Annotated in this window: 46 protein-coding genes, 1 tRNA gene and 4 pseudogenes (2 of these 51 running past the window's edge); 24 read left to right on the top strand and 27 right to left on the bottom strand. The window is 69.3% G+C overall.

Features of this window, described 5'->3' with window-relative positions; translation table 11 throughout:
- The 3 genes from ACYVO6_RS05660 to ACYVO6_RS05650 all read left to right on the top strand — a co-directional run.
- On the top strand, window positions 1-318 hold the 3' portion of the coding sequence (locus ACYVO6_RS05660; RefSeq protein ID WP_461057871.1) for a VOC family protein. It extends 87 nt beyond the left edge of the window; only the last 318 of its 405 coding nucleotides appear in the window; its start codon lies off the left edge, out of view; the stop codon is at window positions 316-318.
- Between the two features lie 142 nt (window positions 319-460).
- Window positions 461-1,444, top strand: coding sequence for a S1C family serine protease (locus ACYVO6_RS05655; RefSeq protein WP_461057869.1), 984 nt, complete (start codon window positions 461-463; stop codon window positions 1,442-1,444).
- A 123-nt stretch (window positions 1,445-1,567) separates the two neighbouring features.
- Entirely contained in the window at window positions 1,568-2,110 is a 543-nt protein-coding gene (locus ACYVO6_RS05650; RefSeq protein ID WP_461057867.1) for an AMIN-like domain-containing (lipo)protein, read from the top strand.
- Between the two features lie 64 nt (window positions 2,111-2,174).
- Here ACYVO6_RS05650 and ACYVO6_RS05645 read toward each other — a convergent pair whose 3' ends face one another.
- The 4 genes from ACYVO6_RS05645 to ACYVO6_RS05630 form a co-directional block, all read right to left on the bottom strand.
- Window positions 2,175-3,581 (bottom strand): TQXA domain-containing protein, encoded by a 1,407-nt coding sequence (locus tag ACYVO6_RS05645; protein ID WP_461057865.1) that lies wholly within the window; start codon window positions 3,579-3,581, stop codon window positions 2,175-2,177.
- A gap of 254 nt (window positions 3,582-3,835) precedes the next feature.
- Entirely contained in the window at window positions 3,836-4,306 is a 471-nt protein-coding gene (locus tag ACYVO6_RS05640) for a single-stranded DNA-binding protein (protein WP_461057863.1), read from the bottom strand.
- Window positions 4,307-4,462: 156 nt separating this feature from the next.
- Window positions 4,463-6,214, bottom strand: coding sequence for a YfjP family GTPase (locus ACYVO6_RS05635; protein WP_461058225.1), 1,752 nt, complete (start codon window positions 6,212-6,214; stop codon window positions 4,463-4,465).
- Between the two features lie 212 nt (window positions 6,215-6,426).
- Window positions 6,427-8,034 carry a dynamin family protein gene (locus tag ACYVO6_RS05630; RefSeq protein ID WP_461057861.1) on the bottom strand — a complete coding sequence of 536 codons (1,608 nt, stop codon included), beginning with the start codon at window positions 8,032-8,034 and terminating at the stop codon, window positions 6,427-6,429.
- Between the two features lie 311 nt (window positions 8,035-8,345).
- Between ACYVO6_RS05630 and ACYVO6_RS05625 the strand changes: the two genes are divergently transcribed.
- A tRNA-Arg gene (locus tag ACYVO6_RS05625) sits at window positions 8,346-8,418 on the top strand.
- Window positions 8,419-8,630: 212 nt separating this feature from the next.
- Window positions 8,631-9,158: a hypothetical protein gene (locus tag ACYVO6_RS05620; RefSeq protein ID WP_461057859.1), complete on the top strand. Its 528-nt coding sequence runs from the start codon at window positions 8,631-8,633 to the stop codon at window positions 9,156-9,158.
- 78 nt (window positions 9,159-9,236) lie between these two features.
- Here the strand turns inward: ACYVO6_RS05620 and ACYVO6_RS05615 are convergent.
- Window positions 9,237-9,548: pseudogene (locus tag ACYVO6_RS05615) on the bottom strand (recombinase family protein); the annotation flags it as partial.
- 194 nt (window positions 9,549-9,742) lie between these two features.
- Here ACYVO6_RS05615 and ACYVO6_RS05610 point away from each other — a divergent pair.
- Complete coding sequence (locus tag ACYVO6_RS05610; RefSeq protein ID WP_461057857.1) at window positions 9,743-10,453, top strand: hypothetical protein; 711 nt, start codon at window positions 9,743-9,745, stop codon at window positions 10,451-10,453.
- Between the two features lie 75 nt (window positions 10,454-10,528).
- Here ACYVO6_RS05610 and ACYVO6_RS05605 read toward each other — a convergent pair whose 3' ends face one another.
- Entirely contained in the window at window positions 10,529-11,200 is a 672-nt protein-coding gene (locus ACYVO6_RS05605; RefSeq protein ID WP_461057855.1) for a hypothetical protein, read from the bottom strand.
- Between the two features lie 223 nt (window positions 11,201-11,423).
- Between ACYVO6_RS05605 and ACYVO6_RS05600 the strand changes: the two are divergent.
- A pseudogene (locus ACYVO6_RS05600) lies at window positions 11,424-11,780 on the top strand (carboxymuconolactone decarboxylase family protein); the annotation flags it as partial.
- Here the strand turns inward: ACYVO6_RS05600 and ACYVO6_RS05595 are convergent.
- The gene (locus ACYVO6_RS05595; protein WP_461057853.1) at window positions 11,751-12,905 is read right to left on the bottom strand and encodes an ISL3 family transposase; all 1,155 of its coding nucleotides are present in this window, start codon (window positions 12,903-12,905) and stop codon (window positions 11,751-11,753) included. The pseudogene ACYVO6_RS05600 and the gene ACYVO6_RS05595 overlap by 30 nt on opposite strands.
- 360 nt (window positions 12,906-13,265) lie before the next feature.
- Here ACYVO6_RS05595 and ACYVO6_RS05590 point away from each other — a divergent pair, with 360 nt between their 5' ends.
- From ACYVO6_RS05590 to ACYVO6_RS05580, 3 genes are all read left to right on the top strand, one after another.
- Complete coding sequence (locus tag ACYVO6_RS05590; protein ID WP_461057851.1) at window positions 13,266-13,832, top strand: dihydrofolate reductase family protein; 567 nt, start codon at window positions 13,266-13,268, stop codon at window positions 13,830-13,832.
- A gap of 178 nt (window positions 13,833-14,010) precedes the next feature.
- Window positions 14,011-15,348, top strand: a complete 1,338-nt coding sequence (locus ACYVO6_RS05585; protein WP_461057849.1) for an ISL3 family transposase — start codon at window positions 14,011-14,013, stop codon at window positions 15,346-15,348.
- A 290-nt stretch (window positions 15,349-15,638) separates the two neighbouring features.
- A complete protein-coding gene (locus tag ACYVO6_RS05580) occupies window positions 15,639-16,331 on the top strand; it encodes a DUF4328 domain-containing protein (RefSeq protein WP_461058223.1) in 693 nt (230 codons plus the stop codon).
- Here ACYVO6_RS05580 and ACYVO6_RS05575 read toward each other — a convergent pair.
- Both ACYVO6_RS05575 and ACYVO6_RS05570 read right to left on the bottom strand, forming a co-directional pair.
- A complete protein-coding gene (locus ACYVO6_RS05575) occupies window positions 16,328-17,755 on the bottom strand; it encodes a coniferyl aldehyde dehydrogenase (protein WP_461057847.1) in 1,428 nt (475 codons plus the stop codon). The genes ACYVO6_RS05580 and ACYVO6_RS05575 overlap by 4 nt on opposite strands.
- A gap of 48 nt (window positions 17,756-17,803) precedes the next feature.
- Window positions 17,804-18,592, bottom strand: a complete 789-nt coding sequence (locus tag ACYVO6_RS05570; RefSeq protein ID WP_461057845.1) for an SDR family NAD(P)-dependent oxidoreductase — start codon at window positions 18,590-18,592, stop codon at window positions 17,804-17,806.
- 72 nt (window positions 18,593-18,664) lie between these two features.
- Between ACYVO6_RS05570 and ACYVO6_RS05565 the strand changes: the two genes are divergently transcribed.
- Both ACYVO6_RS05565 and ACYVO6_RS05560 read left to right on the top strand, forming a co-directional pair.
- Entirely contained in the window at window positions 18,665-19,279 is a 615-nt protein-coding gene (locus ACYVO6_RS05565) for a TetR/AcrR family transcriptional regulator (protein WP_461057843.1), read from the top strand.
- Window positions 19,276-20,079, top strand: a complete 804-nt coding sequence (locus tag ACYVO6_RS05560; RefSeq protein WP_461057841.1) for a maleylpyruvate isomerase N-terminal domain-containing protein — start codon at window positions 19,276-19,278, stop codon at window positions 20,077-20,079. Before ACYVO6_RS05565 ends, ACYVO6_RS05560 begins: the two co-directional genes overlap by 4 nt.
- A gap of 38 nt (window positions 20,080-20,117) precedes the next feature.
- Here ACYVO6_RS05560 and ACYVO6_RS05555 read toward each other — a convergent pair.
- Window positions 20,118-20,552, bottom strand: a pseudogene (locus ACYVO6_RS05555) (Tn3 family transposase); the annotation flags it as partial.
- Window positions 20,553-21,161: 609 nt separating this feature from the next.
- Here ACYVO6_RS05555 and ACYVO6_RS05550 point away from each other — a divergent pair.
- The 5 genes from ACYVO6_RS05550 (at window position 21,162) to ACYVO6_RS05530 (ending at window position 29,579) form a co-directional block, all read left to right on the top strand.
- Complete coding sequence (locus ACYVO6_RS05550) at window positions 21,162-24,131, top strand: GH59 galactosidase (RefSeq protein ID WP_461057839.1); 2,970 nt, start codon at window positions 21,162-21,164, stop codon at window positions 24,129-24,131.
- Between the two features lie 332 nt (window positions 24,132-24,463).
- The gene (locus ACYVO6_RS05545; RefSeq protein WP_461057837.1) at window positions 24,464-24,955 is read left to right on the top strand and encodes a hypothetical protein; all 492 of its coding nucleotides are present in this window, start codon (window positions 24,464-24,466) and stop codon (window positions 24,953-24,955) included.
- Window positions 24,956-25,086: 131 nt separating this feature from the next.
- Window positions 25,087-26,823, top strand: a complete 1,737-nt coding sequence (locus ACYVO6_RS05540) for a S8 family serine peptidase (RefSeq protein WP_461057835.1) — start codon at window positions 25,087-25,089, stop codon at window positions 26,821-26,823.
- Window positions 26,824-27,104: 281 nt separating this feature from the next.
- Window positions 27,105-28,790, top strand: coding sequence for a ribonuclease J (locus ACYVO6_RS05535; protein WP_461057833.1), 1,686 nt, complete (start codon window positions 27,105-27,107; stop codon window positions 28,788-28,790).
- A 72-nt stretch (window positions 28,791-28,862) separates the two neighbouring features.
- Entirely contained in the window at window positions 28,863-29,579 is a 717-nt protein-coding gene (locus ACYVO6_RS05530; protein ID WP_461057831.1) for a polyamine aminopropyltransferase, read from the top strand.
- 86 nt (window positions 29,580-29,665) lie between these two features.
- Here the strand turns inward: ACYVO6_RS05530 and ACYVO6_RS05525 are convergent, their stop codons facing one another.
- The 3 genes from ACYVO6_RS05525 to ACYVO6_RS05515 form a co-directional block, all read right to left on the bottom strand.
- Window positions 29,666-30,532 (bottom strand): tyrosinase family protein, encoded by an 867-nt coding sequence (locus tag ACYVO6_RS05525; protein WP_461058221.1) that lies wholly within the window; start codon window positions 30,530-30,532, stop codon window positions 29,666-29,668.
- Complete coding sequence (locus tag ACYVO6_RS05520) at window positions 30,516-31,055, bottom strand: tyrosinase family oxidase copper chaperone (protein WP_461057829.1); 540 nt, start codon at window positions 31,053-31,055, stop codon at window positions 30,516-30,518. Before ACYVO6_RS05520 ends, ACYVO6_RS05525 begins: the two co-directional genes overlap by 17 nt.
- A 187-nt stretch (window positions 31,056-31,242) precedes the next feature.
- Window positions 31,243-31,500, bottom strand: a complete 258-nt coding sequence (locus tag ACYVO6_RS05515; RefSeq protein ID WP_461057827.1) for a hypothetical protein — start codon at window positions 31,498-31,500, stop codon at window positions 31,243-31,245.
- A gap of 1,419 nt (window positions 31,501-32,919) precedes the next feature.
- Here ACYVO6_RS05515 and ACYVO6_RS05510 point away from each other — a divergent pair.
- Window positions 32,920-33,588, top strand: coding sequence for a YveK family protein (locus ACYVO6_RS05510; protein ID WP_461057825.1), 669 nt, complete (start codon window positions 32,920-32,922; stop codon window positions 33,586-33,588).
- A 62-nt stretch (window positions 33,589-33,650) separates the two neighbouring features.
- Here ACYVO6_RS05510 and ACYVO6_RS05505 read toward each other — a convergent pair whose 3' ends face one another.
- The 5 genes from ACYVO6_RS05505 to ACYVO6_RS05485 all read right to left on the bottom strand — a co-directional run bounded on the left by ACYVO6_RS05505 (window position 33,651) and on the right by ACYVO6_RS05485 (window position 37,796).
- The gene (locus ACYVO6_RS05505; protein WP_461057823.1) at window positions 33,651-34,091 is read right to left on the bottom strand and encodes a hypothetical protein; all 441 of its coding nucleotides are present in this window, start codon (window positions 34,089-34,091) and stop codon (window positions 33,651-33,653) included.
- Between the two features lie 290 nt (window positions 34,092-34,381).
- Window positions 34,382-35,059 carry a hypothetical protein gene (locus tag ACYVO6_RS05500; RefSeq protein WP_461057821.1) on the bottom strand — a complete coding sequence of 226 codons (678 nt, stop codon included), beginning with the start codon at window positions 35,057-35,059 and terminating at the stop codon, window positions 34,382-34,384.
- Between the two features lie 786 nt (window positions 35,060-35,845).
- Window positions 35,846-36,058: a hypothetical protein gene (locus ACYVO6_RS05495; RefSeq protein ID WP_461057819.1), complete on the bottom strand. Its 213-nt coding sequence runs from the start codon at window positions 36,056-36,058 to the stop codon at window positions 35,846-35,848.
- A 762-nt stretch (window positions 36,059-36,820) separates the two neighbouring features.
- Window positions 36,821-37,264, bottom strand: coding sequence for a hypothetical protein (locus tag ACYVO6_RS05490; protein ID WP_461057817.1), 444 nt, complete (start codon window positions 37,262-37,264; stop codon window positions 36,821-36,823).
- 298 nt (window positions 37,265-37,562) lie between these two features.
- The gene (locus ACYVO6_RS05485) at window positions 37,563-37,796 is read right to left on the bottom strand and encodes a hypothetical protein (protein WP_461057815.1); all 234 of its coding nucleotides are present in this window, start codon (window positions 37,794-37,796) and stop codon (window positions 37,563-37,565) included.
- A 117-nt stretch (window positions 37,797-37,913) separates the two neighbouring features.
- Here ACYVO6_RS05485 and ACYVO6_RS05480 point away from each other — a divergent pair, with 117 nt between their 5' ends.
- Together ACYVO6_RS05480 and ACYVO6_RS05475 are read left to right on the top strand one after the other, a co-directional pair.
- Window positions 37,914-38,762, top strand: a complete 849-nt coding sequence (locus tag ACYVO6_RS05480) for a helix-turn-helix domain-containing protein (protein ID WP_461057813.1) — start codon at window positions 37,914-37,916, stop codon at window positions 38,760-38,762.
- On the top strand, window positions 38,738-38,944 hold the full coding sequence (locus ACYVO6_RS05475; protein ID WP_461057811.1) for a DUF397 domain-containing protein: 207 nt from the start codon (window positions 38,738-38,740) through the stop codon (window positions 38,942-38,944). Before ACYVO6_RS05480 ends, ACYVO6_RS05475 begins: the two co-directional genes overlap by 25 nt.
- 20 nt (window positions 38,945-38,964) lie before the next feature.
- Here the strand turns inward: ACYVO6_RS05475 and ACYVO6_RS05470 are convergent, their stop codons facing one another.
- Complete coding sequence (locus tag ACYVO6_RS05470) at window positions 38,965-40,884, bottom strand: AMP-dependent synthetase/ligase (protein ID WP_461057809.1); 1,920 nt, start codon at window positions 40,882-40,884, stop codon at window positions 38,965-38,967.
- Window positions 40,885-41,108: 224 nt separating this feature from the next.
- Between ACYVO6_RS05470 and lacZ the strand changes: the two genes are divergently transcribed.
- Window positions 41,109-44,249 (top strand): beta-galactosidase, LacZ type, encoded by a 3,141-nt coding sequence (gene lacZ, locus ACYVO6_RS05465; protein WP_461057807.1) that lies wholly within the window; start codon window positions 41,109-41,111, stop codon window positions 44,247-44,249.
- 4 nt (window positions 44,250-44,253) lie between these two features.
- On the opposite strand, the gene ACYVO6_RS05460 is transcribed toward lacZ, so the two are convergent.
- The 8 genes and pseudogenes from ACYVO6_RS05460 to ACYVO6_RS05425 all read right to left on the bottom strand — a co-directional run bounded on the left by ACYVO6_RS05460 (window position 44,254) and on the right by ACYVO6_RS05425 (window position 54,944).
- Complete coding sequence (locus ACYVO6_RS05460; protein ID WP_461057805.1) at window positions 44,254-45,846, bottom strand: vWA domain-containing protein; 1,593 nt, start codon at window positions 45,844-45,846, stop codon at window positions 44,254-44,256.
- Between the two features lie 298 nt (window positions 45,847-46,144).
- Window positions 46,145-46,642: a bifunctional DNA primase/polymerase gene (locus tag ACYVO6_RS05455; RefSeq protein WP_461057803.1), complete on the bottom strand. Its 498-nt coding sequence runs from the start codon at window positions 46,640-46,642 to the stop codon at window positions 46,145-46,147.
- Between the two features lie 213 nt (window positions 46,643-46,855).
- The gene (locus ACYVO6_RS05450; RefSeq protein WP_461057801.1) at window positions 46,856-47,728 is read right to left on the bottom strand and encodes an ABC transporter permease; all 873 of its coding nucleotides are present in this window, start codon (window positions 47,726-47,728) and stop codon (window positions 46,856-46,858) included.
- Entirely contained in the window at window positions 47,725-50,523 is a 2,799-nt protein-coding gene (locus ACYVO6_RS05445) for an alpha/beta fold hydrolase (RefSeq protein WP_461057799.1), read from the bottom strand. The genes ACYVO6_RS05450 and ACYVO6_RS05445 overlap by 4 nt, the downstream gene beginning before the upstream one ends.
- A 254-nt stretch (window positions 50,524-50,777) precedes the next feature.
- Window positions 50,778-52,280: a CoA-acylating methylmalonate-semialdehyde dehydrogenase gene (gene mmsA / locus ACYVO6_RS05440; RefSeq protein WP_461057797.1), complete on the bottom strand. Its 1,503-nt coding sequence runs from the start codon at window positions 52,278-52,280 to the stop codon at window positions 50,778-50,780.
- A gap of 13 nt (window positions 52,281-52,293) precedes the next feature.
- Entirely contained in the window at window positions 52,294-54,195 is a 1,902-nt protein-coding gene (gene iolD, locus ACYVO6_RS05435) for a 3D-(3,5/4)-trihydroxycyclohexane-1,2-dione acylhydrolase (decyclizing) (RefSeq protein WP_461057795.1), read from the bottom strand.
- Window positions 54,192-54,729, bottom strand: a pseudogene (locus ACYVO6_RS05430) (5-deoxy-glucuronate isomerase); the annotation flags it as partial. The gene iolD and the pseudogene ACYVO6_RS05430, both read right to left, overlap by 4 nt.
- Window positions 54,730-54,746: 17 nt before the next feature.
- Window positions 54,747-54,944 (bottom strand): hypothetical protein, encoded by a 198-nt coding sequence (locus ACYVO6_RS05425; RefSeq protein WP_461058240.1) that lies wholly within the window; start codon window positions 54,942-54,944, stop codon window positions 54,747-54,749.
- A gap of 273 nt (window positions 54,945-55,217) precedes the next feature.
- Between ACYVO6_RS05425 and ACYVO6_RS05420 the strand changes: the two genes are divergently transcribed.
- From ACYVO6_RS05420 to ACYVO6_RS05410, 3 genes are all read left to right on the top strand, one after another.
- Complete coding sequence (locus ACYVO6_RS05420; RefSeq protein WP_461057793.1) at window positions 55,218-55,424, top strand: helix-turn-helix transcriptional regulator; 207 nt, start codon at window positions 55,218-55,220, stop codon at window positions 55,422-55,424.
- A gap of 458 nt (window positions 55,425-55,882) precedes the next feature.
- On the top strand, window positions 55,883-56,098 hold the full coding sequence (locus ACYVO6_RS05415) for a heavy-metal-associated domain-containing protein (RefSeq protein WP_461057791.1): 216 nt from the start codon (window positions 55,883-55,885) through the stop codon (window positions 56,096-56,098).
- 60 nt (window positions 56,099-56,158) lie between these two features.
- Window positions 56,159-57,428: the 5' portion of a heavy metal translocating P-type ATPase gene (locus tag ACYVO6_RS05410; protein ID WP_461058219.1), read on the top strand. 926 nt of this gene lie beyond the right edge of the window; only the first 1,270 of its 2,196 coding nucleotides appear in the window; the start codon lies at window positions 56,159-56,161; its stop codon lies off the right edge, out of view.

The raw sequence follows: 57,428 nt of genomic DNA, 5'->3' as shown, positions 1-57,428 counted from the left end.
CTCGGCCTGACCGAGCGCGGAGCGTTTTCCTCCCCCGGCGGACGGGTCACCATCCTCGACGCCGGCCGGGCCACGCTGGAGCTGACGGACCCGAACCACGCCGCCTTCATCGACGAGGTCGAGGTCGGGCAGCGGGTCGCCGGCCACATCCGGGTCGCCTTCCAGGTCGACGACTCCGCCGCCACCACCGCGCAGCTGGCCGCCGCCGGAGCCCAGGTACTCGCCGAGCCGACGCGCACCCCCTGGAACTCACTGAACTCCCGGCTCGAGGCCCCGGGTGCCCTCCAGCTGACCCTCTTCACCGAGCTCGACGATTAGGCGGTGGGGCGGTGGGCGTTCTCGGGCTCACGCCACCAGTCACACCGCCGTCCGCTCCGCCCACAGCGAAGTCCGACCCACCAAGCGGCGCAAGGTTGTAATCATGTAATTCAAACCTTGGGCAAGCCGAAAGGGTCGACTCGTGGCCGAGACAGTCTCCGAGCCCGACCGCTCCCGCAAGGAGCAGGCCGCGCTCGACTCGTACTCCCAGATCGTCGTCTCGGTCGCCACCGAGCTCACTCCGAAGGTGGCGGCCCTGAACGTCGCGCACCGGCGCTACAGAGGGCGATTCGTGATGGGCACCGGCTCCGCGGTGGTGTTCACGGACGACGGTTTCCTGCTCACCAACGCCCATGTCGTCGGGCACTCCGACGCCGGTACGGCCTCCTTCGCCGACGGTACGACCACCCCCTTCCATGTCATCGGCGCCGACCCGCTGTCCGACCTCGCAGTGGTCCGCGCCGACGGGCCGACCCCGCCGCCGGCCCGCCTCGGCGAGGCCAACGCACTGCGCGTGGGCCAGCTGGTGGTCGCGGTCGGCAACCCGCTCGGGCTGGCCGGCAGCGTCACCGCGGGCGTCGTCAGCGCCCTGGGACGGTCGCTGCCGGCGAGCACCGGCTCCGCGACCCGCGTCATCGACGATGTCGTCCAGACCGATGCCGCCCTCTACCCCGGTAGCTCGGGCGGGGCCCTCGCCACCGCCGACGGCAAGGTCGTCGGCATCAACACCGCCATCGCCGAGATCGGCCTCGGCCTCGCGATCCCGGTCAACGACACCAGCCGGCGGATCGTCGCCGCCCTGCTCGCCGACGGTCGAGTCCGCCGCGCCTACCTCGGCCTCGCCGGCACGCCCGCACCGCTGCCGCCGCAGCTTCGGGCACGGCTGGACCAGCGCACCGGCCTGCGCATCGTCGAGGTCGTACCCGCCTCGCCCGCCGCCCGCGCCGGGCTGCGCGCCGGTGACCTGCTGCTCACCGCCCACGACGAGCCGGTCACCAGCGCGCAGACCCTGCAACGGCTGATGCTCGAGGACGCCATCGGACGGCCACTCGCCCTGACCGCGCTACGCGGCGACGCCCTCGTGGACGTCATCGCCACACCGGCGGAGCTGGCCGCGGACGACTGATACGCCCCCTGATACGCCCGGAAAATCCGGCGAACAGCATCACAAGTGACGCAACCGTATGACTCGGTCAGATGTCACACATAATGAAATCGCTGCCCCTCACCAGGAGAAATCGGGGGCGTCATGCAACACCATCCACGCCGCGCGGCCATCGTCGCAGGCATCCTTCTCACCGCCGCGGTCGGCACCACGATTCCCGCCTCCGCCTCGGCCTCCGCCCCTGCCTCCGCTTCCGCACAGGCCGAGGCATCCCGGCAGCCCCCCGCAACCGCACTCGTCGTCAACGCCCGCTGGGGCGGGCACTGTTCGTACGACCGGATCGTCATCGACGTCCGGGGCACCATGCCCCCGGTCACCGTGAAACCGGTCAGGGAACTGCGCTACGACGGCACCGGAGCGAAGGTCCCGCTCGCCGGGAAGTACTTCCTGGAGATCAAGCTCTTCCCCGCTGCCGCGCACAACGAGGCGGGCCGGTCGGTCTACCAGGGGCCCAGGCTGCTGAAGATCCACCTGCCCAAACTCAAGGGCCTCGCGCTGACCGGTGACTTCGAGGGCACGGTCACGTTCGGAGCCGCCTTCCACACCAGGCCCACGTACAAGACCCTCAAGCTGCACTCCCCAGAGCGCTTCGTCCTCGACATCAGCCACACCAACCAGTGCGCCTGACGCGCTCGGTCACTCGCTGTGCAGTTCTCAAGGTGCGGTCGTCCGGCGTTCAGTTCCGCGTCATTCAGTCCCGCGCCGGCGCCTTCTTCTTGTGGACGAGGAGCAGCGCGGTGCCGCCGATCACAAGCAGGGCGATCCCGATTTCGGCTATCACCGGGGTGGCGCTGGAGCTGCCGGTCTCGGCGAGGTCGGTGCCTCCGGTGGAGGTGCCGCCGACGGTGGCCGGGCTCGGTTCGCTCAGCGTCTGCGTGGTCTCACCGCCCGCACTGCTCTGCGTCTGGCAGTCGAGGACGCCCTTGAACCGCTTCTCGTAGCCGTTCGGCCCTCTGATCGTGAAGTCGTACGCCTGGTCCTCCTGGAGCGGCATCGTCACGGTCTGCGAGGTGCCCGCCTCGATGGTGTGCTCGGCCCCCATCAGCTCGAAGGTGAACGGCTCGTCCCCCGCGTTGGCCGCCGTGATGTCCACGGCTCCCTTCGCGCAGTTCTTCTCGGCCGACAGCGCGGGTATAGCGCCCTTCTCGGCCCAGTTCGCGGTCGCCGTCGCGGAGACCGTCGACTCGCTGGAGCCCGCGAGGATCTGCGTCTGGCTTCTGTTCTCGGAGGCGAAGGCCCGGCCGACCGGCACCGTGGTCGAGGCCTGCACCGTCAGCGCGGCCGAGCCGTCCGCGGCGTCCTCGGGCACGTCGAAGAACAGCCGACTGCCGTCGACCGCGGAGGTGATGGCCCGGCCGTCCTTGTCGACGACCTTCACCCCGCTCGTCGCGTCGGCGGGCGGCGTCACCCGCACGCTGTCCGCGTTGGTGTGGACTGTGACGGGGCCGAGCAGCTCACCGGCGCGCCCGGAGACCGCCGGCGGCCCCAGGGTCAGTGAGGCCTCGGGCTCCGCGATGTTCCGCGCGCTCTTGTGCAGGTAGTCGGCGAGCTTTTCCGCCTTCGGGTTCACCGCGTCCACGTCGGCACCGTCCGAGTACCGCCAGATCGCCACCTGCGTCCCGGCCGCCGCGTCCTCCTCGGTGAGACCACTCGCGCCGGCCCGCTCGGCCAGTGCCGAGAGGTCGTTCACCTGCGGGTAGGAGTTCTGCAGGATCCAACGGATCTTGCCCGCGTCCGGGTTGCCGCTCAGCGACGTACCGCTCCAGGGCGTCTCCTGGTACTTGGCGGCCATCTGCGTCGGGTGGTCGATGTCCACGCAGTAGGTCTGCAGGGTGCCGCCGTTGTCGACGGACATCTCGAACAGCCCCGCAGGCACCTGCCTGTCCTCGCCGTTGTCGTGGATGACGGCGAGCCCGGACGTCTTCAGGCCACCGATGGTGGCGGTCGCGCCGCCCTGGCTCTGCGGGATCTCGTCGGCGGCGGCCGAACCCGCGGTGGCCATCGCGCTCACCACGACGAGCCCGGACACCAGCGTCGTCGCCACGAGGCGGCCAGCACCTCGCCCGCGTACGGACAACGCAGAGAACGAAGAAAGCACAGAATTCCCCTTCGAGCAGGACCCGTTGACGTGGGGGTTGCGGTCCCACCAGCAGAATCAGTAGCCCCGAGAGCTATGCCCGGCATCCTAGGTACGAGGCGCACCACGCTCCCCAGGCATCCCATCGGATAACCGATCCGACTCGGAATTGTTATCGCCAAGATCGCATCCGAGCTGGGCTTGTCGACAAATCCATGCGGAACTGTTCGGGACGTATTCGCTGATAAGCCGCACTTCGACCGGCTCACCTGACGTCATGTCACCAATGCTGGCTCGCCCTGCTGTTGGGCAGCCACGGTCGGCTGACCCTCCGGCTCCGTTTCCCAGCTTGGCTCCGGCCGGGACGGCGCGGCCGGAGCCAACTCCCCCTTGTTCGCCCGCCGGAACGCCGAGCTGCCGCGCGACAGATCGTGGCCGACCGAGGTCGCCTCGATGTCGGCGTACGTCCATGTCTTGCCGTCGCGTTGATCGGTGCGGACCTTCAACCTGCCCTGGACGAGCACCGGATCGCCCAGCGTCACGGACGCCTGCACATTGGTCGCGAGTGCCCGCTTGGCCCATACCGTGAAGAAATTGGTGTGCCCGTCCGTCCACGCGTTCTTCTCGCGGTCCCAGTACCGCTGTGTCACCGCCAGCCGGAACCTCGCCGACGCTCCCGCCGCCGTCTCCCGGTACACCGGCCGCGTAGCGACGTTCCCCACCGCACACACCGTCATCTCGTTCATGGCCGAAGCCCTCCCATGTCCACACGCGCACGGGCTCGTCCCGTACGGCTGCGTCTGTCGCGACGATCGCGCTGTGATCGCCGCCGTCTCAGACTGCCTCCGCCGGCCCGAGCCCGCTGAGCGCTGTGGGCTACCGCCCGGTTGTGGACAACCCCGTCACCCGATCGAGGCTCCGACCCCCGTGACCCGCACGTACTGCTCCCGTACCTCCCGATACCGCAGCAACTCCGCCGCCACCGGATCCAGCACCCGCGCCCGACCGCACGCCGCGGCCGCCTCCCGCAATCGCCGTTCCGCCTCCTGCCCGTACCGTCGCGCCGGCCCGCGTACCGCCAGCTTGCAGGCCCACTCGATGCCCGGCCCGCCGACAATGCCGATCACCATCAGCAGCACCGGAACCCCGAGATTCGGTGACATGAAGCCGATGACCTGCCCCAACAGCCAGAGTCCGCCGATGACTTGGAGGATGGTCATGGACGCCTGCGCCAGCACCGCCACCGGCCACCAGCCGGGCCGCGGCGGTCGCCCGGCCGGAGTCCCGGCCCGTACCGCCAGCTCGTCCAGCGCCTCGGGCAGCCCCTGCGATCCCCGTACGGCCGCCTCGCGCACCGCCTGCGCCCAGGGCCCTGGCAGTCCGCCGGACGCCTGCTCGGCCACCGTACGCACCGCCTGCTCCACGCGCTGACGCGCCGTGGCCTTCTCCTCGACGTACGTCCGCACGGCCCGGCGCCCGGTCGCCGGTTCACGCAGGTCCTGGTACCAGCGCCACAGCCGCAGCCAGGGCGTACCGCAGGCGCGGTTGGCGTGGCGGCACCAGGCACGCTCGGCGGCCTCTCCGGCGGCCGTGGCACCCACCGCGTCCGCGAGCCGGTCGGCGAACTCGTCGTGCGCCTCCTCGCTGAGCCCGGCCCACTGCCCGTTCGCGTAGACGGGCCACAGCCGCGCCGCCGCCGAGTCCAGGTCGGCGGAGATCCGGCGTGCCGCGGCGCTCTGTTCTGCCACGAAGTAGCCGAGCGCCTCGCGCAGTTCGCCGATGCCCTTCCCGGTGAGGGCGGACACCGCGAGCACGCTCGCGCCCGGTTCGCCGTATTCGCCGAGCGCGATCCCGCCCTCGTCGAGCAGTCGCCTGAGGTCGTCGAGGACCAGGTCGGCGGCCTCTCCGGGCAGTCGGTCGATCTGATTGAGCACGACGAAGGTGACCTCCGCGTATCCCGCCATGGGCCGCAGATAGCGCTCGTGCAGCACGGCGTCGGCGTACTTCTCCGGGTCGACGACCCAGATGACGGCGTCGACGAGCCTCAGGATGCGGTCCACTTGCTCGCGGTGCTGGACGACCGCGGAGTCGTGGTCGGGCAGATCGACGAGGACGAGCCCGCGCAGCTGCGCCTCGACCTCCGGGCTCTGCAACGGGCGCCGTCGCAGGCGTCCCGGGATGCCGAGCCGGTCGATGAGCGTCGCGGCGCCGTCGCTCCAGCTGCACGCGATGGGCACGGCGGTGGTCGGCCTGCGTACTCCGGTCTCCGAAATGGCCACTCCGGCGAGCGCGTTGAAGAGCTGCGACTTGCCGCTGCCGGTGGCTCCGGCGATGGCGACGACGGTGTGCTGTCCGGAGAGTCTGCGTCGCGCCGCCGCCGCGTCGAGGACCCGCCCCGCCTCGGCGAGTGTCTTGCTGTCGAGCCGGGTCCGGGACAGGCCCACCAGTTCGCGCAGTGCGTCGAGACGCGACCGTAGCGTCCTGTCGTACACCAGAGGAGCCACGGGCGGCGACCAGGGCTCCCCCACCGGCTCCCGTACGGCCTGTCCCTCGTCCGTCGCGGACACGCGCCGTGCGATCAGCCCGTCGTCCCAGAAACCTTCGGATTCCGTGTCTGTGTCCATGTCCGTGTCCGTGGAATCCGCGGACTCCATGGAGTTCATCGACTCCATGGGCTCCCAGGGCTCCGTGGAAGCGGTCTCCTCGCCACCCTCCACGCGCGCGTGCCCGTCGAAATCACCTGTCACCCGAGCGTCCTCCTGTACGGAATCGTCCTCCACGCGCGCGTGCTCACCGTCCCCGGGCCCCTCGTCGTCTCCGGTGTGGTCGGAGTGATCCCTGTGATCCGTGGCGGCGGCCACCGCGGTCACCTCTCCTTCTGCAGTACGGACAGCGCGGCGATGAGTTCGGCCTGGGATTCCGGGCGGATGCCGAGGGCGTCGAGCGGGGCGAGCCGCCGCTTTCGTTCGGCGCGCAGCGTCTTGTCGACGTACTCCGTGAGCAGTCGCCCGCCCCGGTCGCGCAGCCGCAGAGCGCCGTGCGCGCTGATCCGCTCGGCGAGGCGCTCGCCCGCGGACCGCGCCCGTCGGCCGCCCAGGAGCGAGGTGGCGACCAGCGCGGCCACCACCTCGGCGTCGGGCGCGATGCTCTTGTCGAGGTGGCGTACCTCCTTCTCGGCGTACTCCTCGATGACCCGCCGCCAGCGCCGTACGGCCAGCCCGATCCGGTGCTCGGCGTCTTCTGGGCCCGGATCACGGTTCGTCAGGCCGGGGGCGCCCGCGGCGGGTTCGCGGCGCCAGGCCTCGTCGACGCGTTCATCGGCGGCGGCGACGGCGCACAGCAGCAGCGCGACCAGGCTCTCGACGAGCGCGTCGAGCAGCTCACCTGCGGTGCAGTCCAGTGGATAGCTGCGCCACCGCTTCAACGCGTCCCCGGCGAGCACAGCTCCGGCCTGCAAACGAGCCCGCACGCGCGCGTGCTCGCGCTCGTATGCCCCGTCGACGGCCGCGGTGAGACGCAGCGCGGCGGCGTGCTGCGCGGCCGAGGCACCGGCCAGTTCGGGCATCCGCGTATTCAGCGTGTCGAGCACCCCGTACGCCGTACGCGCCATCATCTGATGCCGGGCCTCGGGATCCTGCACCTGATGCGTGAGCCAGGTCCGCAGCGGCGCCACGGCGGTGGCCGGAAGTAGTCCCCCACCCCAGGCGGATTCGGGCAACTCGGGCACGGTGAAGCGGGGTACGTCGCCGAGTCCCGCCTTGGTGAGCAGGGCGCCGTACTGCCGCGACACCTCGGTGACCACTTGGTGCGGCACGCGGTCCAGGACGGTGACGAGGGTGGCGTCATGCTCCTTGGCGGTACGCAGCAGATGCCAGGGCAAGGCGTCGGCGTACCGCGCGGCCGTGGTGACCATGATCCATACATCGGCGGCACAGATCAGTTCGGCGGCGAGGACGCGGTTGTCGACCACCAGGGAGTCGACGTCGGGCGCGTCGAGGAGTGCGAGCCCGCGCGGGAGGGTGTCAGCGGTTTCGATACGCAGCACGCGCGCGCGGTGCCCGCCCGGCTGCAACAGGTCGGCCCTGGTTCCCGATTGTGGCCTCCATACGCGCGTGAGGTTGGGCAGTACGCGCATCCCGCTGAACCAGTGGTGGTCCTCCGGGTGGCACACCAGAGCCGGAGCGCGCGTCGTGGGCCGCAGCACTCCCGCCTCACTGACGCGGCGCCCCACAAGGGAGTTGACGAGTGTCGACTTTCCGGCTCCGGTGGATCCCCCCACGACGGCGAGCAACGGCGCTTCGGGGTCCCGCAACCTGGGCACCAAATAGTCGTCGAGCTGTGCGAGCAGTTCATCGCGGTTGACGCGCGCGCGTGGGGCCCCCGCCAGGGGCAGCGGGAAGCGTGCGGCGGCGACACGGTCGCGCAGGGCGGAGAGTGCGTCGAGCAACTGAGGCCGTACGTCCAAGGTCACCACATGCGAAGAATGCCCAATTTTGGAGGCTTTCTGAAGCATATAACTACATCTGCGCGCCGATCGGACACACGGGGCGGAAGGGACGACTGGGGCGCAGGCATAACGAGTGCACAACACCAGGGGCGCGAGACGCCAAAAGCGATGCATGAATCGCACCTGCCTGCGATTATCAGGACCGCTTCACCGAACCTCCACATTGAGCCACGGAGGCGAAGCACCGGGGACCAGGGCAAGGGAGCCCTATCCTTGTCCCCGGCAAGGTCACGGATCCGCCCACACCCGGGCATCAGTGCCACCGGCCACCACACCTGGCCCCCGTAGCTCAGTGGATAGAGCAGGCGCCTTCTAAGCGCTTGGCCGCAGGTTCGAGTCCTGCCGGGGGCGCCTACAGCATCTGTACGCCGAACTGAGGGCCGCGGACCCTGCGACCTGGCAATGGTAGGCATGGCGTCGTGCATCCTTTCCGCTGTATAGGCGATGTCGGGCAGCATCTCGGCTGGCAACGTGATGCTGATCGTCGCCTCGGCCGGGTCGTAGTGCAGGCGGATAGTGAGCTGGATGACCTCGAACAGCCGCCTGAGTAGCTGCTCGGGGGCGTGCACGAGGTTGAGCGCCAGGTAGGGCAGGCCGTCGAGCAGGTCCGCATCCTCCGGGGTCGGACGGGCGGGTTCGGCGGCGTCGGCCGCGTCCAACTCTGCGAGAGTGGCCTCACGCTCGGCCTCCAGTCGGTTGTAGCTCTCGCGCAGGCCCTTGGTGAAGGGGTCTCCGGGATCGCCGGTCTCGGCTTGGCGCAGGATGTTCTCCTGGCGATGCGAGAGTCCGTCGAGAGTGCGCTGAAGCCGGTCTCGCTCGGTCTGCCGCTGTCTCGCTGCCCGGTCATCGACGGACGCGAGTTCCGCCGCGAGCAACTCTCGGCGCTCGGGGCCGAACACCCGGTTCGAGAGGAAGGCCGAGATCGCTTCGAGAATGGCGTCCTCGCGCAGATAGACGGTCTTGGGGTGGCCGGCGTAGGCGTCGGGGCGGCCGCGGTTGTTGGCCTGCGGCTGACAGCTGTAGTAAGTGATGCCGTCGCGGTGTTTACCGAACATCCGCCGGTTGCAGGCGTGCAGCAGCATCCCTCGTAGGACATAGGTGCGGCGGGTCTGCGGATGGGCGTTCGAGGCATGGCCATCCCGGGAGCCTCGCTTGGCCTGCCGCCGCTCGGCGAGCTCGTCGTGCATCCACTTCGGGATCAGCGGCTCGTGCACCGGTTCGGGGGACCACACCCACAGCGCAGGGTCGTTGTGGGCGCCGCTCCGGCTTCGGCGAGCGCGCCGGTTGAAGACCTGGTAGCCCGTGTACTTGGGGTTGCGCAGGACTTCGCACACCGCCGACTTACTCCAGGCGCCGCGTGCTTTGGCGGCGCCTCCGGGTGGGAGGGGCGGTGGGTACTTGTCCGGGTCTGCGTTGAGGCGGTCGACGATGGGTGCGGCTCGTTTCGAGTGACGTCGCCGATCAGGCCCCGAGACTGTCATTTCCCTGTTCAGACCGAGATACGGCCGTTCCCGTTCGCGTGCGGCATGGAAGCGCCTGTACTCCTGACCCTTGGCGATCATCGAGCGGAGGGTGAGGACGGCCTCGGTGCCGTCCAGCCGCAGGCGGCAGACAATGCTGAAGACCAACGTCTGGCTCGGGACCGGTCCCGAGCCAGCCCCCCTACACTGCGCCGGTGATTCGACGGTACTTCAAGGACCTCAGCCGCTTCGAAGTGGTACTCGTGATGGTCGTTGTGTGCTTGGCGGTAGTGGGAATTGGGAGAGCGGTCTGGCCGGTCTCCGACGGGGCCGGTAGCCCGGCTCCCAGCGCCACGGCAACGGTCAAGAAACTGCCGGTCGTGGTCGATTCGGAAGAGCCGGCGCTCGTTGACATCGACTCCGAACGTTCGGAAATGGGCCTGCCGCCTGCGTCCGGTGACGCCCCGCTCACCGAGAGGGTGCTGGACGAGATTCAGGAGAAAACTCTCGTCATGGCGGGAATCCGTGCCAAGGTCAGTGCTGGATGTGAAGGCGGTCAGGTCACACCGAAGGCTGGGCACAAAACGCTGTGCACTGTCACCTACCAGGGTGTGAAGCTGACGTGGGATGTGTGGGTCGGAAACGTCACCGGCAGTGGGATTGTCCAGCTCATCAGGTACAACGTCTATCCTCCTGACTCGGGCGTGCTGCTGGCCAAGGCGGTCTATGGCCGGTTCTGGGACGAGCACCACAAGAGTGCGAAGGAACTGCGCTGCGACCGGATCCCGCCCCTCAAGACGGTCACGCTCGGCGACGACACCGGGTACGAGTGCCAGTACCTGGATGCGGATGGTGGTTCGCCCCGCTGGGTGGGGGAAAAGGTCTTCCTCGAGACGGTTGGTCCTGTTTTCGGAGAGATCGAGTAGTGAGACGCCCTCGGCGCCTGATGGGCGACGTCACTCGAGACGAGCCGCACCCAGCTCCGACTGCAGCCCTTGCCGTCAGCGCTGGCGGAGTTCCTCGCGCCAGTCCCGGAGCTGGTCCTCGAGGACCGGGTTGTCGTCGCGGGCCACGGTCTGGAGCAGCTGGGCGCACACGGTCGCTTCGGCGGCAAGGCCGGCCGGGCTGCCCAGCACCGGGAAGACGGTGCGGACGCGGGCGGCGGTGTCCGACTGGAGCAGCGAGTAGGCGTAGAGCGTGGCGGCGTCGAACCCCTCCGGCGCGCGACCCCATCCCTCCCAGTCCAGAAGCCGCAGGGGCGACGCGGTGAGGTTCGCCCAGTGCAGGCCGGCGTGGGCGGTCGTCCAGCAGATGGCGGCGGGTGCCGGGATGCCTACGAACTGCGGGATCGCCCGGTCCATGTACTGCTGTCGTACGGCGACGCGGTCGGTGTCGACGGCCGGCACCTTCTCCAGCGTCCCGGCGAGGTCCTCCCACCAGGGGCCCGGCAGCTGGAGGTCGTGCTGGAGGACCGGGGCGTCGGAGAGGACCGGCTGGTCGACGCGGGCTGACAGCTCCGCCCGGTAGACGGTGCCGTCGTCGACGGCGTCGTGGACAGCCAGGAGGGCGGGCCGGCGTCCGTCGAGGTCCCCGAAGATGTGCTGGGCGTCGAGGGCGCCGTCCCACAGCTTCCCGCAGCCTTGTCCTCCGGTGAGGACACGAGCCGCAGCCACGCCGGTTGCCCGGTGGCGGTGCGGGCCGGGACACCCAAAGTGCGCCCGGCCCAATCCCAGAACTCCCCGCCCGGCTCGACTCGTGGCCTCGGACGCGGGACAAGTGACCGATCAGGGGGCGTGCCCGCGGCGACGAAGTCGGTGACGCGTGGCCTGAAGTCCTTCAGCGACATGGCTTGTCGTCGGCGTTTTTGCCGGACTGCCCTTGGCGTAGCGTGGCCGCGTGTCAGAGCCGCCGCTGTCGCCCGCCGCGCCCCGCATTCCTCCGCAGCCCGCGGATGAATGGGCTGAATCCGTGCGGGAGACGTTGTCCGCCGACATCGGTTCACTAGGCCTCGGTGTGTCTTCGCTCGGTGAGGCACATGTGTTTACGACGCTTGCTCGTCATCCGGAGTTGTTCGCCGCCTGGCTTCCCTTCAGCAGCCAGTTGCTGCTTGCGGGCGACCTGCCCTTCGCTGAACGCGAGTTGGTGATCCTTCGAGTGGCGCGCAATTGCGAGTCGCCCTACGAGTGGGGCCAACACGTGAGGATCGCCGCGAAGGCCGGGCTGTCATCGGACGACATGGCGCGGGTCGCTGCGGGTCCCGACGCGCCGGGTTGGACGGAACGGCAGTCGTTGCTGCTGCGGGCCACAGACGAGTTGCACTCCGGCGCCCGGATCGGCCAGTCGACGTGGGAAGGGCTGGCCCGGCACCTGACGGAGCGCCAGTTGATCGAGCTGCCGATGCTGGTGGGCCACTACCATCTGCTGGCCTTCACCCTGAACTCCCTGCAGGTGCTGCCGGAACCCGGATTGCCCCCCATGAGCTGACGGGATGTCTCGGGCAGCAGCCAGGTCCGCTTTTTCCGGACCCGGTTGTGCGCACTCGTCCTCAGACAACCCTCGTGAGCTGCTGGTACGGCGACCTTTCCCCCGGCATCCCCGCCCGACCAGCACGAGCGCAAACCGGGTCTTCGAAGTTATGCGGTGCGGAGGTGTCCGCGGGCTCGGCGGGTGGTGACGCAGCGTGCGCGGAGGCGCTGGTTGGTCGGGGTGCGGAAGCCGTAAGCGGAGCGGCCGACGAACTTGATCACGCGGTTGATCCCCTCGCTCTTGGCGTTGCTGATGCCGGTGTTCAGGAAGGCTTCGATCTCGGGCCACCAGCAGCGCCTGGCCGATCGGGCCCTGGTCCAGTAGCGGGTTCCACATCCGCTCGAACTCGGCGTCGGTGAGGTCTTCGCGGTTGCGCAGCAGCTTGCGCCGGGCCTTCCACTCCGGATCTCCGGCCCGGCCACGTCTGCCGCGGACGCTTCGGGTGAGACGGCGGCGCACCAGATTGAGCGTCTTGTTGGCGAGCTGAACGACATGGAAGTGATCAACTACGACGGTGGCGTGCGGCAGTCCGGTGCGGATCGCCGCCCGATACGACGGGGACATGTCGATGGCCACGAAACGAACCCCCTGGCGCCAGGCGAGCGGGGTGCCGGCCAGCCAGGCCAGCACATCACCGGTGGCCCGTCCTTCGATCTGGCCGAGCAGCCCACCGTGACCTGCGGCGTCGATAAATCCGGTGTGCCAGCGATCTGCTGCCGGAGACCACTTTCCTGTCTCCGGGTCCTTCTCCCAGCGGGCCTTGCCCCGCCGGGTCTCGTCGATGCCCAGCACCCCGATATCGGCAAGCGGCGCCTGAGTCACCGCCTCGGCGGCGCTGCGGAACGCGGCCATCACCTGTAGGGTCTCAGCGCGCGTGACATGTCGATCTTGTTTGACCGGCGGGTTCGTTGGTTGTCTCACGGAATATCACTTGGCTTGAGTCTCAGTTCCACGGCATTTCTTCAGATTTCGCGCTTTCTGCGTCGTAGCTTGTTCGGCGGCCTGGTTGCGGTTGAGGTGCCCAGGTCCGGTTCGCCGGCGGGCTGCTGCCGTGCAAGGGCGAGGTCGAGATCCGTCGGGTGCCCGAGCTGGCGAGTACGCCACACTGAGCCCTGACCACGAGGACTGCCTGTGAGCCCAGATCGCGCACCGATGAGTTTCCCGCACGGCGCCGGTCTATACGCCGGACACCCACGGACGGAAGGCTGGGCCATGCGGAAACTGATCTACGGCATGAACCTGACCCTGGACGGCTACATCGCCGCGGCCGGCGACGACATCGGCTGGAGCGGGCCGCCGAGCGACGAGCTGTTCCAGTGGTGGCTCGACCAGGAGCGGGCGAGCAGCCTGTCGCTGTACGGGCGCAAGCTGTGGGAGACGATGAGCTCCTACTGGCCGACCGGCGACCAGCAGCCCAACGCCACCCCGGCGGAGATCGAGTTCGCGCGGAACTGGCGGGACACGCCGAAGGTGGTGTTCTCCTCGACGATCGACAAGGTCGACTGGAACACCCGCCTGGTCACCGGCGACGCGGTCGCCGAGATCACCCGGCTCAAGGCAGAGGACGGCGGCCCGATGGGCATCGGCGGCGCGACGCTCGCCGGGGCGGCCATGCGGGCCGGGCTGATCGACGAGTACGCGATCGCCACCCATCCGGTTCTGGTGGGCGGCGGCACGCCCTTCTTCGCCGCGCTGGACAGCTGGGTGAACCTGGATCTGGTGGAGACGCGGACGTTCCCCGGCGGCGTGGTGCTGACCAGGTACGAGACGAGGCGCTGAGCGCTCGTCCGCCTTCGCCATTGGTAGCGAGTCGTCCCAGACTCGCTGCCAATGTGGTCTTCGAAGTTGAGCGGTTGGGCCCTGCTGGTGGTCACGCTCTGTTGATCGCAGGGGGGTGAGGTGCACCCGGGCGCTGGGGTGCCCGTGGCCTCGGTGATCATTTCTGTTGCTACGCAGGATGATCAGCGAGAGAGGCCACGGGCGTGGTCAACGATACGACCCGGCTGCTCGATCTCGACGGCCTGGCCGTGGTACGGGTCGAGCGGCTCGAAGACGGCACCCGCCGAGTACACCTGGCACCGACTTCGCGGGGGCGCGGGCCTGTCCGGAGTGCGGGGTGCTTGCCTGCCGGGTGCGGGGCAGCTCGACCACCCGGCCGCGGGATCTGCCGTACGGCGAGCATGGGCTTGAGCTGGTGTGGCACAAGCGCCGCTGGTGGTGCGACGAGAGCGGCTGCCCGCGGCGTTCGTTCACCGAGCAGGTGCCGCAGATACCGGCCCGCTGCCGGCTGACCGAGCGGTTACGGCAGGCGGCCGGTCGGGCGGTGCGTGATGCCGGGGTGACGGTGGTGCAGGCCGCGCGGGAGTGGAAAGTGTCCTGGCCGGTAGTGATGGAGGCTTTCCGTACCGCTGCCACTGCGGTGACCGAGGCGCCGCTGCCGGACATCGAGGTGCTGGGGATCGACGAGACCCGCCGGGGCAGGGCCCGCTGGGAGAAGGACCCGCAGACGGGGAAGTGGTCTGCGGCGGCCGATCGCTGGCACACCGGATTCGTCGACGCCGCAGGCTGCGGCGGTCTGCTGGGGCAGATCGAGGGACGGGCCGCCGGCGATGTGCTGGCCTGGCTGGCCGGCACCCCGCTCGCCTGGCGCCAGGCCATCCGATTCGTGGCCATCGACATGTCACCGTCCCACCGGGCCGCCGTGCGCACCGGCCTGCCGCACGCCACCGTGGTGGTCGATCATTTCCACGTGGTGCAGCTTGCGAACAAGATGCTCAGCCTCGTCCGCCGCCGTCTGACCCGCACACACCGCGGCCGGCGTGGCCGGACCACGGACCCGGAGTGGAAGGCCCGGCGCAAGCTGCTGCGCAACCGCGAGGATCTGACCGACGCTGAGTTCGAGCGGATGTGGAACCCGCTACTGGACCAGGGCCCGATCGGCCAGGCGCTGTTGGTGGCCTGGATCGCCAAGGAGAACCTGCGCACGCTCCTCGCCCTGGCCCGCACCTGCGCCGACCGACACCGCATCTCGCAGGCCAAGTACAAGTTCCTCGCCTGGTGCGCCGACGCCGACCTGCCCGAAGTCCGTCAACTCGCCCGCGTCATCGACCGCTGGTGGCCCGAGATCGAAGCCTTCCTCCACACCCGCATCAGCAACGCCAAGAGCGAGGGGATCAACCGCGTGATCAAGTTCGTCGGCCGCGCCGCCTATGGCTTCCGCAACACGACCAACCAGCGCCTCCGCGCACGCTGCGTCACCACCCGCCGAGCCCGCGGACACCTCCGCACCGCATAACTTCGAAGACCCGGAAAAGGCCGCGATACCCGAGATCGCCACCGACCGCTCCGGGTTGGCCACCGCCGTCAACCCCTCCACCCGTGTGGGCACACTCGCCCCGGCCCAACTCGGCGTCGCCTTCGAGGACTTGTTCGAGACGGGCGGGAAGAAGTCCGGGCCAAGCTGGCCTCCACGCAGGTCACCAAGGAGTCCGTCAAGTTCCACACGGATCGCAACAAGGGCAAGAACGCCGGCTTTGCCACCACCGCGTACTTCAGCGCCAAGCCGGCACACCCCAAGGTGTACGCATAGCAGAGAACGCCTCCGCCCCGCGCCCTCCGCGCGGGGCGGCCCGCTGTGCCGAGGCCGCCCTCGCCCTCGCGGGCGTGGCCTGGGCGGCGCGGGCCGTGTGGCAGATCCGCCTCGCCGCGACCGGTGAGCCGGCGTCCGGGCCGCCCGACCAGGGCAACGGCAATCACCGCACGCCGACCTCGCTGGAGGACGCGTACCACATCGTCAGCGCCGTGGGAGACATCGCCACCGGGCTCTGCGCGCTCGTCTTCCTGCTCTGGCTCGTGCGCGCCCGCGACAACGCCCGCGCCCTCTCGGGCGAGCGCCCGCGCTACTCCTGGCCCTGGATCTACCTGGGCTGGATCGTCCCCGTCGCGAACCTCTGGGTGCCCCGCGGCATCGTCGCCGACGTGCACCGCGCGAGCGCCCCGGGCGAGCCGCTGCCCCGCGCCCTGAACTGGTGGTGGGGCCTGTGGCTGACCGGGATGCTCAGCGGGGCGGGCCTTATGTACGCCGACTCCACGGACGAGGTCATCGCGCGTGCCTACACGGACATCTGGCAGCTGCTGCTCTCCGACGCGGCGGTTGTGGCCGCGGCCGTGGCGGGCGTCCTCGTGGTACGGGCCGTCACCGTGGCGCAGACCGGGCGTGCGGCCGACGCCGTACGCCACGACACCGCTCAGGCTTTGGCAGCGGAAGCCGCCGGTTAGCGGAGGAAGAAGTTGAGAAGAGCCTCGGCACGCTTGCCGAAGGGTGCATACAGGAGACGGGCGGCGTTCCAGCGGCCTTGCACGAAGATGCCCTTGGGGTGGCTGAGTGTCCGGAAACCCTCGATCCCCTGGTACTGGCCCATCCCGCTCGCGCCGACGCCGCCGAACGGAAGGTCGTCCTGCCCGACGTGCATGATGGTGCCGTTGACGGTGACGTTGCCGGAGGTCGTGCGGTCGAGGACCTTGCGCCGGTCCGTGTCGTCTTTGCCGAAGTAGTAGAGCGCGAGCGGTCGTGGCCGGGCGTTGACGTAGTCGATGGCATCGTCGATGTCGCGGTAGGGGAAGATCGGGAGGATGGGGCCGAAGATCTCCTCGTGGGCGATCCGCATCTCGTCGGTGACGCCGAGCACGACGGTCGGTGCGAGGGTGTGCGGGCGGTGGGCGGCCTCGCCCGGCCGGTGACCGACCTCGATGATCCGTGCGCCGTGGCTACGGGCGTCTTCGATCAGGTCGGTGAGGATCGCGTACTGCTTGTCGTTGATGATCGAGGTGTAGTCCTTGCTGGTCGGACCGTCGGGGTAGGCGGCCTTGGCCTGTCTGTCGTAGCTGTCGACGAAGGTGTCGATCTCGGATTCGTGCACCAGGGCGTAGTCGGGGGCTATGCAGGTCTGCCCGCCGCTGAGGAGTTTGCCGAAGACGATGTCGGACACGGTCCGGTCGGTTACGTGTCCCTTGGCGACGATGGTCGGGGACTTGCCGCCCAGCTCCAGCGTGACGGGGACGAGGTTCTCGCTCGCCGCCTTCATCACGGCTCGTCCGACCTTGGTGCTCCCGGTGAAGACGAGATGATCGAAGGGCAGGGAGGAGAACGCGCTGCCGTCGCCGCTGACGATCGTGACCTGCTCCTGGGGGAAGAGCTCGCTCAGCATCGACGCGAGCACGGCGTTCGTCGCCGGGGTGAACTTCGACGGCTTGAGCATCACGCGGTTGCCGGCGGCGATCGCGGTGACGACCGGCATCAGCGACAGGTTGACGGGATAGTTCCACGGTGAGATGACCCCGACCACTCCGAGCGGCTGGTACTCGATGCGGTTGGTGCCGAACCGCATGTGCCAGGCGGTGTGGCGGCCGGTCGGGCGCATGAATCGACGGAGATTGCGCTCCAGGTAGTCGATGCCCTGAACGACGCCGCCGAGCTCCATCATCGCGGTCTCGTGTCGCGAGCGATTTCCGAAGTCGGCGTTGATCGCCTCCTCGATGGCGCTCCGCCGGGCGATCAGTGCCGCCTTGAACCTGCTCAGATCGCTGCGCCGCGCCGCCAGTGAGGGCGCTCCGTCGCGGCGGTAGGCAGCGCGCTGGACAGCGAGGATGTGACCGAAGCGCTCCGCGTCCGTGGGCTGTGGGGTGACTTCTGTGATGGTCACGATGGTGGTCCTTTGCTGCTGGTGGGGACGACGGAGGAGCAGTGCCGGCTAGGGGCGGGCCATGCGGCCCATGAACCGGACGATCAGGCGGCGCGGCAGGACCTTGCTGGCGAGGGCGATCGGGCGGCCGTTGGTGATCACCGACGGGGGCGCGGAGCGGCGGTCGAGCGTGTCGAGGGCGGTCCTGACGACGTGGTCGGGGGTGACTCGCTTCGCGCCGTAGTCGGCCGTCTCGCTGCCGGCGGCGTCGTAGAACTCGGTCTTCGTGGCGCCGGGGCACACGGCCAGGACGCGCAGGCCGGTGCCACGGTTTTCTTCCCACAGCGATTCGGTGAAGCTGAGGACGAAGGCCTTGGTGGCGCCGTAGACGCTCAGGTACGGGGTCGGCTGGAAGCCCAGCAGGCTCGCGACGTTGATCAAGATGCCGGTGTCGGCGGAGTTCAGCGGGTCGATGTAGGCGCGGCTGAGGTCGACCAGCGCGCTGACGTTCAGCGCGATCATGCTCTGCAGGCGGTCCGGGTCCTCGTCGGTGAGGGCGTTGTGGGTGCCGAAGCCGGCGTTGTTGACCAGTCCGGTGGCGTAGATGCCACGGGATTCGAGTTCGGCGCGCAGCGTGCGGCCGGCGTCGGGCTGGCCGAGGTCGCGGGCGACGACGGTCACCGTGACGCCGTGGGCGCGGGTGAGCTCGTCGGCCAGGTCCTTGAGCCGGTCCGCGCGGCGGGCGACGAGTACGAGATCCGCGCCGCGACGGGCCAGTTGGCGTGCGAATTCCGCGCCGAGCCCGGAGCTCGCTCCGGTGACGATGACGGTCTGGCGGCGATAGTCGATTTTGCTCATGCCTGCACTCTACGCACATGCTTGCACTCAGTGCAAGTGATTGCATCTAGCGAAGAGATGTACCATCGGTGCATGGCCCAGAAACCGACACCTCTTCGGGAACAGACCCGCTCGATGGTTCGCGCGCTACTCGCCCGAACCGCCCTCGAACTGTTCGCCGCCAAGGGGTACGACGACACGACACTCGAGGAGATCGCCGCCGCAGCGGGTGTCTCCAAGCGGACCCTGTTCAACTACTTCCGCAACAAGGAGGACCTCGCGCTCAACGGCCTGTCTGAACAGGGGGAGTTGATAGCCGCGCGGCTCGCCGAGCGCCCGGCCGACGAAGACCCGTGGACGTCGCTGCGTGCGGCGTTCCAGGCGCTCGAGGAGATCGACCTCACGGCCGAGCGCCGGCTCGAGATGATCACGCTGCTGTTCGGCAATGAATCCCTGCGCGCCGGGCACGCCGAGAAGCAGGCCCGCTGGCAGGACCTGTTCGCACCGCTGATCGAGCCGCGACTGCCCGAGTCCGACCACCGCGCCCTGCAGGCGCGCGCGATCGCGGCCGCGGCGATCACCTGCCTCCAGGCAGCAACAGAAGAGTGGATGCGCTTGGGCGGACAGGCCGACACCTTCGACCTCTACGACACGGCCGTACAGGCCATCCGCCGCCCCGCCCCGCAACCAGAGAAGACCACGACATGAGCAAGCGCCTGCCCCCCGCCGACCTGCCCAACATGGCCGCCGCCCTGCGCGCCGAACGTACCGAGATGCTGAACTTCACCAGCAGCCTCACCGACGACGAATGGACCGCGCCCAGCGCCGCAGCCGGCTGGCGCATCGCCGACGTCGTCGCCCACATCGGCGCGACGGCGCGGGGCGCCTACACACCCGCCGGGCTGCGCACGAGCTTCGCCGCCAGCCTCGAACAGGCGAACGAAGACCCCGTCGACCGACGGCGAGACTGGAGCCGTGCCAAGGTAATGGCCGAGTACCAGCGCGCCAGCCGGCGAGCCACCACACTCCTCAACGTCGTCAGACGCACGCCCGCCGCCCGAGTGCGGGTACCGCTGGCCGATCTCGGTCGCCACCCCGTGGGTCTGATGATCGGCGGCGCACTCGTCTTCGACCACCACACGCACCTGCGCCACGACATGGCCCCAGCGCTCGGCCGGCCCGTGCCGTCCACCGATGCGGACAGGATGCGCGCGGTCCTGACGTGGATGATCGCCGTACTGAGCAATCAGGTCGCGCAGGCGCCGGTCGCCGGGCTCGACGCCCGCGTCGCACTGACTCTCACCGGCCCCGGCGGCGGGACCTGGTGGATCGACGAGGCAGGCGGCCTGGCTCCGTCCAACGGCGCGGTCGCCGCGCACGTCACCGCCCCCGCGCTGACCTTCCCCGACTGGGGCACGCAGCGGTCGTCCTGGCGCGACAACGACGTGACGATCACCGGCGACACCGAGCTCGCCGCCCGCTTCCTCGACGCCGTCAACGTCATCTGATCGGGGTCCGGGCCGGTGAGCGCGCCGTCCTTGCCGTAGTGCAGCACGGTGTTCGCGCTGTTCCGGTTCTCCACGACCTGGAGCCCGCCGTGGATCTCCCGGCGGAGGCCGGGGCGGCGAGGTAGTCGCAGGCGAAGACCGTACGTACGGCGCGGCCGAGTTTCTTCGAGCGCGGCGTAGGTGGGGTGCTTGGGCCCGCCGCGAGTGAAGCGCCGCAGGATCTGCTCGGCCTCCGCCGTCCCCAGGCGCAGGGCGGTGGCGTACTTGACCATCTGGTCGTACTGCCGCTCGATCAGGTCCCACTTGATGGCCCGGGTCAGCGAACCACCGAGCGCCGGCCAGCCGGGCGGGGTGTCGTCGAGCCGGTACAGGCGGATGCTGCCGATGTTCTTCAGCCGGGGCAGCAGGCGGAAGTTGAGCAGCTCGGTGAAGGCGAACCCGACGCACCCGAGGCACCGGGCCCGCGTCCGCATGAGGCAGCGGCAGCACGGGGATTGACGGTGAAACCGGTCGCCTCCTACGGTTTCCCCGGCAAGCCGAACACGGTTCGAAATGTCGAACTCTTGGTGTGCTGCGAGGAACAGCCCACTTCCCGAAGGCGAAAGGACGAGCCGCCCGTGCCTTCCGTGCCCGGCTATCCGCCGCCCGCCACGGCGCAGCCCCAGCACCGTGTTGCTCCTGCCCGCCATCGGTGCGGTGGTGTGCACCTCACTGGGACGGGGACGGTGTTGCCCGTCACCGCCGATGAACTGGCCCGGGCGCGCGCCGCGTTCCCCAGCCGGTGACCCGTGCCACCGGCACGGAGCACTGCGCGGAGCGGAACCGACGGCACGCGGGACACCAGTCCCCTCGAGGGCTGGGGACCGCGCTTCCCTGGCTCGCCGCAGACATACCGTCCCCGGACACCGTGCCGGGTGCCGCGGTGACGCTCACCCGTGGCACGGACGCAAGCCCACCGCCCGCCGTGAAGGGTGCCGGACGGCAGCCGCGGGCATCTGGTGCCGATCACCTGGCACAAGGAAGTCATGCGTCAGTCGAAACCGTCCACGAGACGTACGACAAGAAGAAGGAGTCGAAGCCGGATGGGCACGCAGAGAAGACCCGGATGGGTGTCGCTTGCCGCGGCAGCCGCCATGGCTCTGGCGGCAGGAGTGATCACTGCCCCCGCCGCCTACACCGCGGATGATCCCGTAGAGGTCATAGTCAACGGAAACGACGTTCGCGGCGACAACGTGAACGGCTTGACCTACAAGGGCCTCGGCCTGCTCAGCTGCAACAGCACGAGCAACCTGCTGATGGACTACAAGGCGGCGCAGCCCGACCGGTACTGGCAGCTCGTCAGAGTTCTGTTCGGCGGAAAGAACCCCCTGATCAACCATGTCAAGGTCGAGATGGGGACGGACACGAACACGTCGACCGGTTCCGATCCGGCGACCATGCGCACACCGGACGAACTCGCCGACGCGTCCCGCTCGCCGGGCTTCCAACTGGCCGCCGACGCCAAGACGGTCAACCCGAAGCTCAAGGTCTCGATTCTCCGCTGGGAAATGCCCGAATGGGTCCAGAACGAATGGGACAAGGGCACAGGCACCGACGAGATGTACAAGTGGTACAAGGAGACGATCCTCGACGCCTACGAGAAGTACGGGTACGTGGTCGACTACGTCGACCCGGACAAGAACGAGACCCGGAATCCGGACGAGGCGTTCATCAAGTGGTACAAGAACGCGATCGTCACCGACACGGACTTCGCGAATCCGCGCTACAACCTCCCGGCAGCCAAGCAGCAGAAGGCCAAGAAGGCCTACCAGAACATCAAGATCATCGCCTCCGACGAGAACACCACACACCACATCGGTCCGTCCATGCTCACCGATGCGGAACTCTTCGGCATGGTCGACGCGGTGGGCTACCACTACAACACCGACGACCGGCTCGAGGGGGACGCCGACAGCGACACCTATCAGCCGTACACCAAACTGGCGACCGGCAAGAACAAGTACAACCAGGACAAGGAGGTCTGGTACAGCGAAGGCACCGCCTCGTTCGGCCACACCGAATACCGCGTCAACAACACCGAAGGCCCGAATGGCGCGAGCACCGGCATCGGCGGCGTCCAAAGCGCCCTCGACCTCGCGAACCGCTCCGTCAAGAGCTACGCCAACTCCAAGCGGACGCACTACATCTTCCAGCCGGCGATCGGGTCCTTCTACGAAGGCGCGCAGTACAGCCACAAGGAACTCGTCAGCGCCCGCGACCCGTGGTCGGGCTATCTCCATTACGACGCGGCCCTCTATGTGATGCAGCACTTCACCCAGTTCGCGAAGACCGGCTGGGAGAACGACACGAACACGGCGGGCATCTGGCGCACCGTGCCGGAAGCCAGTCACAGCGGGGTGAGCGGCACCGAGAACGTCGACGGCTCGAACGGGGCCCCGAGTTACATGACGCTCGCGGATCCCCGTAAGAAGGATTTCTCGACGGTCGTCGTCAACGACAGCGACCAGCCCAGGACTTACCGCATCAAGGCCGAGAACATGCGACTCGGCCCGAATCCGACCATGGAGATCTGGGAGACCCGTGGAGCGGACGCGGGGCAGGCCTACGACGCGAACTTCAAGCACCTCGCCGACGAGATCCGGCCCGGCGGCGACGACTTCTACACCTACACGGTCAAGCCGCGGTCGATCGTGACCCTGACGACGCTGGACAAGAGCCACGACAAGGCGACGAAGCAACGACTGCCCAAGTCCTGGGACCGCACGGTGCTCGACACCGACGCCACCGGCAAGAAGCGCAACACCCGCGACGACGTCCTGTACGCCGACGACTTCGGGTACGAGGAGGAAGGCAGGGTCCAGGTCGGCACGGCCGACGGCGCGCGCAAGGTGTCCCAGCCCTATCTGACGTCCCGTGGCAACCAGCCGCGCTACATGGTCGACCAGACCGGCGCCTGGGAGGTCGGGAAGGACGCGCGCGGCGACAACGTGCTGTACCAGTACATGGACCAGTCCATGAAGGACACCCACGCCTGGAACCGTCACACGCCGAACACGACGGTCGGCGACTTCCGTTGGGAGAACTACAAGGCCACGGTCGACGTCTCCTTCCCGGACCCGGCCGGCGGACTCGCCTCCCTGGGCGTCCGTCAGCAGAAGGGCATGGCGATCAGCGACGCCGCCTACAACGTGCGTATCCGCCCGGACGGCGCCTGGACGTTCTACGAGTACGGCACCGCGATCAGGACGGGAACGGTCGCGGCGTCCGACACCTACCGCCTCGCCATCGAGGCGAAGGGCGCGACGATCACGACCTTCGTCGACGGGAAAGCCGTCTCCACGTACCAGGATCCGACTCCGCAGACCGAAGGCCGCGTCAAGCTCGGCAGTGACTTCTACAAGACGGCGTTCGACAACCTGAAGGTCGAGAAGATCGACGGGTACACGCCGTACGCCGGCGCGCAGCTCGACAACATGGACAGCTCGATCGCGTACGAGGGCGCCTGGAGCAGGAAGAACGCATTCGGCGACGCGATGGACTGGTACCGGTCGACGTCGACGAGCACGGCTGCCGGCGCGTCCTTCACCGTCCCGTTCACCGGCACGGGCATCGACATCATCGGCGGCAACGACGGCAGCGCCGTTCTCGATGTCCACATCGACGGCAAGCCGGTCGCCAAGGACGCGAAGACCGCCGCCGTCGACAAGCGCCTCGCGACGTACACGCTCCGCGGCCTGCCGGACGGCAAGCACACGGCGAAGTTCGTCCTCAAGTCCGGAAAGATCGTTCTCGACGCGTTCAACGCCATTCCCGGTGCCGTGGACGGCCCTGTGGACACGACCCCGATCCGGAGCACGCTGGACGAGATCGGAAGTCCGGCACAGGCCGACTACACGGCCGACTCGTGGGCTCTGTTCGACTCCGCGCTCTCGGCCGCGAAGGCCGCCGTGACCGGGCAGAAGGGCCTCGACGTCATCGGCGTCGAGCAGATCGAGAACAGGCTCGACGAGGCCTACGACCGGCTGGTGCGCAAGGACGTCACCTCGGGGTAGCGGGCACTCTGCGTCACGGGCGCTCTCCCGACCACGGGAGAGCGCCGCGCCGAGCAGCACGGCAGCGTCACTCGGACGGCGGCGTGGTTCCCACCGGACGAGGCCGGGCGCTCAGGCGCGACGTGATGCCAGTAGCGCAGCCTTTTCGCGGCCAGGCATACGGGTGCTGGTCGGCGGTCCGGTCGAGGGATTCCTTCTCCAGGAGCGGTCGTCCGATTGCGGCCGAGTCGGCGTCGGTTTAGCTTCAAGGACGTCACTTTATGTGACAGAACCGACATAATCCCCATGTCGGTTCTCCCGTGAAGGCATCGAACGGAGCATTCATGTCGGTGATGACCGGTACTCAACCGCAGCAGCAGGTCGGCCAGCAGGCTGGCCCGCAGCAGGTCGCCCAGCAGGTCCAGCAGGCGATCCAGCAGGCGTGCCAGCAGACGGCCCAGCAGGCCGCTCAGCAGGTGCAGCAGACGTTCCAGCAGATCCAGCAGATCCAGCAGCAGCTCCAGCAGCGGCCGGACCTGGCCCAGCAGGCTCACCCGTACCTGGCGCTCGCGCTGCACCGCTCGCTGCACGCGGGCATCCGCCAGGCTGTGGAGCAGTCCGTGCAGCAGGCGCTGCCGACCGCGATCGTGGGCCTGCTCCAGCAGAGCCAGCAAGGTCAGCAGCAGCAGTGGGGCGGCGGGCTCGGACAGCAGGCCGGCGGCCAGCAGCAGTACGGCCAGCAGCCGTTCGGACAGCAGCAGTACGGCCAGCAGCCGTTCGGCCAGCAGTCCCAGCAGCCTGGCTTCGGCTTCGGTCAGATGGGTCAGCCGTTCGGTATGGGCTGATCTGAGGGCGGCGTAAAGCGGTGTGCCCGGGGCTGTTCCCGGGCGCACCGCCTCAGCGTGCAGGCGCGAGCCGCCCCCGTCCCCGGATTGGAAGCACAAGTTACGAGGTAGGCGTGGTGAAGGTGGACGTAATGGTCAAGGAAAGGCCCGAAAACAGCCGCGCGAGCGGATCCGAGGGGGGCGGCGCCGGCGGATCCGAACCCGAGGGCAAGCAGGCGGAGCCGCGTGAGGAAGGCGCGCCGTCACCGCGCCCGGTGCAACCGCGCCGGGAGCGGTACATGGTGGCGCCGCTGCCGCAGCATCTGCTCCCACCAGGAGTGTCCGAGCTCAGCATGGACGCGGTGTGCGACCGGCTGGAGCGTATGCCCGAGGTCAAGGTGACCCGCAGGCTCCGGCCGTCGGAGAAGCTGCAACCGGCCGGGCTGCGCCCCTCCTGCCCGGAGATCGCGGTCGTCGAGGCGGACCAGGCCCAGGTGCCGGCGATGCGGTCGCTGCACGTACACATCGAGCCGGACCTGCCGCTGTCCGGCACCGGACCCGCTGTCACGCCGACCGCGGCGATCCTCCCGCTCCGCGATCCGGCGCTGGTCGCGCCGCTGGATGAACCCGTGGAGATCTCGCTGCGCGTCTGCGGCCCGGAGGGCGAACCGCTGACCGGCGCGGCGGTGTACCTGATCGGCTCGTCATGGCCGGGGCAGGGCATCACCGATGCCGACGGGACGGTCACCGTCACGCTGGCCACGGAGACCGTCCAGTCCGTGCAGTCCCTCTACGTCCGGCCCGCGGGCGGCTATGCGGACCGCTGGATCGGCCGTCCCGATCTGTCGGTGACCCGGGAGAACCTGGTCACCCTCACACCGCTGGACAAGGTGTACCCGGGGCTGGAGGAGCGGCAGCAGTACGGCTGGGGCCAGCAGGCCATGCGGGTGGACCGGCTGCCTCCCACGTTCCGCGCCTTCGGGGTCAAGGTCGCGGTCATCGGTTCGGGCGTCGCCTCCGAGCACCCCGATCTGAAGCAGCGGGTGCGCTCCGGGGTCGACCTCGTCCGCCGTACGAAAGAGGGGTGGGCCCAGGACAGGGTGGGCACCGGCACCCATGCGGCGGGCGTCATCGCCGGGGCAGACACCGGCAAGGGCGTCATCGGCATCGCGGTCGACGCCGAGCTGGAGGTCTGCCAGGTGCAGCCCGGCGGCTGCTTCAGCGACCTGATCGCCGCCTTGGACCACTGCATCGAACGCGATGTCGACGTCGCCCACATCGCGGTGGCGGCCCCGTATGCGTCGGCGCTGGTCTCCCGCAAGCTTGCCGATGCCAGCGCCGCGGGCATCGCCTGCGTCGCTCCGGCGGGCGACACGGGCGGACCGGTCGCCTTCCCCGGCTCGTTGCCGACCGTGTTCGCCGTGGGCGCGCTGGGCGTCTTCGGTTCCTACCCACCAGACACCTCCCAGGCCACCCATGCGGGCCCGCAGCTGACACCGGAAGGGCTGTTCGCCGCGCCGTTCAGCTGCTACGGCCCGGGGATCGACGCGGCCGCTCCCGGCGTGGCAGTCCTGTCGTGCGCGGCGCAGGGCGGCTACACGGCCCTCGACGGTACGGGCACGGCCTCGGCCCATGTCGCCGGACTTGCCGCCCTCGTTATCGCCCACCACGAGGACTTCCACGGCCAGCTGCTGCCCCGAGGCCCCGGCCGGGTGCAGCACGTGTTCGACATCATCTCCGCCAGCTGCCGCCCACTGGCCGCCCGGGGCACCGCGGAAGCGGCGCGCGTCGGCCGCGGCCTGCCGGACGCCCTGGTCGCCCTGGGCCTGGCCCCCGGCGTACAGCTCGCCCCTGCCCTGTCCCCCTACGTCCCCACCTTCACCGGTTGAGTCCCGGCTGAGGCACAGCCAGGCCCCTCCCCACAACGAGATCACCGAGCGGCGCCCGCCCTTGAAGGGACGGGTGCCGCTCGGCCTGTTTCCGCGCCCGTCTCGGCAGCCCCTCGCACTGCGGCTCAGTAATCACCCATCACCTGCACCGCGGGCTGTCCCGGCCCTCCGTGTAATCCGGGTGATCCAGGGCACTCGCTGCGCATGACACCTGCCGTCGGGAAAGAAGCGAGCGCGCAGGTGATGGATCACTCCGTTCACCTCTCCGATAACGTCACGCTATGAGCCATCCGCATCCAGAACTGCAAGCCGCCCCGCCACTGCCCAAGGGAGGGCTGCGGGTCGTCGCCCTGGGCGGCCTGGGTGAGATCGGCCGCAACATGACCGTCTTCGAGCACGCCGGCAAGCTGCTCATCGTCGACTGCGGCGTGCTGTTCCCCGAGGAGACCCAGCCCGGCGTGGACGTGATCCTGCCGGACTTCACCTCGATCCGGGACCGCCTGGACGACATCGTGGCCGTGGTGCTGACCCACGGGCACGAGGACCACATCGGGGGCGTGCCGTATCTGCTGCGCGAGCGGTCCGACATTCCCGTCGTGGGCTCGAAACTGACGCTGGCGTTCCTCGAGGCCAAGCTCAAGGAGCACGGCATCCGGCCACGCACGGTGCGGGTGCGTGAGGGCGACCGGCGCGGGTTCGGTCCGTTCGACTGCGAGTTCGTCGCGGTCAACCACTCCATCCCGGACGGTCTCGCGGTCGCGATCCGCACCGGTGCCGGGATGGTGCTGCACACCGGCGACTTCAAGATGGACCAGTTCCCGCTGGACGACCGCATCACCGACCTACGAGCCTTCGCCCGCCTCGGCGAGGAGGGCGTCGACCTCTTCCTGACCGACTCCACCAACGCCGAAGTGCCCGGATTCACCGTCTCCGAGCGCGAGTTGAACCCGGCGATCGAGCAGGTCCTGCGCACCGCGCCCCGCCGCGTGATCGTCTCCAGCTTCGCCAGCCATGTGCACCGCATCCAGCAGGTCCTGGACGCCGCGCACCAGCACGGCCGCAAGGTGGCCTTCGTCGGCCGCTCCATGGTCCGCAACATGGGCATCGCCCGCGACCTGGGCTACCTGAAGGTTCCGCGTGGCCTGGTGGTCAGCATGAAGGAACTGGAGAAGCTGCCGGACCACAAGATCACCATGGTGTGCACCGGCTCCCAGGGCGAGCCGATGGCCGCCCTGTCCCGGATGGCCAACCGCGACCATGTGATCCGCATCGGCGAGGGCGACACGGTCCTGCTCGCCAGCTCCCTCATTCCCGGCAACGAGAACGCCATCTACCGGGTGATCAACGGGCTGACCCGGTGGGGCGCCAACGTCGTCCACAAGGGCAACGCCAAGGTGCACGTCTCCGGCCACGCCAGCGCCGGCGAACTCGTCTACTGCTACAACATCGTCAAGCCCCGGCACGTCATGCCCGTACACGGCGAATGGCGCCACCTGCGGGCCAACGGCGACCTCGCCATCCGTACCGGCCTCGATCCCGACCGGGTCGTCATCGCCGAGGACGGTGTCGTCGTCGACCTCGTCGACGGCCGCGCCTCGATCACCGGCAAGGTGCCCGCGGGCAACGTCTACGTGGACGGCATGGAAGTCGGCGGCGCCACCGAGGCCTCCCTCAAGGACCGCCTCACCCTCGCCAACGAGGGCGTGGTCACGGTGGTGGCTCTCGTCGACGCCGACACCGGCGCCCTCGCCGAGGCCCCCGACTTCCTGGCCCGCGGGTTCGTCCACGACGACGCCACCTTCGAGCCCGTCATCCCGGTGATCGAGAAGACCCTGGCCACCGCGGCCGAGGAGGGCGTCGGCGACGCGCACCAGCTCGAACAGCTCATCGCCCGCGCGGTGGCGTCCTGGGCGTTCCGGACCTACCGCCGCAAGCCCCTCATCATCCCCGTGATCATCGACGCCTGAGCCGGGTACCCGCGTACCGCGTACGACCGTCGGCCGTGCAACGCGGCATCGCCCGCAGAGAAAGGTGCACGCATGAGCGCGCGCTTCGAAGAGATCGACTGGCGTCCGACGCCCCTGGGAGACATCAGTCTCCGGCGTCGGCGGGACCCGGCATCGGGCGACGACGTGTACGAGGTGAAGCTTGGGGACGAGTTCCTGATGTCCAGCCTCTTCACCGCGGGAGAGGTCGCGCTCGCGCGACTCGGGCTGGCACAGCTGCCCGAGGCCGATCTCGACATCGCGGTGGGCGGGCTCGGCCTCGGCCACACCGCCCAAGCGGCCCTGGACGACCCCCGTGTCCGGTCCCTGATCGTGGTCGAGGCGCTCGGTGAGGTGATCGAATGGCACGAGCGCCACTTGGTACCGCTCGGCGCCCGCCTGGCGTCGGACCCCCGCTGCCGACTGGTCCAGGGCGACTTCTTCGCGGCGGCCGGCGATCCCGCCGGCCTGGATCCCCAGTCACCGAGCCGCCGCTTCCACGCCGTCCTGCTGGACATCGACCACTCACCGCGCCACGTACTGAACCCACGCCACGCCGCGCTCTACCAGCCACCCGGGCTCCGCGCCCTCGCCGACCACCTCCACCCCGACGGCATCTTCGCCCTGTGGTCCAACGACCCGCCGGACGAGCAGTTCACCTCCACACTCGCGGAGGTCTTCGCCGCACCAGAAGCCCACGTCGTCGGCTTCGACAACCCGCTCCAGGGCGGCACCGCGACCAACACCGTCTACGTGGCACGAAAGAAGTAAGTGCGCCTCTACGCACGGGCGCGGGACTCCTCCGGGCGCTGGGCCGGACAGGCCTGAGTACTTCACCCGTACCCGGCCCGTGCCGGCTACGCGTACCGATAGAGCCCGCTGTGGTCCTCCACCTCACCCGGAGTCACATCCCACGGCGGCATCCTCTCGTGCCGCGCGACGACCCGGCCGCGCTGTGCGTCGCCCTGGGCGAGCGGCTCGGCGGGGAGATAGCGGGCGCCCGGATGCCGCCGCTGCCAGCGGGACCAGAGGAGGTCGACGAAGGCATGGTGCAGCCAGAAGGCGGGGTCGTTGACGGAGGCACCGCCGACCATGTGGCCGCCGACCCAACGGTGGGCCCGGTTGTGGGTACGCCATGAGACGGCGCCTCGCCCCGGCCCCCAACCCTCCAGCTTGTTGCGGAAGCCTTTGGTGGACGTGGAGCCCCAGGGGGCCGTGTCGTAGACCGGGTCGTCGAGGGCCTGCTCCACATCCGCGGCCGTGGGCAGCGCGATCGGGTCCCGGGAGCGGCCCAGGTCGCGCGTGAGGAACTCGGTGTCGGTGATCCCCACCTTGATGGTCCACTTGCCGTTGCGGTGGGCGAAGGGCCCGGTCATGACCTGCCGGTCGGACTGCCGCCCGGTGCCGCCGAGCAGGTCATCGGTCCACGGTACGGCCGTGGTGGTGCGGTTGCGCGTCCAGTCCCAGTACGGCAGGGTCACCGAGTCGTCCACGCGGCGCAGCGCCTCCTCCAGGTCCAGCAGGAACCGGCGGTGCCAGGGCAGGAAGGAGGGCGCCATGTGGGCGACGCGCAGCCCGGCCTCGCCGTCGGAGCGGGAGTACTCGATGTGCGTGCGCACGAACTGCTCGTACTCGCCACGGCGTTTCACCTCAAGCAGCGCGTCGACGAACCGGCGCCGCTCGGACCGGGTGAGCGTGCTGACGTCCTTACGCGTGTACGCCACCATGGTGATCCCTCTCGGCTCCCTGGCCCCCGCCCGGCGTACGGCTGCTCCTGTCATCCGGCGCACTTCCCGGCGCGCCCAGCTGTGCGGTGGGGCCGAGTTCGTCGACGGCCCCGCGCGTGGCGGCGAGCGGAGTCGCGTACGGCTGGTAGTGGTCGACCATGCTCACCCAGCTGCTGTCCGCCCGGCGCATCAGATGCAGCGGCCGGCCGTCCACGGTGACGTACCACGCACCGGATCCGCCGCCCCCGGACCAGCCGTCGTCGAGCCTGACGCCGACGATGCGGCGCCCGCGATACGTCTCGTCGAACCGCGTCTCCTGCGCCCCAGCCGATCCCCCGGCCGATCTCGACGCCACCAGGAACGGTACGGACACCATCCCGAGCACCGCCGCGAACGCCCCCCGCACCACTCGCCGCCGCCCCATGGTCTGCTTGAGGTCGGCGACGGCTGACGAGCTGTCACCCACGGGCCCGGCCGCTCTGCGTACCGGCGTACATCTCAGTGGTCTGCTGATCGGCAACGGTCTGTCTCCTCTTCATCCCTGTGCGGAACATGGTCAAGGGGCCGATCCCGCATACGGCGGAATCGGCCCAGGGACGGGCACAAGCACCCGATACGCAGATCCGGAAAGGAACCCGGTTCGAAGTCCGAACGAGCAAAGGCCCGAGACGAAAGAGCCCCCAAACCGCTCAGCTCTGCATGGGTTCTCAGCCCGCCAGTTGGCTGTTATCCACGGCGCCCGTCGTCTCCTCGATGGCCTTGGACGCCAGATCCTGCTTCGGGTCGAGCAGCTTCTGCCCGTCAACACCCGGCACCTTGACGACATCCGGGGTGAGGTTGCTGCGCACCTTTCCGTTGAGGTCGACGGGCCGGCCTCCCGCGGCGTCCGCAGCGACAGCGGGAGTGGCGAGACCGGCCACGAACAGAGACCCGGCAACGATGGCGGCAGCCTTCAGAGACTTCATCGTGTTCCTTTCTTCGGCAACTCGAAAGTCACCAGCGGGAATTTCTTCACCGAAGCCAACGAACCCCGGACGCCACGGAAACCCCGAACACAGCAAATTCCGGCCTGCCGCAGAAAAGGTCACCCGAATGAAGGGAGCGTCTTATCCGCGTTTCTTATCCTCCTATGAACGCGGGGCGGAGCGACCTGAGTCCGACCGCAGCAACAGACGCCGTACCGATCCGCAACAGGGTCGGTACGGCGCCCGGGCCGAGCTGCGCCTGCTTCGCCTCAGGCACAACTCCCGTTCTCAGGAAGGCTGTTCCAGGGAAAGGTCGGGGATGGGCAGGCCGGGGCTGAGGCCGCCCAGGAGGGCGGGGACGACGCTCACGAGCTTCTCCCTCACGGTCTCGACCGCGTCGAGGACGCCGGCGATATCACCGGCCGCGCCGGAGGCGGGAGCCGACTCCGACGCGCGAGTGCGTTCCCGCGCCGTGTCGGTCGCCAGGGTGGCGGGAGCCGTGAACCGAGCAGGAACGTGGCGCAGAGGGCGGAGGGCGCGATGCGCCGTGCCGAAAGAGCACGCATGGAGGATCCTTTCGCCAGGGTGCGTGGGGCCTTGTGGCCACTCTTGAACCGGCGAACGCACACTGCAACCGAGCGAGCTCGGAAGGTGACATCCCACCCCCTCGCGACCAGGCATCGTCACAGGTGAGCGGCCCTGTCGGGCCCTCCGGAGGCTCCGCCCCGTTCGGCGCAGCACCCCCGGCAGCACGGCCGCCGACACGAGACAATGATTTAAGCACTTCGTCACTCTTGCCCGATATGCGAGGTATTCCGGGATAGAGTGACGCGTCGTCAGCCGAGTTTGACGTTCCTCGCGAAAGGGCAACGCCGGTCATGCGTCACGCCCGGGGTCTTTCCACTGCGACCCGCACGGGGTTCCGCCCGTCCGATGGCCCGACAGGGCGGGACGGCCGCCCCTCGGGTCGACTCGCACGGTGATGGTCAGCCGGTCTGCCGAACCGTCGCGCGGCACGACGCGGCCGGGGACTTCGCCGCGCGTCCTCCACGTCACCCAGCCGGTGGACGAGGGAGTCCAACCGCTCGTGACCGTCGAACGCACCGTCTCTCCCCTCGCAGCCCAGCAACCGGAGCAGGGATTCCTGCCCGTCTCGGTCCCCCTCCCCCACGGGGCCCCCCGGCGGCTCCGGGTTCCCCGCGAGGCAGCGGGCCGTGGCCCGGCACGCCCCGGCGCTGCCCCTGCTCGTCGTGGACGCGACGGCCGCGCTCACCGCCGCTCCGGCCCTCCCCCACGCCCGACGGACCGTCAGGCCCCCGCCGCCGCCCGCCACTACTGCATCACGCGCACCGCCGCACAACTCATGGACGTGTACGCGGCCGCCGTCTCGTCACCGTCGCCCCTGGGAGTGATCCCCTGATGACCACCAAGACCCAATCCCCGACCACCCCGCCCCGCCGACCGCGGAGGGCCCTGAAGCGCCTGCGAGCGCTGCCGCCCTGGTCCCTGCTCGCGGCCGGCACCCTCACCGGCGCCCTGGCCGGCGGCGCGTACGGCGCCCTCACACCGCCCGCCTACTCGGCCTCGGCCTACGTCATCGCCGTACCGACCGCGAAATCGGACCCGCAGGCGGCACTCGGCTTCGCCCAGGCCTACGGCCGGGTCGCCACCCAACTCGCGGTACTCGGCGACGCCCAGGTATGGGCGGGCGTTCCGGTCCGGACGCTGCGCGAGAGCGTACGGTCGGCGACCTCACCGGACGCACCGATGGTCGCCGTGACGGCCACCTCCGCACGCCCCGACCTCGCCGCCGACATGGCCAACGCGGTCACCGGCGCGATGACCCGGCACGCCACCCACACCAAAAACGCCACGCACGTCGAACTCCGCCAGTTCTCCCGGGCCGTCAAGCCCACCGAGCCGTCCTCGGCGTCCCCGGCACTGACCGGCCTGGTGGGCGCAAGCGCCGGCGGCCTGCTCGGCGGCCTCGCACTACTGGCCCGCCCACGGCACACGGCCGCCGACAGCATGGGCTCGGCCGTCGTACCCGGCCCGGCCACCGCCGCCGACGCGCACGGACAGCTGTGAGCGGGGTGACCCTGCTGACACCGCGACTGGCGGAGAACTACCTGTACGGCGCCCACCCACGGCTACGGGAGTGGAAGGCGGACATCGCCACCATGCTGCTGCACGCCACCGCCGATCGCGTGTCCCGCGACGACCGCCAGGTACTGAGCCTGCTGCGCGGAGCCGAGCCGTACAAGTTCCGCTGGCGCCCGGACACCATGGTCAACGTTGCTCCAGAGATCACCGGGCAGATACGTACGCCCCACACGCAGCTCGGCCCCACCCAGCCACCGACTGAACCAGTCCGTCCGCACCACACCGCGCCAGCTGTAGTCGAGGTAGGCGCCGAAGGCGGGGAACGGGGCGGGGGGTGCGAGCGGAGCCGGCGTCACCGGCGCTGCACCGGTGACCGCCGGCACCGGGGTCGCTCCCGGCCCCGGCGCCGGTACCGCCCCCGGCGACTTAGTGGCCTTCTCCACCCCGGTGCCCGCGAGGTAACCAGGTCCCGACAACAGTGCGGCCACCGCAACAATCCCGACCACCGCACATACGGGCCACCTTCTGAGGCACCGATACCGTGCGGCCATGACTGCTCCCGTCTCCGCTCATCAACGGCGGCCGTAACGCATGCACCGCCGCCCTTTTCCGCACTACTCCTGACGTCCAGTCATATGTACTGCGATCCCGCCAGCGGAGTCCCCTGCCTGGCCACCCCCTGACCACCCGCGCGAGTGAGCCCTGGCCGGGAACGAGTTCGGGGGCCGGACGACTCTCCGTCCGGCCCCCGAGGGAAGCGCTCCCGCGTGGATCCTCCCTACCGCACCGAAGCGACTCGCCCTCGCCGGTACAGAATGGCGCCGCTGGTCAGCAGCAGCGCGGCAGCACCCGAGGCCAGGAGCACCTGCTCCCCACCACCGGTCTCAGCGAGCGCGGGGGGCTCGGTGGCCCAGGTGCCCGGTCGCGGCGACTTGGGCGTCGTCGAGGTCGGCGGAGTGGCGCTGGGCTGTGACGTCGACGGCTTCTTGGGCGGTGCGTACGAGTCGTCCCCGTAGCCGCCGTCGTCCCCGTAGCCGCCGTCGTCCCCGTAGCCGCCGTCGTCGCCATAGCCGACGTCGTCGCCATAGCCGACGTCGTCGCCGCCATAGCCGCTGTCATCGCTGTCATCGACGCCAAGGCTGTAACTGACGTCGTAACCGAGCCCACTGCCGGAGCCGTGATCGCCGTACTCGACGGACGTGTCGGCCTCGGCGCTCACGCCGACGGACTTGTCGCCGACGGGCTTGTCGCCAACGGACTTGTCGCCGACGGACTTGTCGGCCTCGGCACTCACGCCGACGGGCTTGTCGCCGACGTCCGGGTCAACGTCCGCCGAAGCCTCAACGTCGCCACCCAACAGGGCGCCGGACGACGGCCCGGAGCCTTCCTCGGAACGCGAGTTCGCGAACGCCGGGCTGCCATACAGGGACAGAATGCTCGTCGCGGCGGCTGCCACGGCCATTCCCCTGCTCAGGTTCTGTCGCAATCTGGTTGTCTTCCTGCTCGAATAGGTGGGAGAAGCCGGCATGGAAACCGAAGGAACAGATCCAATCCCGGCCTGTGCCTCAGCCGTTCGGCTGGTCTTCCGACAGCGGCACGGTGGGGGCGAAAGAACTGGCTCTCTCGTCAGTTCCTCCCCCTCGTCCTACGGCTGCGCCGGGGAGCGGCCTCACGCCTGCCATAGTTTCGCCGCCACTGGATTTTCCAACTGGTCAGATGATGCGACCCGGTGAAGTGCCAGTACCGGCACCCGGGGCACCGATAGATCCGGTCCGGAATCCTCTCGATCAACGGCTTCTTGACAATCCAGACGCGAGCCTCGTCCTCGGTACGGAATGAGGCCTTGCCCGTTTCCGGACAACGCGGCAGGATGATCGTGTCACTCATGCCCCTCCGAAGTACGCTACGTTGTGCGATCGCCTACGGCGTGGCTGATTTTCCAGTGATGGACGCCTTGGAAAGCGGAAAGCGCCTCTCCCTCGGCCGATGAGAATGTCACCTCATCCGCCCATCAGGGAAAAACGTTTTCAGGCCGGACCTCGATTCCCAAGGGAATCGAGAAAGGATGCCCCTGACCGCCGAACTGGACTCGAAGATTCCAACCCAGCCCCGGAGGGCTCAGCCCAGAAGCCAGGCTTTTCCCGTTCCCATTCCCCCGGTCATCCTGGGCGGCCGCCGCGGCGGCGTTCTCGTTCTCGTTCTCGTTGACGATGACGATGGACCGCTCGCCGTCGTGGCCGTTTTAGCCGTTGTCGCAGTCGTCGCCGTCGTCGCCGTCGTCGCCGTTGTCGTGCTTCCCCTTGGAGTAACCCTTGTCGTGCTTCCCCTTGGAGTAGCCCTTGTCGTGCTTCCCCTTGGAGCAGCCGTCGTCGGCGCTGGCAGCCGCGGCAGATCCCGCGAGGAGAACCACCGCCACGAGGGCCGAGGCAGCACCCCGCTTCATGGTCTTGCGCATTCGGTATCTCCGTTCTGTTTCTTCCCCGCTGGAAGAACGCAAGCGATATTGCCTTGACGCGGAAGGCCACACAACTTTAAAGGACCCTCGGCCCGGAACTTCATCCACATGGCCCTGCGCTACAGATGATATGAATTACGAATGCCCAGGCCGCATCGGCCCGGAGCCTTCCTCGGAACGCGAGTTCGCGAACGCCGGGCTGCCATACAGGGACAGAATGCTCGTCGCGGCGGCTGCCACGGCCATTCCCCTGCTCAGGCTCTGTCGCAATCTGGTCGTCTTCCTGCTCGAATAGGTGAGAAGGGCCGGCTCTGGAACCGAAGGAACGGGTCCAAGGTCGGCCCGTGCCGCAGCCGGCCAGCTGGTCCGACAACGGCCAACCGTTGCCGGACCAGCGGGCGCTGTGCGGAATCTTGCAGGTGTTGCAGACCGGATCCGGTGGGAATACGGCCTTAGGAGCTGGATCTCGGGTCGGACACGACGTGCCGACGCCGCCTACGGGAGGGAACGGAGCCGGGTCTGGCAGCGACTGAACGAGATCCTGATCGCCGCTGCTGAACGCCGCATCGCGATTCGACCGGCCACACCGCATGCGGCAAAGGGGACGCCGAGATCTTGCTGCCTCGACATCCCCTGTTCCGCGGATTATTGGCCCTGCTGCCCCGAGCCGACAGATGGATCAGGGCGTCCGACGCGACGAGGACCGAGGAGTCGGGTCTCGCACTGGAGGGGTGAGACCCGGTTTCTCACGATGGCCTGGGATCAGCGGCCGAGAATCCCGACCGCCGTGCAGTTGCCGATGTCCTGCTTCTGCTCGGACATGAAGTTGGCGTTGATGGGGATGAAGACGCCGCCGCCATCGAAATCGTTGTCGCACCGCACGTTCTGCAGCTTTACGTCGGAGTCCTCCCGGTGGTAGCGGAAGTCCTCCCGGTGGTCGCGCCTGTTGTCGTGGCGGTTCCCGTTGTCGTGGCGGTTCCCGTTGTCGTGGCGGTTCCCGTTGTCGTGGCGGTTCCCGTTGTCGTGGCCGTTCCCGTTGTCGTGGCCGTTCCCGTTGTCGTGGCGGTTGCTGTAGCTGCTCCCGTTGTCGTCGCCGTTGCAGGCGTGAGCGACCCCACCGCCGACAAGGCCAATGCTGCCGACCATGACTGCGACAGCCACGGCCTTCTTGAGCTTGTGCATCGCATCTCCGTTTTCCTCGCGCACACGACCCTCCTTACGGACCGTGTCTGCATGGTGACAGACGATAACACCCGCCTCTCTTGACGCACTATTTCCGACACACCCGACTGAATGCCATTAATCGACCTATGTGCGCTTAAGGGCAGCCGGAATCACCGGACCGCACTGCAGCAGGTGGCGACCGCTCCGAACAGACCGGGACCAGTCGCCGCGGCCAGCGCAGAAGAGGCCGGACAGCGAGAACTCGAAACCCCTGTCGTGTCGGGTTCGGTGCCCTGATCGCCTTCGTCGTCCGGAGGTTCAGGAGCGACGTCATCGTCGGTCATCGCCTGTCCCGCAGGGCCGCCGCCAGTTTGCGGGCCGTGTCCGGGTTGCAGCGCCCGAGGTCCACGAGGGGTGGCAAGTAGTCGCTGGCGAGGGAGAGGGCGTCCAGGCCCAGTGACGGCAGCACTACGCCGGCTCCGGCCAGCGCCTCTCCCAGTTCGTCTCTCGCGGCCTTCGCCTCCTGGATCTGCGTCCTCTTGGCAATCTCCGTACTGCGCTTTGCCGTTGCCATCTGTGCCGTGCCCTTCTCGCGCTGATTGCGGCTTCCACTGATGAGCATCGGTGCGTACAGCTACGATCACCAGGTGTAACGGTTTTCGGGACAGCGGAACGAAAACGGGGGTCAACGATGCCCGCACCGAAGGAACTTGACCCGTCCACGTCGCTCCCCGCCCTGTACGGCGTGAAGTTGCGCAAGCTCCGCATCCGGGCCGGGCTCACCCAACGGCAACTCGGCGACAAGATCCCCATCGCCCACAGCCGTATCGCCCAGTTCGAACTGGGCAATGAGACGCCGCCCGAGGACGTCAACGCCAAGTTGGATGTCTTGCTGGGTGCCGACGGTGACCTGATCGACCTGTGGGGTCACATCAGGATGACGCCGATCCCGGACTGGGCGCGGAAGTTCGTGGAGTACGAGGCCAGGGCAACCAAGATGCTCAAGTACATGGCGCAAGCCGTGCCCGGCCTCCTCCAGACGGAGGCCTACGCCAGGGCCTTGCTCCGTATCAGCCGCCCCCGTGACACCGACGCCGAGATCGACGAGCTCGTGACCACCCGACTTGAGCGGCAGGCCATCCTCCGACGCAGTGCTCCGCCACTGCTGTGGTGCATCCTGGACGAGGCGGTGATTCGCCGCCCCGTCGGAGGCCACGCGGTGATGAGCGAGCAGTTGGCACATGTGCTCCGCATGGCGCGGACTCCGCACGTGGTCGTACAGGTACTGCCCTTCGGGCAGGGCGAACACCCGGTCATGGGCGGGTCGTTGACCATCCTGAGTTTTGAGCGGGGCTCCGACGTGGCCTACACCGAGAGTTCGCACTCCGGGGAGCTGGTGGAGAGGCCTGAGGAGGTCGCCGAATACGCCCTCGCTTACGATCTGCTCCAGGCCAAGGCACTGCCTCCTGATGAGTCTCTGGCCGTGATCCGTTCCGCGATGGAGGGGTACAGCACATGCGCGCCGCACGAATTGACCTGAGCAACGCAACGTGGCGCAAGAGCACGTACAGCAATGGTCAGGGCGGCGACTGCCTGGAGATCGCCCCCAACGTCCCCGGAACCGTCCCCGTCCGCGACAGCAAGAACCCCACCGGCCCCGCCCTGCTCTTCCCGCCATCCGCCTGGGCCGCGTTCATCGCCGACATACGGCGCCCCGGCTAACGTCCGGCAACGCGAGCGCGTCAGCCCCGGTACAGCGCCTCGATCTGATCCGCGTACGCCCGTGTCACCGCATGCCGCTTGACCTTCAGGGACGGAGTGAGCAGGCGGTTCTCCTCCGTGAACTCGCCCTCCACGAGGATGAATTCGCGGATCGACTCGGCTCGGGAGACCGCCTGGTTCGCGTAGTCCACGGCCTTCTGGACGTCGGCGCGCATGGTGGGGTCGCGTACGAGGTCGGACATCGGGGTGTCCGCGGGCATGGCGCGGACGTGGAGCCAGTGGGCGATGTCCTCGCGGTCGAGGGTGATCAGGGCTGCGACGTAGGGGCGGTTGTCGCCGACGACGATGCACTGGCCGACCGGGGGGCGGCTGCGGAGGCGGTCCTCCAGGATGGCGGGGGAGACGTTTTTGCCGCCTGACGTGATGAGGATGTCTTTCTTGCGGCCGGTGATGGTGAGGTAGCCGTCTTCGTCGAGGGCGCCGAGGTCGCCGGTCGCGAACCAGTCGTCGGTCAGGGCGGCGTCGGTGGCGGCGGGGTTGTTCCAGTACGCGTTGAAGACGATGCCGCCCTTGATGAGGACCTCGCCGTCGTCGTCGATACGGATCGCCGTGCCGGGGACGGGGAGGCCGACCGTGCCGGGGCGGGGTTTCAGGGGCGGGACGATCGTTGCGGCGGCTGTGGTCTCGGTCAGGCCGTAGCCCTCGTAGATGATGATTCCGGCCGCGTAGAAGAAGAGGTTGAGGTTGCGGTCGAGGGGGGAGCCGCCGCTGATGGCGTAGCGCATGCGGCCGCCGAGTTCCTTGCGGATGCGGCGGTAGACCAGCTGGTCGTACAGGGCCCAGGCGGCGTACAGGCCGGGGTTCGGGCCCTCGCCGCGGTCGAGGAACCTGTTGAGGTGGGCCTCGCCGAAGCGGACGGCGATGCGGTCCGCGCGGTCGAAGGAGGCGGCGCGGCCGATGCGCTCGGCGGTCGCGCGGCCGGTGGCGTGGATCTTCTCGAAGAGGTACGGGACGCCGACCAGGAAGGTGGGGCCGAACTCCCTCAGCGCGGGCCGGAGTTCGGCCGGCTTGATGCTCGGATAGTGCCCCAGCTCGATACGGGCCATCAGGCAGGCGATCTGGATGGTGCGGCCCAGGATGTGGGCGAGGGGGAGGAAAAGGAGCGTCGAGGCGGCCTGGCCCGTGATCTCTTTGAAGATGGGGTGCAGGAGCTCGACCGTGTTGGCGGCCTCGGCGTGCAGGTTGGCATGCGTGAGGACGCAGCCCTTGGGTTGGCCGGTGGTGCCGGAGGTGTAGCAGATCGTCGCAGGTGTGTCGGGGGTCAGGGCCTCCCGGCGCTTGATGATCTCCTCGTCGGGGATGTCCCGGCCCCGGGTGGTGAGTTGAGGGATCGCGCCTTCGTCGATCTGCCATACGCGCGGGGGGTCGGGGTGGTCGGCCGTGCCGGCGGTGACCGCTTCCGCGTTCTCGGGGGTCTCGGCTATGACGAGGCGGGCACCCGAGTCTCGGACGATCCACTCGATCTGCTCGGCCGAGGACGTGGCGTAGATGGGCACGCTCTGGCCGCCCGCCGCCCAGATCGCGAAGTCGAGGACCGTCCACTCGTAGCGCGTACGGGACATCAGCGCGACTCGGCCGCCCGGTTCGAGGCCCGCCGCGATCAACCCCTTGGCGACGGCGGTGACTTCGTGGGCGAAGGCCGCCGCGGTGACCGGGTGCCAGGTGCCGTTCGCCTGGCGGCGGAGGATCACGGCGTCGGGGGCCTCGGCCGCGTTGGTGTAGGGCAGGTCGGCGATGCTGCCGGTGGTGGCCCTCGGTGCGAGGGGCGGCATACGGGCCTCGCGGACGACGCCCTGATGGTCCCTGACGATCTCGACCTCGGTGCGTTCCGCCAGGTCGGTACGTTTCTTCGCCTGCTTCAGATCTTTGCGTACGCCCATGACGGCTCCCGGTCGCGGATCACAGCGGTGGTGCGATGCGTGCTTTACGCGGGGGTCAACTTACTCGGGCGTAGCGGAAGTTCAATCGCTTGTTCGCCTGTGTTCGGACGTGTGGGCGTTTAGGCCGGATGCCCTTGGAGGCTTATGAGACGCATGTGGTCTTGCGCGATGCGCGATTCCGTTCGACGCTGAGGCTTCATGTTGCCTTCCGGTGGAGCCGCCGTATGAGCACATACCGTCCGAGCCGCCGCAATGTCCTCGTCGCAGGAGCCGCCCTCGCAGGCTCGGCCGCATTCGCCGCGCAGAAGCGGGTGTTCGCTGCCGAGGGGGACGAGTGGGACGCGAGTCCGAGAGTCTTCCAGGTCAACAGAGAGCCGGCACGGGCAGCCCGCCTCGTGCCGTACGCCAGCGCCGCCGACGCCCGGCGCGGCCAGTTCGAGAAGTCGCCGTACCACCGCTCCCTGAACGGCAGTTGGCGCTTCCACTGGGCGAGAAACCCCGATCAGCGCCCCACCGGGTTCCACGCGCCCGGCTTCGACGACAGTGGCTGGGACCGTATCCCCGTCCCGTCGAACTGGGAGATCGAGGGCTACCCGGAGCCGATCTACCTCAACATCCCGTATCCGTGGGTCGGTTACGAGACCCCCGAGCCGCCACAGATCCCGCACGACTTCAACCCGGTCGGCTCGTACCGCCGTACCTTCACCGTGCCCGAGGGATGGAAGCGCCGGCGCACGCTGATCTCCTTCCAGGGCGTGAAGTCCGCGTTCTTCGTGTGGGTCAACGGCGAGCGCGTCGGTTACAGCGAGGACAGCTACACGCCCGCCGAGTTCGACATCACCCCGTATCTGAAGGCGGGACGGAACACGCTCGCCGTGGAGGTCTACCGCTGGTCCGACGGCAGTTGGCTGGAGGACCAGGACATGATCGACCTGTCCGGGATCTTCCGGGACGTGTATCTGTACTCGGTTCCGCAGGTGCACGTCGACGACCTGTTCGTGCGGACGGAGTTGGACTCCGCGTACCGCGACGCCGTGTTGAGCGTCGATGTCGCCTTACGCGACCGGGGTGGGGACCAGAAGGCTGCCAGGCATCGCATCGTGGCCGAGCTGTTCGACGCTCGGGGACGGCGCGTGCTGGAGCTGGCGGACGGTGTCGAGGAGAAGGTGACGCTGAAGGGCGAGGTGAAGGCCCCCGCCCTCTGGTCGGCCGAGCAGCCGAATCTCTACACCCTCGTCGTGACGCTGAAGGACGGCTCGGGTAAGGCCGTCGACATCCACAGCAAGCGGGTCGGGTTCCGCCAAGTCGACTACGGGCCCGGCAAGTTCACGGTCAACGGCAAGCCGATCATGTTCCGCGGCACCAACCGCCACGAGAACGACCCCGACCGCGGGCAGGCCGTCGACGAGGCGCGGATGGTGCAGGACATCCTGCTGATGAAGCGTCACAACATCAACGCCCTGCGCACCGCGCACTATCCCAACCATCCACGGATGATGGAGCTGTGCGACGAGTACGGCCTGTACGTCGTCGACGAGGCGAACCTGGAGACGCACGGGGTACGGGACACCGTGCCGGGTTCACTGCCCGAGTGGACCGACGCGTGTGTGGACCGAATGCGGTCGATGGTCGAGCGGGACAAGAACCACGCGTGCGTGGTCGTGTGGTCGCTCGGCAACGAGGCGGGCCAGGGCTCGAACTTCAAGGTCATGGCCGACTGGGTGCACGCCCGCGACGCCTCACGGCCCGTGCACTACGAGGGCATGAACGCCGTGACCGACGTGCACAGCGAGATGTACACCAGCCCGGCGGGCGTCGAGAGGTACGGCAGGTCCGGCAACCCTAAGCCGTACATGCTGTGCGAGTACACGCACATGATGGGCAACAGCGGCGGCAACCTCTCGGAGTACTGGGACATCATCGAGCGCTATCCGAACCTGCACGGCGCGTTCTTCTGGGACTGGGCCGACCAGACGATACGGCTGCCCGTGCCCGGCGACCCGAAGCGCACGTATCTGTCGTTCGGGGGCGACTGGAAGCCGGGCTATCCGACAGACGGGAACTTCTGCTGCAACGGCCTGGTGGCGGGCGACCGTGCGATTCATCCGGGGCTGCTGGAGGCGAAGAAGGTCTACCAGCCGGTGGGGATCACGGCCGGTGATCTCGCCGCTGGAGTGGTGAAGCTGCGCAACAAGCATCTGTTCAGCGGCCTGGACGCGTACGAGCTGCGGTGGACCGTCACGCGGGACGGCACGCGCGTGCAGCATGGCAGGCTCGCGGCGCCCAAGGTCGCGCCGGGCGAGGAGGGCATCGTACGCATCCCGTACCGGAAGCCGTCCGCGCTCGAACCCGGCGCGGAGTACTTCCTCAACCTCTCCTTCCTGCTGCGGAAGAAGACGAGTTGGGCCGACGCCGGGCACGAAGTGGCCGCCGAGCAGCTGGCGTTGGACTGGCAGGCGCCTGCGCCGGCTGATCCCGCACCGCGAGGCGGCCTCAAGCTGACGGAGACCGACGGCGAGGTGAAGGTGAGCGGCCGGAACGTGGAGGTGGTGCTGTCGAAGACCTCCGGCACGCTCTCCTCGTACGTCTTCCGCGGCCGGCTTCTGCTCACCGAAGGCCCCGTGCCGAACTTCTGGCGGGGGCCGACGGATAACGACATCGGCAGGAAGTTCCAGACCACGGCGCGTACGTGGCGCGACGCAGGGGCCAAACGCACCGTGACGTCGGTCAAGGCCTCGCAGCCCTCGTCGGGCGAGGTGGTCATCGAGGTCGGCTGTACGCTGCCCACCTCGCCGAACGCCTCGTCGTGGCGTACCGAGTTCCGGGTGCGCGGGGACGGCGAGGTACGGGTGCGGCACACGCTGGAGGCGGCCTCGGGGTTGCCCGATCTGCCCATGGTGGGCGCCCTGTTGACCGTTCCCGGGGGTTTCGAGCGGCTCGACTGGTTCGGGCGCGGGCCGCACGAGAACTACTGGGACCGCAAGACGTCCGCGTTCGTGGGGCGTTGGCGGTCCACGGTCGACGATCAGGTGGCGCCGTACGTCCGGCCCCAGCAGACGGGGAACATGACGGACGTACGCCACCTGTCGCTGACCGACCGTGCCGGTGACGGGCTCACCGTGCTCGCCGATCCGGCGGACGGCGAGCCGTTGCTGGAGACCAGCGCGCTGCACTACTCGCCGTTCGACCTCGACGGGCCGCGCCATCCGTACGAGTTGAAGCGGCGCGACGAGACCGTGCTGGGCGTCAATCACCGGCAGATGGGCGTGGGCGGCATCGACTCGTGGGGGGCGGCTCCGCTGGAGCAGTACCTGTTGCACTCCGGGCGGACGTACTCGTACGCGTACCGGCTCAGGCCTTCCTAGCCCCCTACCGGCCCCCGGCCTGTTCGATCGTCTCGGCGAGTTGGCGTACCTCCTCGGACTCCGTGACGTCAGCCAACTCGTCGGCTCGTTCGGACAGTTCGGACAGGGAGGGTGCGGCGGGCAGGCGGGACAAGAGAGAGTCGCCGGAACGGAGGGTGTCGGCGAAGTAGGCGGCTATGGCAGTGACCTGGAGTCCGTTGCGGGCGTTGTCGCGGCTCCACAGGGGCTCGTTGAGGGCTTCGGACTCCAGCTGGGCCGACTCCTCGTGCGGGGTGCGGGTGTCGGGGTCGAGCCAGCGGACGGTCGCGGTGGCGAGGTGGCCGGAGGCTCCGGGCTTGGTGCGGACGGCGTAGAGGGCCGTGACCGTGTGGCCGGGGCCGATCTCGCCGCCGTCGACGCGGTCGTTGCGGAAGTCCTCGTCGGCGACCTCGCGGTTGTCGTAGCCGATGAGCCGGAACTGCTCGACCGTCTGCGGGTCGAAGGCGACCTGTGCCTTGGCGTCGCGGGCCGTGAGGTCGATGTTGCGGGGCAGTTGGTCGACGAAGACCGTGCGGGCGTCCTCTTCGTTCGATACGTAGGTGGTGTGGCCGTCGCCCTTGTCGGCGAGGCGTTCCATCAGCGCGTCGCCGTAGTCGCTGCCCACGCCGACGCCGAACAGGGTGATCCCGTGCTCTCGGCGGGCGTCCGCGATGCGGTCCAGGATGTCGTCGGCGTCGGTCTCACCGGTGTTGGCGAGGGCGTCGGAGAGCAGCACGACGCGGTTGGTGGCGCCCTCGCGCCGGCCCTCGACGGCTGTGGCGTACCCGGTGTCGACGCCCGCGCCGAGGTTGGTGGAGAGGGTGGGTTCCAGGGTGTCGATGGCGTCGTGGACGCGGTCGCGGTTGTCGCCGAGGCGGGTCATCGGGAGTACGGTCTCGGCCTCGTCGCTGAAGGCGACGAGCGCGACGGAGTCGTCGTCGCGCAGTTCGTCCGTCATCACGCCGAGGGACTTCTTGGCCAGGTCGAGCCGCCCCGGCTCGGCCATGGAACCCGAGACGTCGATGACGAACGTGAGGGCGGCGGGCGGCCGTTCGCCGCTGTCCTCGGACGGGCGCGTGGCGAGACCGACGCGTACGAGCCGCCAGTCGTCGCCCTCCCCTCCTGCGTCCGTACGGGCGCCGTCGACCGTGACGGAGAAGCCGTTGCCGTCAGGACGCTCGTAGTTCTGGCGGAAGCTGTTGATGAACTCCTCGGGGCGGACGGTCGCCGGATCCGGCCGCCGTCCGTCGGCGAGGGTGCGGCGGGTGTACCCGTACGAGGCGGTGTCGACGTCCAGGGCGAAGGTGGAGAGATAGTCGGCGGGCGGCGGGGTGCTCTCGCGGATCTCGCCCTTCTGCTCGCCCGGGGTGCTGCCTTCGTCGGTGCCCGCGGGGCCGGTCGGCTGCGCGGGGGCTGGAGCCGGGAAGCGCTCGGTGTCGCGGGCGCTGTTGCTGCCGTCGGCCGACGACTCGCCGGCGCCCGAGCCGCAGGCGGCGAGCAGGAGGCAGCCCGCGGCCATCAGGGCGGCAAGTGCGCCGCGCGGTCGTCGCGTTCGGTGGGTCGTACGGTACTCGCCCATGTGGGCCCCCTCGATGAGTTGACGTCGACGTCTGTGACTGTGACGCCGGAGAGGGCCGAGGTGTGCGGCACGGGGCGTTGCGGATCGATCTCAAAGCGGGCACGGCGGACGCCTGTTGAGACCGGTAGGTGATCTTCCGGAGACCTGGGGGTGTCCGGAGGGACCCTTACAACACGACGTCCTTCCGCGGGCGAATCCGCGGAAGGACGTCGTTTCATGCGCAGCAACCGGGCGGCGAGGACGAGCAACTGCCACAGAATCAGGACGAGTCCGAGCAGGAGGGGCGACCACCGGCTACCTAGCCGACTCCCGCTGCCGCCGCTCCGCACGTCGGGCACCGGCGGTGCACGGCGGACTGGGCGGCGAGGGTGCCGAGGGCCTGCTGGAGGGCCAGTTCCACGGCGGCGGGGACGAACAGCGTTCCCGTACCGTCGGGCGGAACCAGCCATCGGAAACGTCCTGGCGCCGGATGCGGCGCGGGCACCGTGATCCAGGCGCCTCTGCCCAGGTACCGGACATCCGAGCCGACCCAGCGGCCCTCGGGATCCGGCGGCAGGAAGAAGCCCACCCTGCGCGCGCCGGTGTCCGCGAGTACGGGACCGGGCGCCTGCGGGATGCACAACAGGGCATCCAGGGCCCGCACACCCAGTTCCTCCGGGACACTCAGCACGTCCCAGAACCGTCCACAGGGCAGCACCGCGATCCCCTGATAGCCCTGCCACCGCCGCTTGCAGTCGCGTGGATCGGTCGCGGCGGCGGCGAGCCACTCCGTGGCCTGCTTCGTGACTGTTCGCATGGTGGCCCTCCGGATCCGTTGACCCTCACAGGCGAGACGGCGCTCTCCCCCTCACCGCCAGGGCTGGTCGGACCCTCGCCTGCTCATGCTGATAGATCTTTCTACTCTGTGGAAGGGGTGGCGCACCATGGCGAATACGTCCCGGACGTTCGGTACCGGAACAAGCGTTCCCTCCGATCCGGACAGCCGATCCAGGCACCGGTCAAGGCCGGCCTAGGAGACGACATCCTTGCCCGCGAAACCTCGGAAGGCCAGGGCGAACAGCACCAGTGCGTACGTGACGGAGACGGCCGTGCCCTGAATCATCTCGCCGTAGGCCGGCTCTGGCTGGATGACGTCCAGCCAGGCGTACTGCCAGTGCGCGGGGATGAAGTCGCGCCAGTCGCCGAGGGCCGTGACCTCGTCGAGGACGCTGCCGATGATCGTCAGGCCCACCGCGCCGCCGACCGCGCCCAGCGGGGCGTCCGTCCGGGTCGACAGCCAGAACGCCAGCCCCGCGGTGACCAGTTGGGACACGAAGATGTACGCCATGACGATCAGCAGGAGCCGTGCGGCGTCGCCGCTGGGCAGTGTGCCGCCGACGGGCAGTTGCAGTGGGCCCCAGCCGTACGCGGCCGTGCCGACGGCGAGGGCGATGACCGGCAGCAGCACCATCGCGGCGAGGCTGAGGGTGAGTCCGACGACGAGCTTGGACCACAGCAGCCGGGCGCGGGGTACGGGCGCCGCGAGCAGATAACGCAGCGACGACCAGCTCGCCTCCGAGGCGACCGTGTCTCCGCAGAACAGCGCCACGGGGATGACGAGGAGGAAGCCCGCGGACGCGAAGAGGTTCACCGCGGCGAAGTTCGCCCCGGACGCGGTGGCCGTGTCCATCAGGTTCACGCGGTCGTTGCCGTCGCCCGGTTCGCCGCCGACCTGGAACGCGATGGCCAGGATGAACGGCAGGGCGGCCAGGACGCCGAACATGATGAGCGTGCGCCGCCGCTTCAGCTGTCGTACGAGCTCGACGCGCAGCGGCAGGGTCCGGCCCGCCCGGTAGCCCTCCGCCACCTCTTCCTTCTCGACCTTCTCGGCGAGGGTGCTCATTCGAAGTCTCCGATCAGGGTGAGGAAGGCGTCCTCCAGGCGACGGTTCGGGCCGATCGAGGCGACGGGCACTTCGAGCCGTACGAGCTCGACGAGCAGCGAGGCGCTCCGCTCGTTGACGCCCGGTGCGCCCTCGGAGCCCGCGGCGTCCGGGGCGCCGGAGACGGTCACCGTGCCCTCGGCGCGGTCGGCTCCGCCGGAAGCCCCCACGCCGGCGGTCTCGGGCACCGCGGCGCCCTCTGTGGGTGGCGTCGCCGGAGTCAGCCGTACGAGCAGGCCGTCATCCGTGCGTACTGCCGACTCCACGTCCCGCAGGGCCGCCACCTTCTCCACCACCGGGTCGGCGATGTCGGAGGCCAGGCCGACGAGGAGGGTGTCGCCGCTGCCGATGATGTCGCCCACGGGGCCCGCCTGGACCAGTCGGCCGTGGTCCATGACCACGATGTGGGTGCAGGACTGCTCGACCTCGGCCAGCAGATGGCTGGAGAGGATGACCGTGCGGCCGGCGGCCGCGTAGCGGATCACGACCTGGCGCATCTCGCGGATCTGCGGCGGGTCGAGGCCGTTGGTCGGCTCGTCCAGGATGAGCAGGTCGGGGAGGCCGAGCATGGCCTGGGCGATGGCGAGGCGCTGGCGCATGCCCTGGGAGTACGTACGGACCGCGCGGGACAGGGCGTCACCGAGGCCCGCGATCTCCAGGGCCTCCTCCAGGTGCGCGTCCTCGGGCGGGCGGCCCGTCGCCCGCCAGTACAGTTCGAGATTCTCGCGGCCGGAGAGGTGCGGCAGGAAGCCCGCGCCCTCGACGAAGGAACCGACGCGGGACAGCACCGGGGCGCCCGGGCGGATCGCGTGGCCGAAGACCCGGATCTCTCCGCCGTCCGGCTTGATCAGGCCCATCAGCATGCGCAGCGTCGTCGTCTTGCCCGCGCCGTTCGGCCCCAACAGGCCCAGTACCTGGCCCTTTTCCACCTGGAAGGACAGGTCCCGGACCGCGTAACGGTCGCTCGACTTCGAGTACCGCTTGCTCAAGTCCGTGATCTGGAGCGGGACATCGGCCAGTTCCGGATCGGGAGCAGGTGCGGCGGTGGGGCGGCGGGCCGTCAGGATCAGGGCCAGCGCCGTGAGGGCGCCGGCCAGCGGCAGCCACCACACCCATGCGGGCAGCGGTGCCGTCGCCTCCGAGTCACCGAGGGGCATCGGCACCCTCAGGCCGCCGTCTCCCGCCATGGAGACCGTGTAGGTCGCCGGAGCCGTCGGGGAGGCATAGCCGAGGTCCGTCGAGGCGAGGACCAGGCGCAGCCGGTGGCCGTCGTCCACCTCGTAGTCGATCGCCGGGAGGGTGAGCCGTACGTCCTTGCCGGCCTTCGCGTCCTCCACCCTGATGGGCTCGACCAGTTGCGCGGGCAGCACCTGCTGCATGCCGCCGTCCGGTCCGACGTCGTACACCTTCGCGAAGAGCACGGCGTCCTCGCTGGTCGACTTCACATGGACCGTCGCCGTCGGCGAGCCGGTGATCTGGAGGTCCTCCACGAAGGGCTCGGAGTCGAACGCGGCGAACTGGCCCGGGAAGTCGAGGGACACACCGATCCCGAGCGAGGAGAGCTGGGAGAGGCCGCCGGCTCCGCCGAGGCCGGGCAGGGCCGAGACGGCGGGCGGGTTGGCGCCCGCCGGGTTCTCGAAGCTCTGCTCCCGCCCGGTCAGGGCGATCGGGCGCGTCTTGCTCGTCAGGCCGGGGTAGCTGTCCGAGCTCACGCTGGTCAGCCGGGTGGTGCCTTCCCGGGAGTCGACGCCGCCGCTGCGCGTGACCTGGAACGCGGGCCCCGTGTCCACCCCCGACTCGTCCTTCAGATAGCGGTCGAACCAGGAGCCCACGCGCGCGGACACCCGGTCCGTCTCCATGTCGCCGCCGTCATGGCCGCCGGAGATCCAGTCGGCGTCCACGGGCGCGCCGTTGGCCCGGATCGCCTTGGCCATCGCGTCGGCCTGGCCGAGCGGGAAGAGGGAGTCGGTCTGGCCCTGCATGATGAGCGTCGGCACGTTGATCTCGTCGCCGACGGCAGACGGGGAGCGGGATTCCAGCAGCTCCGTCGCCTCGGCGTCCGGCTCCCCGGACTCCGCGACCCGCTGGTACATCTCGCACAGCGTGGCCTCGAAGTTGTCGCAGCCGCCACCGGAGTTCACGAAGATCCCGGCCCACAGCTTCTTGAAGACGCCGTTCGGGAACAGCGCGTCCGAGAGGTTCCAGTACGTGATCGCCGGGGCGATCGCGTCCACCCGCTGGTCGTGGCCCGCCGCGAGCAGCGAGACCGCGCCGCCGTACGAGGCGCCGGTGGCACCCACGCGGGGGTCGCCGTCCCGGTCCAGCTCGACCTCGGGGCGCTCGGCCAGCCAGTCGATCAGCTTCGAGACGTCGGCGACTTCGCCCTTGGGGTCGTTCAGGCCGATCTTGCCCGTGGACCTGCCCATTCCGCGGGCCGACCAGGTCAGCACCGCGTACCCGTCGCGCGCCAGGTCCTCCGCCTGGGACCGTACGTCGTCCTTGCTGCCGCCGAAGCCGTGCGCGAGGAGGACGGCGGGGCGACGGCCGTCGCCTGACGTGAAGTACGAGGTGTCGACCTTCACCCCGCTGCCCATGTCCATGACTCTGTCGGCCCGGTCCACGGGTGCGGCGTCGTCAGAGGCGACGGCCGTCCACGTACCGGCGCCGGCGAGCACGACCACGGCGGCCGCGGCGGCGATCAGCCGTCGCGGCCGCCGCAGTACGGCCCCGCGCAGTCGGGGCAGTCGAAGATCCATGCGTCAACGGTAAGCGCCGCCACCGACAGCCGATGCAGCCTCTGGTCGGAAGTGGCAGACATCCCACCGGCGTACGCGCCCCCGGCCGCATACCACGGACGCGGTATGCGAGGTCCTCGGAACCCGTACGTGACCTGCGGTGACGATGCCGAGGAGCGTGCCGCCGTCCACGCGGCGGATGTGCCCCGCCCACGCGCCCCCGCCGGAGTCACGGCTGACGATTGACAGGCAACCGATAAGAACGAGGGCTCAGCTCAGTGATTGCGCGGGAACCCCAGGTCCACACCCGCCGGAGCCTCGGCCGGGTCCGGCCAGCGCGTCGTCACGACCTTGCCGCGGGTGTAGAAGTGCGTGCCGTCGTTGCCGTAGATGTGGTGGTCGCCGAAGAGGGAGTCCTTCCAGCCGCCGAAGGAGTGGTAGCCCACCGGCACCGGAATCGGCACGTTCACGCCGACCATGCCCGCCTCGATCTCCAGCTGGAAGCGGCGGGCCGCGCCGCCGTCCCGGGTGAAGATCGCGGTGCCGTTGCCGAACGGCGAGTTGTTGATCAGCGCCACGCCGTCGTCGTAGGTCTCCGCGCGCAGCACGCACAGCACCGGGCCGAAGATCTCGTCCCGGTACGCGTCCGAGGCCGGCGGCACCTTGTCGAGCAGCGAGATGCCGATCCAGTGGCCGTCCTCGTAACCCTCGACCGTGAAGCCGGTGCCGTCGAGCACGACCTCGGAGCCCTGAGCCGCGGCGCCCGTCACGTATGAGGCGACCTTGTCGCGGTGCGCCTTCGTGATCAGCGGGCCCATCTCGGACGCGGTGTCGTTGCCCGGCCCGATCTTGATCTTCTCGGCGCGCTCGCGGATCTTCTCCACCAGCTCGTCGCCGATCGAACCGACCGCGACGACGGCCGAGATGGCCATGCAGCGCTCGCCCGCGGACCCGTATGCCGCCGACACCGCGGCATCGGCCGCCGCGTCCAGGTCCGCGTCCGGCAGCACCAGCATGTGGTTCTTGGCGCCGCCGAGGGCCTGTACGCGCTTGCCGTTCGCGGAGGCGGTGGTGTGGATGTAGCGGGCGATCGGCGTCGAGCCCACGAAGGAGACGGCCTTCACGTCCGGGTGCTCAAGGAGCCGGTCGACGGCCACCTTGTCGCCGTGCACGACATTGAAGACACCGTCCGGCAGTCCGGCCTCCGCCAGCAGTTCGGCGAGCCTGACCGACGCCGACGGGTCCTTCTCGCTGGGCTTCAGCACGAACGTGTTGCCGCAGGCGATGGCCATCGGGAACATCCACATCGGCACCATCGCCGGGAAGTTGAACGGCGTGATGCCCGCGACGACCCCCAGCGGCTGCCGGATGGACGCCACGTCCACACGGCTCGCGACCTGCGTCGACAGCTCGCCCTTCAACTGCACGTTGATGCCACACGCCAGGTCGACGATCTCCAGGCCACGCGCCACCTCACCCAGCGCATCGCTGTGCACCTTGCCGTGCTCGGCGGTGATCAGCTCGGCGATCTCGTCCCGGTGCGCGTCGAGCAGCGCCCGGAACCGGAACAGAATGGACGTCCGCTGAGCGAGCGAGGACTGGCCCCAGGTCGCGTACGCCTCCTTGGCGGCGGCGACCGCGGCGTCCACCTCGTCGACGCTCGCGAAGGCGACCCGCGTGGTCACGGCACCGGTCGCCGGGTCGGTGACCGGCCCGTACGTACCCGACGTGCTCCCAGCGGGCTTGCCACCGATCCAGTGGTCGACGGTCTTCGTCATGTCCTGCAACTCCTCACAGATGGCGGCGGCGGGCGGCGGCATGCCGGTCGTACACCTCGCGTGCCTTGACCGCCGACGAGCGGGTCGCGGTCTCGGCCACGGGTACATCCCACCAGGCCTGCGCCGGAGGCGCGCCCGACACTGTGTCTGCCGTTTCGGTCTCCACATAGACACATATGGGAGTGTCGGCGGTCCGCGCCTCGGCGAGAGCCGCCCGCAGATCGCGTACGGTCTTCGCGCGCAGCACCCGCATCCCGAGGCTGGCCGCGTTGGCGGCGAGATCGACGGGCAGCGGCCTCCCTGTGTACGTACCGTCCTCCGACCGGTAGCGGTACGCGGTGCCGAACCGCTCGCCGCCCACGGAATCGGAGAGCCCGCCGATGGACGCGTACCCGTGGTTCTGCAGGACCACGACCTTGATCGCGATGCCCTCCTGTACGGCCGTGACCATCTCCGTCGGCATCATCAGATACGTCCCGTCGCCGACCAGCGCCCACACGGGACGGTCCGGCGCCGCCATGCGCACACCGATCGCGGCCGGGATCTCATAGCCCATGCAGGAGTAGCCGTACTCGACGTGGTACTGGTCCCGGGACCGGGTCCGCCACAGTTTCTGCAGGTCGCCGGGGAGGGAGCCGGCCGCGTTGATCAGGATGTCGTCCCCGGTGACCAGTTCGTCGAGCAGGCCGAGGACCTGCGGCTGGGTGGGCCGGGTGTCCGGCTCGTCCGCCTCGTAGGCCGCGTCGACCCGGTGCTCCCAGCGCTCCTTGTCGTCGCAGTACTCGGTGACGTACGCGGGTTCGGCCCGGTGGCCGTGCAGCGCGAGCGCCTCAGTGAGCGCCTCCAGGCCCGTACGGGCGTCCGCGATCAGCGGCCGGCCGGACAGCTTGTGGCCGTCGAAGGGGGCGATGTTGAGGTTCAGGAAGCGGACGCCGCGGGCGGTGAAGAGGGTGCCGGAGGCGGTGGTGAAGTCGGTGTAGCGGGTGCCGACGCCGATCACCAGGTCGGCGGTGCGGGCCAGTTCGCAGGCGGTCGCGGTGCCGGTGTGCCCGATGCCGCCGACGTCCGCCGGGTGGTCCCAGACGAGGGAGCCCTTGCCCGCCTGGGTCGAGGCGACCGGGATACCGGTGGCGTCGGCGAACTCCTTCAGCGCGGCCTCGGCCTCACTGTGGTGCACCCCGCCGCCCGCGACGACCAAGGGGCGCCGGGCTTCCCGTACGGCCCTGACGGCGGCGGCCAGCTCCTCCGGATCCGCGCCCGGACGGCGGACGGCCCAGACGCGCTCGGCGAAGAACTCCTCCGGCCAGTCGTGCGCCTCGGCCTGCACGTCCTGCGGCAGCGCGAGCGTGACGGCGCCGGTCTCGACCGGGTCGGTGAGCACGCGCATGGCCTGCAGCGCGGCCGGGATGAGGGCTTCGGGGCGGGTGATCCGGTCGAAGTACTTCGACACCGGGCGCAGACAGTCGTTCACCGACACATCGCCCGCGTACGGGACTTCGAGCTGCTGGAGTACCGGGTCGGCGGGGCGGGTCGCGAAGATGTCGCCGGGCAGGAGCAGTACCGGGAGGTGGTTGATCGTGGCGAGGGCGGCGCCCGTGACGAGGTTGGTGGCGCCCGGTCCGATGGACGTTGTGACGGCGTGCGTGGCCAGGCGGTGCGACTGACGCGCGTAGCCGACCGCCGCGTGCACCATGGCCTGTTCGTTGCGGCCCTGGTGGTACGGCATCTCGTCGCCGTACTCGAGAAGCGCCTGCCCGAGCCCGGCGACATTGCCGTGCCCGAAGATGCCCCAGGTGGCGTCGATCAGCCGGCGCCGTACCCCGTCCCGCTCCGTGTACTGGGCGGCGAGGAACCGCACCAGCGCCTGCGCGACCGTCAGCCTTGTCGTCGCCGTTGACGTCTTCGGCTCTGTCATCGGTAGCCCTCTGTGCTTTCTACGTGTCCCGGCTGGAAGCAGATCCGCCACACCCTGTCCTCACCCGGGCCGTCCGTCACGTTCAAGTAGTACATCGCGTGACCAGGCCGGGCGATGGACAGGCCGTGCCATCCGTCGAGTACGAGGAAGGCACCGTCGGCATCGCCGGTGCGGACCTCGGCGAGGGCATCGGATCCGCCCTCACGCGGGGAAATACGCGCTGATGGCCGAATCCGTTCGGGCCGTCGATCTCGAAACAGTGCTTCTCCTCCAGTTCCGACAGTTCCGATGCGACACCGGGCCGGTGCTCGTGGTGCCGACGGGGCGTACGGGGACCTCCGGCGCGGGGCCGTAGCGGGCGGGGAGTCAGCGCTCGCACTTCGCTCCTGCCAGGGCGAAGCGGCCTCCCGCGCCGGAGGCGATCTGCACCCGGGCCTCGCGAGGGGCGTACGCAAAGCCGGTGACTTTGCTGAACACGCCCTCCCTGCCCAGGAGTTCAACTGTGGTGGCCTCTGCTCGGACGGTTGCCCGGCCGGTACAGACGCCGTGGTTCACAGGACCGCCCCTGCTTTGAGCGCGTCCTCGACCTCCGAGGGGGTCGGCATGGCGGAGAAGCACTCCAGGCGGGAGGCGACGATGGCGGACGTCACCTGCGGGAGCGGCACGCCTGTCTGCAACGGGTAGAGGTCCACACCGATCCGCCCCATGGTGATCAGCTCGTACGCACCGGACCCCGCGGACTCACCCATCGGCTCCCCTTCGCTTCGGCTGCCCCCAGGTCTAGCGGCGCTCCATGATGCCTGTCAATTGGTTGTCCGGACATTCGGACCAGACCCAGACGCCACAACACGTCACCCGTGTCACAGATACCGCCGTCCTGTCACACATGTCCCGGCCGCGCACGCCTTGTGTCACACCCGGGCGACAGGCACTGGTCGACGGTCACGTCCTGTCGTTGGACGGTCACATCCATGTGATCGCCAGCGCAGCGCCACCGCGGCGCGCGCGGGGAGGTGCTACTGATGACCGACCAAAGACTCTGGTCGTACAAGGACATCGCGGCGCACATCCATGTGCAGCCGGACACCGTGCGGTCCTACCGCAAACACGGAATGCTTCCTCCGCCGGACCATGTGGAGTCCGGCAAGCCGTATTGGTATGCGGACACCATCCGGGCATGGGTGGCGTCGCGGCCGAGCAACCGGGGCCGCCGGGCCTCCGGCGGTTGAGCGGGTGCCTCCGGCGGTTGGGCGGGGCGCCCACCGGGGCGGTGGGTTTGGGTTCGCAGGCGACTGCGGGTGCATGGTGGCTTGTCGCGCAGTTCCCCGCGCCCCTAAAGGGCGCGTCCCTGGAGCCCCCAGCCACCATGCACCCGCACCTGCCCACCGGCGGGAGGGGCCGTGGGCCGGTGCGTCGTATGCCCGTCGCGTAGGTTCGGTCTCGGAGAACCAGGACCTTGCACCAGGCCAGGGCCGTATGCCCGGCCTGCGACGGGCTGACGCACCGGCCCGCGGCCCCGACCCACCCACCGGACCCCAAGGGGCGCGGGGAACGGCGCGAGCAACCACCACGCACCCGCACCCGCCCAACCGCCGGAGGCACCCCGCACTTTGGCAAAATACCCCCTGGGGGTACAGTATGGAGCGAATAGCCCAGCGCCCCACACGCCTCCACGAGGAGCAACGACATGACCACCACCGTCACCTACCAGGTCACCGGAATGAGCTGCGCCCACTGCGAAGGCTCCGTCTCCAACGAGCTCTCCGAGATCCCGGGCGTCAGCTCGGTGAAGGCCGTGGCCTCGACCGGCGAGGTCACCGTCGTCTCCACCACCCCGCTCGACGCGGACGCGGTTCGCGCCGCGATCGACGAGGCCGGCTTCGAACTCGTCGGCACGGCCTGAGGCCCCAAGTTGAGCAGCACGGCAACCCCCGCCGCCGAGGTCGAGCTCACCATCGGCGGCATGACCTGCGCCTCCTGCGCCGCCCGCGTCGAGAAGAAGCTCAACCGCATGGACGGCGTCACCGCCACGGTGAACTACGCGACGGAGCGCGCGAAGGTCTCGTACGGAGACGGCATACGCGTCACCGATCTGATCGCCACCGTCGAGAAGACCGGCTACACGGCCGAGGAGCCGGCACCCCCGGAGCCGGAGCCCGGGACAGAGGCACCCCGCGAAGACTCCGAACTCGCCTCCCTGCGCGAGCGTCTGACCGTCTCCGCCGTGCTCGCCCTCCCCGTGGTCCTCCTCTCCATGGTCCCGTCCTTCCAGTTCGACAACTGGCAGTGGCTGTCGCTGACGCTCGCCGCGCCCGTCGTCGTATGGGGCGGACTGCCGTTCCATCGGGCGACGTTCACGAACGCACGGCACGGCGCGGCCACGATGGACACGCTCGTCTCCGTCGGCACGCTGGCCGCCTTCGGCTGGTCCGTGTGGGCGCTGTTCTGGGGCCACGCGGGGATGCCGGGCATGCGGCACGGCTTCGACCTGACCGTCTCGCGTACGGACGCCTCGTCGGCGATCTATCTCGAAGTGGCCGCAGGGGTCGTCACCTTCATCCTCCTCGGCCGCTATCTGGAGGCCCGCGCCAAGCGGCGCTCGGGCGCAGCCCTGAGGGCCCTGATAGAGCTGGGCGCCAGGGATGTCTCCGTACTCCGCGATGGCCGTGAGGTACGCGTCCCCGTCGCCGACCTCGAGGTCGGTGACCGCTTCGTCGTACGCCCCGGCGAGAAGGTCGCCACCGACGGCACCGTCGTCGAGGGCGCCTCGGCGGTCGACGCCTCGATGCTGACCGGCGAGTCGGTGCCGGTGGACGTGACCGTCGGTGACGCCGTGACGGGCGCGACCGTGAACGCCGGCGGCAGGCTCGTCGTCGAGGCGACCCGTGTCGGCGCGGACACGCAGCTGGCGCGGATGGCGAAGCTCGTCGAGGACGCGCAGAACGGCAAGGCCGAGGCGCAGCGCCTCGCCGACCGCATCTCCGCCGTCTTCGTCCCCGCCGTCCTGCTGATCGCCGTCGCCACGTTCGGCGTCTGGCTCGGCATGACGGACGAGCTGACCTCCGCCTTCACGGCCGCCGTCGCGGTCCTGATCATCGCCTGCCCGTGCGCCCTCGGCCTCGCCACCCCGACCGCCCTCATGGTCGGCACCGGGCGCGGCGCCCAGCTCGGCATCCTCATCAAGGGCCCCGAGGTCCTGGAGTCCACGCGCCGCGTCGACACGGTCGTCCTCG

This window comes from Streptomyces pseudoechinosporeus, from assembly GCF_054783935.1.
The sequence above is the reverse complement of the archived record's forward strand: the minus strand, read 5'-3'. Positions and strand labels throughout refer to the sequence as shown.

What these genes read in the sequence shown, in the direction of transcription:
- ACYVO6_RS05560 (WP_461057841.1), top strand. Translation starts at nt 19,276, where the DNA reads ATGAGCAAGCGCCTGCCCCCCGCCGACCTGCCCAACATGGCCGCCGCC.
- ACYVO6_RS05425 (WP_461058240.1), bottom strand. Translation starts at nt 54,944, where the DNA reads ATGGGTGAGTCCGCGGGGTCCGGTGCGTACGAGCTGATCACCATGGGG.
- ACYVO6_RS05415 (WP_461057791.1), top strand. Translation starts at nt 55,883, where the DNA reads ATGACCACCACCGTCACCTACCAGGTCACCGGAATGAGCTGCGCCCAC.
- mmsA (WP_461057797.1), bottom strand. Translation starts at nt 52,280, where the DNA reads ATGACGAAGACCGTCGACCACTGGATCGGTGGCAAGCCCGCTGGGAGC.
- ACYVO6_RS05445 (WP_461057799.1), bottom strand. Translation starts at nt 50,523, where the DNA reads ATGGATCTTCGACTGCCCCGACTGCGCGGGGCCGTACTGCGGCGGCCG.
- ACYVO6_RS05475 (WP_461057811.1), top strand. Translation starts at nt 38,738, where the DNA reads ATGCGCGCCGCACGAATTGACCTGAGCAACGCAACGTGGCGCAAGAGC.
- ACYVO6_RS05455 (WP_461057803.1), bottom strand. Translation starts at nt 46,642, where the DNA reads ATGCGAACAGTCACGAAGCAGGCCACGGAGTGGCTCGCCGCCGCCGCG.
- ACYVO6_RS05640 (WP_461057863.1), bottom strand. Translation starts at nt 4,306, where the DNA reads ATGAACGAGATGACGGTGTGTGCGGTGGGGAACGTCGCTACGCGGCCG.
- ACYVO6_RS05515 (WP_461057827.1), bottom strand. Translation starts at nt 31,500, where the DNA reads ATGAAGTCTCTGAAGGCTGCCGCCATCGTTGCCGGGTCTCTGTTCGTG.
- ACYVO6_RS05565 (WP_461057843.1), top strand. Translation starts at nt 18,665, where the DNA reads ATGGCCCAGAAACCGACACCTCTTCGGGAACAGACCCGCTCGATGGTT.
- ACYVO6_RS05550 (WP_461057839.1), top strand. Translation starts at nt 21,162, where the DNA reads ATGGGCACGCAGAGAAGACCCGGATGGGTGTCGCTTGCCGCGGCAGCC.
- ACYVO6_RS05590 (WP_461057851.1), top strand. Translation starts at nt 13,266, where the DNA reads ATGCGGAAACTGATCTACGGCATGAACCTGACCCTGGACGGCTACATC.
- ACYVO6_RS05545 (WP_461057837.1), top strand. Translation starts at nt 24,464, where the DNA reads ATGACCGGTACTCAACCGCAGCAGCAGGTCGGCCAGCAGGCTGGCCCG.
- ACYVO6_RS05460 (WP_461057805.1), bottom strand. Translation starts at nt 45,846, where the DNA reads ATGGGCGAGTACCGTACGACCCACCGAACGCGACGACCGCGCGGCGCA.
- lacZ (WP_461057807.1), top strand. Translation starts at nt 41,109, where the DNA reads ATGAGCACATACCGTCCGAGCCGCCGCAATGTCCTCGTCGCAGGAGCC.
- ACYVO6_RS05470 (WP_461057809.1), bottom strand. Translation starts at nt 40,884, where the DNA reads ATGGGCGTACGCAAAGATCTGAAGCAGGCGAAGAAACGTACCGACCTG.
- ACYVO6_RS05585 (WP_461057849.1), top strand. Translation starts at nt 14,011, where the DNA reads ATGATCAGCGAGAGAGGCCACGGGCGTGGTCAACGATACGACCCGGCT.
- ACYVO6_RS05540 (WP_461057835.1), top strand. Translation starts at nt 25,087, where the DNA reads ATGGTCAAGGAAAGGCCCGAAAACAGCCGCGCGAGCGGATCCGAGGGG.
- ACYVO6_RS05595 (WP_461057853.1), bottom strand. Translation starts at nt 12,905, where the DNA reads ATGGCCGCGTTCCGCAGCGCCGCCGAGGCGGTGACTCAGGCGCCGCTT.
- ACYVO6_RS05650 (WP_461057867.1), top strand. Translation starts at nt 1,568, where the DNA reads ATGCAACACCATCCACGCCGCGCGGCCATCGTCGCAGGCATCCTTCTC.
- ACYVO6_RS05635 (WP_461058225.1), bottom strand. Translation starts at nt 6,214, where the DNA reads ATGGAGTCCGCGGATTCCACGGACACGGACATGGACACAGACACGGAA.
- iolD (WP_461057795.1), bottom strand. Translation starts at nt 54,195, where the DNA reads ATGACAGAGCCGAAGACGTCAACGGCGACGACAAGGCTGACGGTCGCG.
- ACYVO6_RS05450 (WP_461057801.1), bottom strand. Translation starts at nt 47,728, where the DNA reads ATGAGCACCCTCGCCGAGAAGGTCGAGAAGGAAGAGGTGGCGGAGGGC.
- ACYVO6_RS05570 (WP_461057845.1), bottom strand. Translation starts at nt 18,592, where the DNA reads ATGAGCAAAATCGACTATCGCCGCCAGACCGTCATCGTCACCGGAGCG.
- ACYVO6_RS05535 (WP_461057833.1), top strand. Translation starts at nt 27,105, where the DNA reads ATGAGCCATCCGCATCCAGAACTGCAAGCCGCCCCGCCACTGCCCAAG.
- ACYVO6_RS05530 (WP_461057831.1), top strand. Translation starts at nt 28,863, where the DNA reads ATGAGCGCGCGCTTCGAAGAGATCGACTGGCGTCCGACGCCCCTGGGA.
- ACYVO6_RS05485 (WP_461057815.1), bottom strand. Translation starts at nt 37,796, where the DNA reads ATGGCAACGGCAAAGCGCAGTACGGAGATTGCCAAGAGGACGCAGATC.
- ACYVO6_RS05480 (WP_461057813.1), top strand. Translation starts at nt 37,914, where the DNA reads ATGCCCGCACCGAAGGAACTTGACCCGTCCACGTCGCTCCCCGCCCTG.
- ACYVO6_RS05420 (WP_461057793.1), top strand. Translation starts at nt 55,218, where the DNA reads ATGACCGACCAAAGACTCTGGTCGTACAAGGACATCGCGGCGCACATC.
- ACYVO6_RS05495 (WP_461057819.1), bottom strand. Translation starts at nt 36,058, where the DNA reads ATGCGCAAGACCATGAAGCGGGGTGCTGCCTCGGCCCTCGTGGCGGTG.
- ACYVO6_RS05510 (WP_461057825.1), top strand. Translation starts at nt 32,920, where the DNA reads ATGACCACCAAGACCCAATCCCCGACCACCCCGCCCCGCCGACCGCGG.